We start from the raw sequence: 55,533 nt of genomic DNA, 5'->3' as shown, positions 1-55,533 counted from the left end.
GGCCTCGATGGTCCAGTGTCCGGAATTGTGCGGTCGCGGCGCCATCTCGTTGAAAAGAACACCGTCCTCCGGCGTCACGAAGAACTCGACCGCCAGCAGGCCCACCACCTGAAGGGCGTCGGCGAGCGCGCGCGCGGCCTCTTCCGCCTGCTTGATCGCGGCGGAGGCGACGGCGGCAGGTGCGATGGTCAGATCCAGAATATGGTCCTTGTGGCGGTTCTCGACGGCGGCGTAGGTGCGTGTCTCACCATCCTCGCCGCGCGCCGCGATGACGGAGATTTCCGACGTGAACTCGACGAAGGCTTCCAGGATGGCCGGCGCGCGTCCCAGGTCCGCAAAGGCCGCGTCGGCATCGCTGGCCTTGCGGATGATGCGCTGCCCCTTGCCGTCATAGCCTTCGCGCCGGGTCTTGAGCACCGACGGCGCGCCGATGGACGCGATCGCGTCGGCAAGGTCGGTGTCGCTGGTCACGGCTTCGAAAGGCGCGACGGGAATGCCGAGATCCCTCGCCGTCGTCTTTTCGGCCATGCGGTCCTGCGCCACCGAGAGCACGCGCGCGCCGGGCCGGACGGGCACGGTCCGGGCCAGCCGCTCCACCGCGGCCACGGGCACATTCTCGAACTCCAGCGTCACCGCATCGACCGAGGCGGCGAACGCATCCAGCGCGGCCGCGTCGTCATAGGCGGCGACGGTCGCGGCGGCAGAGACCTGCTCGGCCGGACTGTCCCAATCCGGACAGAAGACATGCACCCGGTAGCCCAGGCGCGCGGCGGCCAGCGCCATCATGCGGCCCAGCTGTCCACCACCCAGTACGCCGATGGTCGAACCTGGCGGGAGGGCTTTCATGCGCGGTCGGGCTCAATGGCGACGGAATCGGTCTGCGCGGTCCGCCAGGCCTCCAGCCGGTCGCCCAGCGCGGCGTCCTCCAGCGCAACGATCGAGGCCGCGAACAGCCCCGCATTCTTCGCCCCCGCCTTGCCGATGGCCAGCGTACCCACCGGCACGCCGCCCGGCATCTGCACGATGGACAACAGGCTGTCCATGCCGGACAGGGCCTTGCTCTCGACCGGAACCCCCAGCACGGGCACCTGGGTCTGCGCGGCAACCATGCCCGGCAGGTGCGCCGCGCCGCCGGCCCCGGCGATGATGGCCTTCAGACCGCGCCCGCGTGCCGACTTCGCATAGTCGGCCATCCGGTCAGGCGTGCGGTGCGCGGAAATGATGCGCACCTCGTGCGGCACCTGCAGCGCTTCGAGGATCTCGACGGCATGGGACATGGTCTCCCAGTCAGACTGGCTGCCCATGATCACACCGACCAGAGGTTCTGAAACATCACCGACCATTTGGAAAACCCGTCTGCGCCCGATTTCGGAAAGCGGCGGAGTATAGGCACGCGCGAGGGGGAGGCAAGGGCTTCACGGCGACCGCAGGACGGGCGATCTACAAGAATTCTTAACCTTTGAGCCTCACGTTTGGGGAAAGTTCACAACCCGGTACCTTTCGGGAGCACCAGATGAAGATCGGCGGATACCAGAACGTCCAGCGCACACGACCCGCCACGTCGACACGCGCCAACCGTCCGGCGGACGGTGCACCCACGTCAGAAGCCGCCGGCGCGGCCCGGGACATCAACGACACGGCGGCCATCCAGGGCATCCCCCAGAACGAGCTGACGCCCAAGGTGCGCGACGCCATCATGGGACTGATGGCCGAGGTGGAATCGCTGCGCGCCGAACTGCAGAGCGTTCAGAACCGGAACGGGGAACTGGAGAAGCTGGCCGATCAGGACCCGCTGGCGCCCGTCTCCAACCGCCGCGCCTTCGTCAGGGACCTGTCACGCATGATCTCCTATTCGGAACGCTACGGCGTGCCGGCCAGCCTGATCTTCTTCGACGTCAACGGCATGAAGCAGATCAATGACGAACTGGGCCATGCCGCGGGCGATGCCGCGCTGATGAACGTCGCCAACGCACTGCTGGCCAATACGCGGGATTCCGACATCGTCGGCCGACTGGGGGGCGACGAGTTTGCGGTCATTCTGGCGCAGGTCGATGAGAAGGGTGCGATGACCAAGGCCGAAGACCTGGCGGCGGCGATCCGGAACAATCCCGTCGAGGCGGAAGGCCGTGCCGTGCCGATTGAGGTCGCCTATGGCATCTTCCCCTTCAGGCCGGGCGAGGACGCTTCATCGACGATTGCCGAAGCCGATCGCCGGATGTATGAGCGCAAACGTCGCATGAAGGCCGACGCGGCCTGAGCGCCGAATCGTCGCAAACCGCCAAGTACCCCTTGCAATCCATGAAATGTGGCCGAATATGGGCAGTGGTCATGAATTGGCCGCTAGGCTGTCATGGCCTGGTCATCAAACGAGATAAAACTTGAAAGTCGAGCGATCAGGTCCAAAGTCAGGGTTGTCGTTACGTGCAGCAAGACCCTGCATCGCGAATGAATGCAAATAAGAAGAGGTGCAACTACAATGAAAACGATGACAAAAATCGCAACCCCGGCAGCGGCGATCGCAGTGGCAGTGATGTTCGCATCAAGCGGCTCCGCCTTTGCAGCCGCGCACAAGTCCGGTGCCGCGATGGCAACCGAGAATCCCGCACTGGCCGAGGCGCTGGCCCGCGAATACAGCGCGATGGCGGCTGAGGAAGCTGTCGAGCGCGACGCCGCCGACGAGGCGCATTTCAGTGCCAAGGCTGCTGAAGCTGCCGGCAATCATTCGGTGAAACCCGATGCGCCGACCAGCCGTACGCTGGCCGCCACCGACACGGCATATGCCGAGCGCACCTACCAGCGCATTCTGAACGCCTATGACAATGGCGCCGCGGATACCCATCCGATCGAGCTGGCAACCGCCCAGGCCGGTTATGACTGCTGGCTGCAGGAGTCGGAAGAAGGCTATCAGCTGCTGCACATCTGGCGCTGCCGTGATGCCGCCAACGCTGCCCTGAACGCCATCGAGGCGCCGCGGGTTGCCGTTGCCGAGCCGAAGCCGATGGTCATGGATGCCCAGGAATTCACGATCTACTTCGCATTCGACAGCTCGGAACTGAGCCCGGCTGCGCAGGACACGATCGCTGCCATCAGCTCGGCCTACAGCCAGCGTGACGGTGACGACGTGAACGTCGTGGGTCACACGGATACCTCGGGTTCGAACGCATACAACCTGGCCCTGTCCCAGCGCCGCGCCGACTCGGTCGCCCGCGCTCTGGTCAACCAGGGTCTGTCGCCGGACCTGATCGATGAAGCTGCGGTGGGTGAGATCGCCCCGGCAGTGCAGACCGGCGACGGCGTGCGTGAGCCGCTGAACCGTCGTGTGGTCGTGACCATCGAAAGCAACAAGTAAAGTCAGCGTTCTTCTGAACGCAGCTTGAAGCTGACCGGGAAGGCCGTCTCTGCAAAGGGGCGGCCTTCTCTTTTTCGGGGAGGATCATCATGCTGAACGAATTCAGGGGGCCGTGGCCCGATGGCAGGCGCGGGGCGGTGGCGCTGACCTTCGACTGCGACGTGACATATGCCTACTCGCCGGCGCGGCCCGACCCCGCCGGTCCCCGTACCGGCGAACAGCTGTTCGGCAAGACCCCGAAGCGACTGCAGGGCTACAGCCGGGGCCTCTACGGCCTGCACACCGCACTGCCCCGCATTCTCGATTTCCTGAAGCGGCGGGATGTCCGCGCAAGCTTCTATGTGCCCGGTGCGAACGTCGAGCGCTGGCCCGATGCGTTCCGCGCGGTTCTTGAGCAGGGACACGAGGTCGGCGCGCACGGCCACGAGCACGAGAACGTCTCCATGTACAAGGATGACCCGGACGGCGAGGCGGCTGTGCTGGACGCCAGCCTGAAGGCCTTTCGCCAGCATCTGGACCACACGCCGACCGGCTACCGCTCTCCGGCGTGGGACATGAACCTGCATTCTGCCGGACTGCTGAAGGAACGGGGCTTCACCTACGATTCCAGCCTCTTCGCCGGAGAAGCGCCGCATCTGCTGTCGGATATCTATCCGGACCAGCCCGACCTTCTGGAATTCCCCATCGACTGGTGTCTGGATGATGCGCCCTATTTCATGTGGTTCATGCCCCCGCACCTGATGGCGCAGTTCCACAGCCCCGACGATGTGTTCGAAATCTGGCGGGCCGAACTGGACGGGATCGTCGGCGAAGGCGGCGTCTTCACGCTGACCTGCCACCCCTCGGTCATCGGGCGGCATCACCGCATGCAGATCCTGGAGCGGCTGGTCGATCATATCGAGGGCCGGGGCGATGTCTGGGTCGCGCCGCTCGGCGAGATTGCCGATCACGTTCTGCGGCGCTTCGCCGCCGCCTGATCCGCGGCAGTGGCTTGCGAGACAGGCCCGCGGTCGCTTATCTTGCGTCCGCGCGCTTCACGTTTCTGATCAGATCGAGGACAAGATCATCATGCACGAACCCGGTTCGATGGATATTTCCCAGCACAAGTCGGTCTACGCCAGCTTCATCGGCCTGACCAAGTTCGGCATCATCGCCTGTGTTCTCCTGCTGGTTCTGATGGCCCTGTTCCTGGTCTGATGCGCGTGACGCCGGGCCGGTCGATATCGGCACACCGCATCCGGTGCGGCACGACCGCACGCCGGTCACGATGAGGATTCCCGGGTTACTCGTCCTGCTCGCACTGCTGATGCCGGGTGTCTCGACCGGTCAGGCACAGACAGCATCGGCACAGCTTGACGACGCCATCGCTGCCTGGCTCGCTGGCGACGATGCATCCGCCCTGCCGGCGCTGAGCGAACTTGCACATGCCGGCAACCGGGATGCGCGCCTGCTGCTCGGCACCATCGCCAGACGCGCGCCTTCGGACTGGGTTGCGAATCTCGAACGCAAGCGGCGCAACGCGCTGCTTCGCGCACCCGGCGGGCTGTCAGGGCGGTCGTGGCTGAAGGTTCTGGCCGATGACGGCGATCTGCACGCCCTGGCGCTGGACGGGGCGGATCGCCCGCCGTTCGATTTCGTCAAGATTCAGGCCCTGATGGAGTTCGGCGAGACCGAGACCGCCATCCGCTTCGTGCTGGAACTGGTCAATCGGGGCGTGGGGGCGGTCTCACCGGAGTTCGCGACCCTGCCCCGCGCGTTCGGGCGGGACGGTGCCTATGCGGCGTACAGGCCGCTGATCGCCTTTCATGTGATCAAGGATTTCGGGCTGAAAGGCGATCCGTCGGACCCCGCGATCTGGACGGCCGATGCGCTGATACTCTACGGCACCTACCTCCGACGCGAGCAGCAGCGGGCACCCGATCCGGTCAAGGGCTGGCTGGCGATCCTGCGCGGCGATCCGGTCGGTGCCAGGATCGAGGACGCCGAACAGATCGGGCAGATCATCGATCGATCACCGCCCGGGACGCGCAATCTGCGCGCGGCGCGGCGGTTCTGCGAGCGGCAGTGCCCCGCGGACGGCAACCGGTGCCTGGCAACCGTCACCGTGATGCAGCAGAGGGGATTCGACGGGCTCTGGGATTTCGCATCCCCGGCCAACGCCGTCATCGACCCCGAAGCCTACTACAACAGTGACCGCGCCATCGTCGATGTACGCCGGTCCATCGCCATCCGCCGCGCTGAGCCCGGCAGCGGATCTTACGCCGTTCAATGGGCCGACCGTATCGCCTGTCTGGCGGACTGACGGCCCTCGCTGCACCCCCGCTGCGGAAGACTGCCTCTGTCAGAGAGCAGCGTCCGTTCCTAGGCCGCCTTCTCGCGCATGGTGACGAATTCTTCGGCCGAGGTCGGGTGAATGCCGATCGTGCGATCGAAGTCCTGCTTGGTCGCGCCCATCTTCACCGCGATGCCGATGCCCTGGATGATCTCGCCTGCGTCGGGACCGACCATGTGGACGCCCACGACCTTCTGGCTCGCCTGATCGACGATGATCTTCATCAGCGTCTTCTCGTCGCGTCCCGAAATGGTGTGCTTCATGGCGGTGAAGGTAGAGCGGTAGATGTCGATCTCGCCGTATTTCTCCCGCGCCTGCGCTTCGGTGATCCCCACCGTGCCGACCGGCGGCTGGCTGAACACCGCAGAGGCCACGTTCTCGTGGTCGGACGGCGTCGGGTCGCCCAGATATTCCGTGCGGTAGAAACACATCGCCTCGTGGATCGCCACCGGCGTCAGCGCGATCCGGTCGGTCACGTCGCCCAGCGCCCAGACGTTGTCGACGTTGGTCTTCGAGAAGGAGTCCACCTTGATCGCGCCGCTCCGGTCCATCTCGACGCCGATGTTCTCCAGGCCCAGGCTTGCCGTGTTCGGATGACGGCCGGTCGCATACATGATGCAGTCGGCTTCCAGTTTCGATCCGTCGGTCAGGGTCGCGATCAGCGTGCCGCCGTCCTTTTCGATGGCCGTGATGTTGGTGTTGACGCGCAGGTCGATGCCCTTCTTGACGATCTCCTTCGACAGGGTCTCGCGCACGTCCCCGTCGAAACCGCGCAGGATCTGTTCCGAGCGGTAGAGCTGGGTCACGTCGGCGCCCATGCCGTTCATGATCCCGGCGAATTCGACGGCGATATAGCCCCCGCCGACGACGACGAAGCGTTTGGGGAAGGTGTCCAGATAGAACACCTCGTTGGAGGTGATGGCGTGTTCGATGCCAGGCACGTCGGGCTTGGTCGGCCAGCCGCCGACGGCGATCAGGATGCGGTCGGTCGTGATCTTCTCGCCGCCGACATCCAGCGTATGCTGGTCGACGATGGTCGCACGCGCGTCATAGACCGACACCCCGGCATTATCCAACAGCTTGCGATAGATCCCGTTCAGCCGCTCGATCTCGGTGTTCTTCTTCTCGATCAGCATGTTCCAGTCGAAATCGCCGACCGTCACGTCCCAGCCATAGGCCTTCGCATCCTCGAAATCCTCGTGAAAATGGCTGCCGTAGACCAGCAGCTTCTTGGGCACACAGCCGACATTCACACAGGTGCCGCCGTAATAGCGTTCCTCGGCCGCCGCGACGCGCGCACCGGTGCTGGCGATCATCCGCGCCGCGCGCGTGCCGCCCGATCCGATGCCGATGACGAAAAGGTCGTAGTCATAGTCGCTCATGGAATTTCCTGTCCGATGCCGTCAAATCTGTCCGGCTGAGATAGTTGCTTTGGCGCAGGGGCCAAGTCCACCCCCATCACGCCTGCGATACCGATTGACCCGGACCGGCATCACAGGACACGGAAATCCGTCGCCGCATCGTGCGGCTTCAGTTCCGAGTGCAGTGCCGCAAAGTCCGCAAAGGTCAGCGCCAGCGCGTCGCCCGCGTCGGGCGAGGCCAGACCCCGCTTCTTCATGTCTTCCTTGCGTTCAAGCTGGATGCGGCCCTTGGGGTCGAAGCCGTATTCCGGGCCGGCCAGATCCGCCGCCAGCGCGGTGTCGTCGGGGATGTCGCCCTGCTTCAGCCAGTGGCGCATGCGCGCCCACATCTCGGCGCGGCGGTTCAGGAATTCACGCTTTCGGCGGGCCGCCTCGCCGCCGTTCACGTCGTGCACACGATGCCCGAGCTGCCGCAGGCGGTCGATCACGCCGCCGCCGATCCCCGCCCCGTCGACGAAGACCGCATCGGGCATGTCCTCGCGGATGCGTTCGTCCACATGGGCCGCGAGTTGCATCAGATCGATACCCCGAAAGCGATGGATCGGACCTTCGATCCGGTCGCCCTGCCGCAGCAGGATCACCGACTGGTCGTCGCCGAAGCGGGCCACGTCGACCCCCATCACACGCGGCGCTTCCGGGTCGGACACCAGCGATCGCATGCGTGCCCCGTCGACCAGTTCCGTGCCGATGAACTGCCGCGACGAACTGCGCGGAAACTCACCTTTCACGCGGACCCGGATGAAATCGGAATCCTCGCCATAGTCGTCGACCCAGCGGGCGATCTGGTCTGCGTTCGTCAGGTCGGTCTCGCGCGAATCCACATGTCGCGTGATCCAGCGGTGCCGCCGCCGCCCGAAGCATTCGCGAAACCGCCCCGCTGCCTGGGTCGGGTTGCCGAAGACCGCCCAGATGATTTCCGTGTCCCGGTCGGTGAGCGTCCCTTCGGCAACTTCCCAGACCGGTTCGGGGATCGCGCTCGCCTCGTCGAAGACCAGCACGATGCGCAGGCCCTGATTGTGCAGCCCGGCGAAGCTCTCCGTCTGGTTCAGGGACCAGGGCACCATGTCGATGCGCCAGGTCTTTGCCGCCTCCGTGTCCCTCGCCTGCAGGGCCGTCGCGGTCAGGCGGAAGCGATGCCGCACGCGGCTGATGCGGAACCATTTGGCGAGCTCCGCCCAGGTCTTGGTCTTCAGCTGGATCTCGGTATTGGCGGTCACCACACCGCGCGTATCCCGCCCCGTCGCCATGGCCCAGATCACCAGCCAGGCGACCAGCGCGGACTTGCCGACGCCATGCCCGCTGGCGACCGCGACCAGTACCGGTTCGGCGTCCTTCGGCGCGCGCTTGCGGGTCTGCTGTTTCAGGCGCCTGCCGATGGTGGTCAGAATTTCCGACTGCCACTTCTCCGGCCCGGACGCCCTGTCCAGCGCCGAAGCCTTCTCGCCCCAGGGGAAGGCCCAGCGCACGAAGCCGATGGGGTCGTTGCGAAATTTCTCCAGCCGCAGGTCGATTGCGGTCTCGTCTGTATCCTCACGCGATGCCACGAAGCTTTTTCCTTTTCACTCAACGGTTTGTTCGTCGAGGATAGGAAGGCCGCGCCTAAGCGTTACCGGAGATTTCCGGTCATTCTTCGGGGGGGCCGGGCGTCGCGTTTCAGGTACATGCCGATCAGTTCGGCATCCAGCACCACCTCATCCTTCTGGTTGACCACCTCGGTCTTCCAGGTCGCGGAGCCGCGGTCGGGTTTCGAGCGCGACGGGCGCTTGTCGATGCAGGTCGACCGCACATGGATCGTGTCGCCGGGCCGAAGCGGGCGCACCCAGCGCAGATTGTCGAATCCGGGCGATCCCAGCGAATATTCCGATTTCCACGCGTCCATCTGCAACCGCATCAGCAGCGACGCCGTGTGCCAGCCCGACGCGCACAGGCCGCCGAAGACGCTGTCCTTCGCGGCCTCGGGATCGAGATGGAACGGCTGCGGATCGAACTCGGCCGCGAAGGCGACAATCTCCTCCGCCGTCACCGTGCGCGATGCCGTCTCGCGCGGCACGCCGACCTCGATATCCTCGAATGCGCCTCTCATGTCCTGTTCCTCGCATCACCTGCAATTTCCCCTCCCCCCTTCGAAGGGGGAGGAGTGGACGGTTGCGCCAATCAGGCGCGGCGGCCGACGACGAACTTCATGCCCTGATCGCCGACGTCCTCGATGTGCATGCAGCCGCGTTCCATTTCGATGATGTCGCCGGGGCTGTATTTCCGCTTCTTGCCATCGACGGTCAGCGTGATGTCGCCTTCGACCACCATTGCCCTGACGTCGAAATCGTGCGCGTGCGCGTCATTGTGACAGTTGGGTTCCATTTCCTTCAGACCGACATTCTCGAAGCCGTCGCCGGTCAGGGCCAGTTCAAAAGCCTTGCGGTTCATGTGTGTCTCCTATCGCCCACAGGTACTGTCGCGTTCGTCTGCGCCCAGCGTATCCAGATTGTTGGTCTTGTGCAAAAAACCCTCGACCGGCGCGCGGGCAACCACCCAGTTGTGAGTGGCCAGCAGCACGGGCTGACGCAATTGACCGTTCCAGGGCCGGAAATTCAGCCGGTTTCCCTTGAAGCCGTCCAGCACCAGATCCGGTCCCCTGATATAGTCGCGCAGGGTCTCGAAATCAGCACTGCCCGTGCGCTGGACTGCCTCGGCCACGGTTTTCACCGCCATCCACGCGGCCCAGTCCGTGCCGCGCATCGGGCGGCCTGCCTGTTGCTGGAAGCGCTTCTCAAGCTGCGGTGCGCCGTGCCGCTCCCAGGCCCAGTGCCAGGCCATCGGTGCCAGCCCCTCTGCACCGACGACGGGACGGGCATCGCTGATCGCATAGCTGAGGCTGCGCGCAAACTCGCCGTCGGTGTCGGCCACGAAGACGACATCGTAATCGGCACCGGTCGTCAGCAGGACCGGGTTGTTTTCGGCACGCAGCCGGGGGTCGTTGGACAGCACGAAGGGCCGCTCGGCATCGATGTCGATGCCATAGCGGCGCGCGGTGCGCCTGAACGCCTCGGCCCACGCCCGATCCGACTCCGACGGCCCGACCAGCAGCAGCACCTCGTCCCATCTGCGGAACTTCAGATACTGCCCCATGGCATCGGCCAGCATCGCGTGGCTGGGGATCACGTGCAGCAGATTCGGCTGGCAGGCCGCACCGCGCAACATATCCTCCCGCGCCGAGACATTGAACAGCAGGACCGGATCATCCTTCAGGGCCGCCGCCGCTTTCGCCATCACGTCGGCAGGCAGGTCCAGCACGAAGAAACGGATGCCCTTCGATGCCATCGCGCGGACGGCATCGGCCACCTTCTGCGGATCGCCGACCCGCTCGCGCTCCAGGGCAAAGGAAACGCCTGCCGCAGCCCCATGCCACTTGACCTCGTCCAGCGCGGCTTTCGATCCTTCCCACGGGCGGCCCAGCGGCTGCAGCAGATATTGCGCGAAGGTCCGCGACTTGCCGTAGGTGCGGTCCTTCTGCAGTTGCACATGGCCGATGGTCAGCAGGGTCTCGGCCCGCGCGATCGCCGGAACGACGACGAGAATCAGGACCAGCAGTGCAAGCAGTGACAGTGCAGGCAGCGATCGATGCAAACCATGGATCGATCCGCCCGCACCGGGACCAGACTTCCCTGCCCCGGCTGTCATGCGCGATCCGGTAGCGGAATCTCGACCGGGTTCGGTTCGATCTCGACCAGGAAATCGCCGGAGGCCAGACAGGGCACGCCGATCCATGTCGCCGCCGGCGGACTGTCGCCGAACACCGCCTTCAGGCCGCGCGTGATGGCCTCATGCTGACCGATATGGCTCTCGACGATGTAGATCCGCATGGCCGAGACATCATCCAGCGCCGCGCCGCCGCGGGCCAGCCCGCGCTCGATATTGCGCAGGCTTTCGACCACCTGGCTCTCCAGATCGCCGGACCCGGCAATCTTTCGATCGGGACCCCAGGCCACCTGACCCGCCAGATGGATCGTACGCCGCCCGCCCGCCTCCCGCAGGACGATCTGCGAAAAGCCGGTCGGACCGCTGTCGAACAGGTCGGGCGGGTTCAGGCGGGTGACCGTCACGGTGCCTCCACAAGCGTGAAGATCATGTCTGCCCCGGCTTCCCGGGTCGGGATCAGCGCCTGATATTCGGCGCTGTTGTACCAGCCGCGCACGGTGTCGGCGTCCGGGAATTCGAGCAGCGCGAAGATGTTGTATTCGGCGTTGCCGGACAACACTTCGGACACCGGCCCGCGGATCAGGAACTTGCCGCCGTGCGCGGCGACCGTATCGGGTGCCCGGCTGGCATATTCACCGAGCTTTTCCCGGTCCTTCACCTTGATGGTCACAGCGACATGTGCGGTCATGGTGGTTCTCCTGGCTAGCGAGTCATCCCGGCCTCGTGCCGGGATCCGGAGCGGCTTCGCCGCGAGTCGATGGTTCGACCGGATGCCGGGACAGGCCCGGCATGACAATCAAGATTGGCGAATGCGTCGCCACTCAATGACTCTCCCTCGGCACGGGCGCGCCGGAACCGCCGACCAGGAAATCGAGGTCCGCGCCCTCGTGCGCCTGCATCACATGGTCATGGTACAGCCGCACGTAACCGCGTTCGGTGGAGCGCGGCGGGGGTGTCCAGGCGGCCTTGCGTTTCGCCATTTCCGCGTCCGAGATGTCCAGATGCAGGCGGCGCGCCTCGACGTCCAGTTCGATCATGTCGCCGGTCTGCACCAGCGCCAGCGGCCCGCCCGCCGCGCTTTCGGGGCTGACATGCAGCACCACCGCGCCATAGGCCGTGCCCGACATGCGGGCATCGGAAATGCGCACCATGTCGGTGATGCCCTTCTTCAGGATCTTGGCAGGCAGCGGGAAATTACCGACCTCGGGCATGCCCGGATAGCCCTTCGGCCCGGCACCCTTCAGCACCATGACGCAGGTTTCGTCGATATCCAGATCGTCGTTCTCGACCTCCCGGCGCAGTTCCTCGATATCCTCGAAGACGACGGCGCGTCCGCGGTGCTTCAGCAGTTCCGGCGTCGCGGCGGACGGCTTGATGACCGCGCCGTCGGGGCAGAGATTCCCCCGCAGGACCGCCAGGCCGACATCCTTGTTCACCGGATTGTTCCACGGGCGGATGACGTCTTCGTTGAAGTTCCGCGCATCCTTGGAGTTTTCGGTCAGGGAATGACCGTTCACGGTCACCACATCCTCGTTCAGCAGACCGGCATCGTTCAGCGCCTTCACCACGACCGGCAGGCCCCCCGCATAATAATAGTCCTCCATCAGGTACTGGCCGTTGGGCTTCAGGTTCACCAGCAGCGGCACGCCGCGGGCCAGCTCGTCGAAGTCCTGCACGGTCAGTTCGACGCCAAGGCGGCCCGCCATGGCGATCAGATGGATGATGGCATTGGTCGAACCGCCGATGGCCGCGTTGATGCGGACCGCATTTTCGAACGCCTTGCGGGTCATGATCTTCGACATCTTCAGGTCCTCGCGGACCATCTCGACGATGCGGCGACCGGCGAGGTGGCTGACGCGATAGCGGTTTGCGTCCACCGCCGGGATCGCCGACGCGCCCGGCAGGGTCATGCCGAGCGATTCCGTCATCGACGCCATGGTGGAGGCCGTGCCCATGGTCATGCAGTGCCCGTTGGAGCGGGACATGCAGTTCTCCGCCTCCATGAAGTCTTCCAGCGTCATCTTGCCCGCGCGCACATCTTCACTGAAGCGCCAGACGTCGGTGCCGGAGCCGATGTCCTGCCCCTGGAACTTGCCGTTCAGCATCGGGCCGGAGGTGATGACCAGGGTCGGCAGATCGCAGGACGCCGCGCCCATCAGCATGGCCGGCTGGGTCTTGTCGCAGCCCGACAGCAGCACGATCCCGTCCAGCGGATAGGCGCGGATCGATTCCTCGACATCCATCGCCATCAGGTTGCGGAACAGCATGGTGGTCGGCCGCATCAGCGTCTCGCCCAGCGACATGACGGGGAATTCCAGCGGGAAGCCGCCCGCTTCGTAGACGCCGCGTTTCACCCGCTCGGCCACGTCGCGCAGATGCGCGTTACAGGGCGTCAGTTCGGACCAGCTGTTGCAGATGCCGATCACCGGACGACCGTCGAACTGATCGTGCGGACGGCCCTGGTTCTTCATCCATGACCGGTGGTTGAAGCCGTCCTTCGACCCGGCCCCGAACCATTCCGCGCTGCGGTATTTCTTCTTGTCGTCGCTCATGGCGATCCCTCCCCCGTTGTTGCGTTCGAGATTACGGGCCCCGGAACCGGTCGGCAATGAAGAAGCTCACGCGCGGATGTGACTGGAAGACGGGTTTGCCGACCCTACATCGGTTCCATGCGTTGTTTTCTGATACCGGCTCTTCTGACCGGCCTGCTGTTTGCACCTGCCGCCATGGCCAACGATCTGCTGAACCTGTTGCCCGGAGCCAGTTCAGGTGCCAATCCCGGCAGCGTCTATCAGGCCAAGCCGACCTATGACCGCGCCGACCAGCGGCGCGTCCCGCAATACCGCCACCAGAGCCAGATGGCACGGCACCATGCGCAACGGTCGCAGCAACGCGCGCAAGCCGAACGCGCCTGGTCGCAGACGGTCGTCGCGCCCGCCGCGCGCAGTCTGCCGACGCCGATCCGCCCGACCGTCTTCGACTACAGTGCGGCACTCGCCTATGTGCTCCGCATCGCGGAAGGAGATCGGGTGATTTTCCGCACCTCGGGTCGGTCGGGCTTCATCGAACTGCTGGATATCACCACCACCGGCGACCGGATCTGCCGCACCTTCCGTCAGTCCGTGCGCACGCCGAAAGGCCCTGAAGTCAGCTTTGGTTCCGCCTGCCGGATGCGCGACGGCGCGTGGCGGTTCGCGAAGAACTAGGGCGGAAACAGTCTGAATGGAACCATTCAGACTGTTTTCAAGAATGGCAACTACCTGTGCGAGTTGCGTTTTTCGATTTCATGGTGATTCCATGAAATCGAAAAACGCTCTAGCTTCGCAACACCCCCTCGACGCCCGCCGCAATGTCGAACAGCGCCCGGTCCCGGCCCCGGTGTCCCATCAGGGTCAGCCCCACAGGCGCGTCGCCTTCGGCGTGACAGGGCAGGCTGATGTTCGGGCGGTTCAGAAAGTTCCCGACCGACGGATTGCGCAGGCACAGCAGGTTGATGCGGGTGTAGTCGTCATCCTGGTCCAGTTCCGACAGTGCGGGCGGGACGATGGGAACCGTCGGCATCAGCACGGCATCGAAGCCCGCGGTTTCACGGTCGGTGCGCCGCTGCATGGCGACGCGCGCTTCCATCAGGTCGATATAGTCGGCGGCGGAGATCGCCGCGCCCCGCTCGATCCGTCCGATCACGCGCGGATCGTAGGCATCGCGCTTTGTCTCGATCAGCCTGCGGTGCCAGGCATAGGAATCTGCCGCGGCAAAGCCACCCGCCGCGCCCAGCGCGGGCAGATCGTCGATGGCGTCCAGCGTGATCTCTTCCAGATGCGCACCCGCCTCCGACAGGGTCTCCAGCGCCGCCGCGTAGGCATCGGCGACCGTCTGGTCCATGTCTTCCAGCACGAAATTGGTCAGCACCGCCAGCCGCATGCCCCTGACCGGCAGAGCCGCCGCGCGACGTCCCGTGCCGCCCGCCATCACGTCGTCCAGGATGGCGCAGCAGTCGACGCTGTTGGCCAGCGGCCCGATGGAATCGAGCGAAAAGGAGAGCGGCGTGCACCCGTCGCGCGGCACGCGGTCGATGGTCGGCTTGAAGCCCGTGATGCCGCAGAAGGCCGCCGGAATCCGGCAAGAGCCGCCGGTGTCGGTGCCGATGGTCGCCGCTGCCATACCGTCTGCGACGCTCACCGCACCGCCTGAGGAAGACCCGCCCGGAATGCGTCCGGTCTCGCGGTCCCAGGGTGAGGCGGGCGTGCCGTAATGCGGGTTCAGACCGACGCCGGAATAGGCGAATTCGGTCATCACGCAGCGGCCCAGGATGACGAACCCCGCGCGGCGCAGCCGTGCGACGATGGGTGCGTCGGCATCGGCAGGCGCCGAACCGGCCAGCGCCTTCGATCCGGCCGTCGTGACGAGACCTTCCTCGTCGAACAGATCCTTGATCGAGATCGGGATCCCGGCCCAGGGCCGCGCCTCGCGGCCCGCCTGACGCACGGAATCGATGGCGCTGGCCTCGGCCCGCGCGCGGTCGGCATGCAGATGCATGTAGGCCGTCGGTCCCTCGCCCTGTGTCGCTGCCTCCAGCGCCTCGTCGGTCAGCGCACGTGCCGTCACTTTTCCAGCGCCGAGCGCCGCTGCCAGTACGGCCAGTCCGGACTTGATCATCAAACACTTCCCCCATCGGTTCGCGCGCGTACAATAGAGCCAACACCGGGGAGGACAACATCATGGATCTGGCGCTGAGCGACGACGATCTGGCATTCCGCGACGAGGTCAGGGACTTCATCGCGACCAATCTGACCGACGATATTCTGGAAGGATCGCGGCTGGCGACAGGCCCGTTTGCCGAATTCCACATCGGACAGCGCTGGCTGGAGAAGCTGGCGGCGAAGGGCTGGTCCGCGCCGATGTGGCCCGTCGAGCACGGCGGACCGGGATGGTCGCCGGTACAGCGCTACATCTTCGATGCGGAATGTACCGCCGCAGGCGCGCCATCGGTGCTGGTCATGGGCACGCGCATGGTCGGCCCGGTGCTGATGCATTTCGGTACGGACGAGCAGAAATCGAAATACCTGCCGCGCATCCTGTCGGGCGAGGATGTCTGGTGCCAGGGCTATTCCGAACCGGGCTCGGGGTCCGATCTGGCCTCGCTGAAGACGCGGGCCGTGCGCGACGGCGACGATTACGTCATCAATGGCTCCAAGATCTGGACCACCTATGCGCAGCACGCGAACCGCATGTTCTGTCTGGTCCGCACCTCGACCGAGGGCAAGGCACAGGAAGGCATCTCCTTCATCCTGATCGACGATTTCAACGCACCCGGCATCACCGTCGATCCGATCATCACCATGGCCGGCGACCATGAGGTCAATCAGGTCTTCTTCGAGGACGTGCGCGTGCCGGTGGCCAATCTCGTCGGTCCGGAGAACAAGGGCTGGACGGTCGCCAAGTACCTGCTGGAGTTCGAACGTGGCGGCGACACCTATTCGCCCGGCCTGCATGCGTCCATCCGGCACCTGAAGGCCGTGGCCGCGTCCGAGGCCGACGGGGGCGGCGAGAAGCTGCTGGACGATCCGACGTTCGCGGCCCGGCTGGCCGAGGTCGAGGCGGAGATCATGGCGCTCGAGATCACCGAGAAGCAGGTGCTCTGCGAAGCCGCCGAGGGCCGCACGCCCGGCGCCAACGGGTCGATCATGAAGGTCTGCGGGTCGGAATCGCTGCAGAAGACGGCGGAACTGACCGCCGAGGCCGTGGCCTACTACGCCGCACCGCATCAGAAGGAAGCCCGCACCGTCGGCAGCAATGTTGCCGCGATCGGGCCGGACCATGCGCTGACGGCGATGCCCCGGCATCTGAACCACCGCGCGGCCTCCATCTATGCCGGATCCAACGAGATCCAGCGCAACATCGTCGCCAAACTGGTTCTGGGTCTTTAGCGGAATGCCCAGAAGCGGCCTGCGACGAAGGTTGCCGCGGGCGTCACGAACAGGATGAAGATCAGCGGCAGGCGCGGGTCGCCGCCCAGGCCGTCCACGATGGCCCACGTCGCCAGCGCGTTCAGCGCATAGCCGCCCACGGCCACGCCGACGAAGCGGACCAGCGCCGCACGGCTGCGCACGCCGAACGTCCAGCGGCTGTGACCGCTCCACGACACGATGAAAGCAATCAGGAAGGCGATCAGGTTGGCGAGATTGGCCTCGGTGCCGCCGAACTGCACCAGCACCCAGTAGACAAAGGCATGCACCGCCGTCGCGGCCAGCCCGATGATCCCGAAGCGGCCGATCTGGGCGATCAGGCCGGTACGATCATTCATCCGGGCCGCCGATATCGCGCCGGACCAGATAGAGCGGGCGCTGCTTGGTTTCGGTGAAGGTCCGCCCGACATATTCCCCCAGCAGCCCGATGCCGAACATGTTGATGCCCCCGATCAGCAGGATCGACACCATCATGGACGCATAACCCGGCACATCGCGCCCGAACAGCAGCGTGGCGAGCACGATCCAGAGTGCAAATCCCAGCGCCAGCACCGCCACGATCAGGCCGCCGATGGTGAACAGCCGCACCGGCAAGGTCGAAAAGGACAGGATGCCGTCGACCGCGAAGGTGATCAGTTTCAGTGGCTTCCAGCGGCTTTCGTCGCGGGTGCCGGGCGGCCGTTCGTGATAGACGAACGTCTGGCGAAACCCGAGCCAGGCGAACAGGCCCTTGTTGAAACGCGTGCGTTCGCCAAGCTGGCGGAAGGCCTCCACCACGGCGCGGTCGAACAGGCGGTAATCCCCGGCGTTGGTGGGCAGCTGCGTGTCGCTGATCCGGTTGAACAGGCGGTAGAAGCCGTTCGCCGTGAAACGCTTCATGAAACTGTCGGTCGAGCGGCTGGTGCGGCGTGCCGTGACCATCTCGGCGCCTTCGCGCCAGGCCGCCACCATTTCGGCGATCAGGTCGGGCGGATCCTGCAGGTCGGCGTCCATCGTCACCACCGCCTGCCCCGTCGCATGATGCAGACCGGCGGTCAGCGCGGCCTCCTTGCCGAAATTCCGGCTGAGGTCGAGGATGCGGATACGCGGATCGTCGGCGCGCCGGGCCGCCAGCATCTCGACGGTCCGGTCATCGCTGCCGTCGTTGATGAACAGCAGTTCCACATCGTCCGTGATCCCGTCCAGCACCGGCATCAGCGCATCGAAAAGTCGGTCCAGCCCGTCAGCCTCGTCCTTCACGGGAATCACCACCGACAGCAGCGGCGGCTGGTGCGATTCGGCGGCGATGCTATCCTTGGCCATGTGCAAGCGATCTCAACAGTCTGTCGGCAGGGTTCAACATGGTGACGACTGACGGGAAGTCGGACCGGCCCGGATCCCCGCATGTGCCCGGGCGTCATCTCGATCCCTCGTCAATAGTCGCCACCTTCATCGTCGCGCAACTGGTTTTCTGGACCGCACTGCCCGCGATCAGCCACAGCGCGCCGCCGCTGGACGTGGTCGAGAGCCTCGTCTGGGGCCGGGAATGGCTGCTGGGGACGCACAAGCACCCGCCCCTGCCGTCCTGGCTGCTGGAGGCCGGACGGCTGCTGACCGGCAGCGTGATCTGGATGCCCTTCCTGCTGAGCCAGATCTGCGTGGGCCTGACGCTGTTGTTCGTGTTCCTGCTGGGCCGGCGGATGTTCGACGCCCGCGCCGCCGCCATGGGCACCTTGCTGCTGGGCGGATTGTTCTACTTCTCCTGGCCCACGCCCGAGTTCAACCACAACGTCGTGCAGATGCCCATCTGGGCTGGCGTGGCTCTGTTCCTCCATCGCGCGGAACGGCAGGGCGACTGGCTTTCGTGGATCATGCTCGCACTGCTCGGCGCGCTGGCGATCTATAGCAAGTTCTCCGCAGCGCTGATGCTGCTGTTCGTCCCGCTCTGGCTGCTGCTGAACGCCGACGGTCGCGCGCACCTGAAGACCGCCGGACCTTGGGTGGCGCTGGTCGTCTTCATTGTGCTGGTCGCGCCGGAAGCCCTCTGGCTGATCCGCAACGATTTCCTGCCGCTGGAATGGGCCTCGCTGAGGGCCGGTGGGGGCGGCACCCCGGCCACCTTCCTGCTGGCGCAGGTCGCCGACCATCTGCCGATGCTGATCGTTGCGGGCGCGGCGGGTCTGATCGGACGCGGCATGCTGCGACCCATGGGAACCGGCAAGGATCGGAAGTTCCTGCTGTTGATGGGTTTCGGCCCGCTGATCCTGACGGTTGTCGTCGCCGTTTTCATGGGCGGCGGCCTGAAGGACATGTGGGGCGCGCCCATGTTCAGCCTGTCGGGCCTGATCGTCGTGGCGTTCTTCGGCGGACGGCTGAAGGACGCGGGACTGAAGCGCGGGCTGGCATCGGTTCTGGTGCTGATCGTTCTGGTATCGTCGGTCTATGCGGTTCTGGTGGCGCAGGGGCCACACTGGTTCGGCCTGAAACCGATGCGGGGTGCCTGGCCCGGGGCAACCATCCAGCAGGCCGCGGAAGCGCATTTCGAGGCCGAAACGGGCCAGCCGATGAAATATGTGATCGGCGATTTCTGGCTCGGCGGGCTCGCGACCATCACCGCGCGCCACGACCCAAGCCTGCTGATGAATGGTGATCCGCGCCTGTCGCCCTGGATTGATCTGGACGATATGAAGAAATCCGGCGCGCTGATCATCTGGCAGATCCGCGAAGGAAAACCGGCACCCGGCCATGACATCTTCGGTCCGGTGACCGCGGACAGGCAGCTGGTTCTGCCCTGGAAGGACCGCGAACGCCCGCCTCTGCTCATCGGCATGCAGGTGCTTCCGCCGCAGGGGGAATAGGCCATATCCGCCCCGGCTGGTTGCAGTCCGGCGGTCCGGGCGCTAAATACCGCGCCAGAATGAACTGAATCACACGCGGCGCGTAAAGGCTACGCGTCACCCCTGCCAGCGGAGCATATGAACATGAGCGGTTTCACCGACTACAAGGTCAAAGACATTTCCCTCGCCGACTGGGGCCGCAAGGAAATTGCCATCGCCGAAACCGAGATGCCGGGCCTGATGGCGCTGCGCGACGAATTCGGCTCGGCCAAGCCGCTGAAGGGCGCGCGCATCGCGGGCTGCCTGCACATGACCATCCAGACGGCGGTTCTGATCGAGACGCTGATCGACCTGGGCGCGGAGATCCGCTGGTCGTCGTGCAACATCTTCTCGACGCAGGATCAGGCCGCCGCGGCCATTGCCGCCGCCGAAATTCCGGTCTTCGCCTGGAAGGGCATGGACGACGACGAGTTCTGGTGGGCGATCGATCAGACCATCGAAGGTCCCGACGGCTGGCGTCCGAACATGATTCTGGACGACGGCGGCGACCTGACCATCCGCATGCACGAGAACTTCCCGGAACTGATGAAGGACGTGAAGGGCCTGTCGGAGGAAACCACGACCGGCGTGCACCGCCTGTATGAGATGGCGCGCGACGGCAAGCTGATGGTGCCCGCGATCAATGTGAACGATTCCGTCACCAAGTCGAAGTTCGACAACCTGTACGGTTGCCGCGAGAGCCTGGTCGACGGCATCAAGCGCGCCACCGACGTCATGCTGGCCGGCAAGGTCGCCGTGGTCGCCGGCTACGGCGATGTCGGCAAGGGCTCGGCGGAGAGCCTGCGCAGTCAGGGTGCCCGCGTGGTCGTGACAGAGATCGATCCGATCTGCGCGCTGCAGGCCGCCATGGAAGGCTATGAGGTCAAGACCCTGGACGAGGTGGCCTCGACAGCAGACATCTTCGTCACCGCGACCGGCAACAAGGACATCATCACCGTCGATCACATGCGCCAGATGAAGGATCGGGCGATCGTGTGCAACATCGGCCATTTCGACAGCGAAATTCAGGTCGCCGGTCTGAAGAACTACACCTGGCACAATGTGAAGCCGCAGGTCGACGAGATCGAGTTTCCCGATGGCAAGCGCCTGATCCTGCTGGCCGAGGGCCGTCTGGTGAACCTGGGCTGCGCCACGGGCCATCCCAGCTTCGTCATGAGCGCATCCTTCACCAACCAGGTGCTGGCGCAGATCGAGATCTGGGAGAACCACAAGAACTACGACAACCAGGTGTACACCCTGCCGAAGCACCTGGACGAGAAGGTCGCCGCCCTGCATCTGCAGCGCCTGGGCGTGAACCTGACCGTCCTGAGCGACGATCAGGCGGAATACCTCGGCATTCCGGCAGCCGGACCGTTCAAGCCCGATCACTACCGCTATTGACCGGTATGACCGTGCTCTGACGGGCCGGTCGGCAGAACACCCGGACCGTCGCTTTCAGGGAGCGCGATTGGATGATTTCATCGGATCGCGTTCCCCTCTATTCTGGGCGACCTGATGATGAGCGATTACAGAGCACGGAGTCTGCGGCGGCTGCCATTGGCGGCCCTGACGACATCTATTCTGCTGACCGCGTCCGGCGCGCTTGCCCAGGAAGCCGCTGATCCATCCCTGAAGGACTGGGCCGTACCTGCCCTGATCGGTGGCGTGATCATCGCCTTGCTGGCGGTCCGGCTGGTCATGGTGTCATCCAGATCGGGCAGGCTCAAGGCCCGGCTCGAAACGGCGGAGTCATCGACCGCCGAGAGCACCCGCGAGATCGAGAAGCTGAAGGCCGAGCAGGCCCTGCTGCGCGACAAGATCGATTCGCTCGGACGTGAACGCGACAGCTACCGCGCCCTGCTGAACGACGCGCCGATCGCGGCCTGGCGGCGGGAATCCGGCGGTGCCGTGATCTGGCGCAACCGCACGCTGGACCGCATCCTGGGACCGGATGCCGCCAGCGACGAGATCGCCGCCCGCGCGGATCAGGACCGTCCGATCCGGCTGGTCGAAAAGGCCCGCGCCAGCGGTGAGACCGTCAGCGAGGAGCGCCGGTTCGTGGTCGACGGCCAGCGCCGCACCTACATGATCCACGAGACACCGCCCCACGCCGACGGCACGTCCGCCGGCTATGCGATCGACATATCGGCGGTCGACGAGGTGCGTCACGAACTCAGACGCCACATCGAGGCCAACAACGGCATCTTCGAGAACATCTCGACCGCCGTTGCCGTCTATGACCGCGACAAGAAATTGATCTTCTGCAACAACGCCTTCAAGCAGCTGTGGGGCCTGGATGACGCCTTCATCGCCTCGATCCCCACCATCGGCGAGGTTCTCGACCGCCTGAAGGAGATGCGCAAGCTGCCCGAGGAGATCGAATTCCGGCAGTTCCGGAAGGGACGCGAGGCCCTGTTCAACGCCCTGCTCGACCCGATGGAGGAACTCTACCAGCGCCCCGACGAGCGCATGGTGCGTGTGACGGTCACACGGCACGGGTTCGGCGGCCTGATGTTCCTGTTCGACGACGCCACCGATCACATCATCATGGAACGGAATCTGAATACCTACATCGCGGTACAGCGCGCAACGCTGGACAACCTCTACGAAGCGGTCGCGGTGTTCGGACCGGACGGCCGACTCAGCCTCAACAATACGCCCTATCGCAACATGTGGGGCCTGCCTGCCGAGTTCACGGAGGGACAACCACACGCCCGTGAACTGATCGATCGCGTGATCGCGACCATGGGCGGCACGCCCGATCTGCTGGAGCTGCGCGACGCACTGATCGCCAGTGTCACCGATCCGCGTGCGTCCAGCAGCCGGATCGAACTGCCGGACGGGCGCATCATCGACACCACGGCCATGACCCTGCCCGACGCGCAGAAGCTGTTCACCTATCTGGACGTCACGGATTCGCTGCAGATCGAGCGCGCCCTGCGTGAGCGGAACGAGGCGCTGGTCGCCGGAGACATGGTCAAGTCCGAGTTTCTGGAGAACATGTCCTACGAACTGCGCACGCCCCTGAACACGATCCTGGGCTTCGCCGAGATTCTGCAGAACGACTATTTCGGACAGCTGAACGATCGCCAGCGCGAATACGCCTCGGGCATTCTGGAAGCCTCCGAACAGTTCCTCTCCATGATCAACGACATGCTGGATCTGGCCTCGATCCAGGCCGGCCACATGCAGGTCAATCGCGAACAGATCGACGTGGCCACCCTGATCGAGGACGTTCAGGAAAAACATCGCGAGCGGGCCACACGCCGCAAGATCGGACTCAGCAGCGAGATCGGGCCGGACATCAAGCCGCTGGAAGGCGACCGCCGCCGGGTGGATCAGGTGCTTGGCAACCTGTTGAGCAACGCGGTCAAGTTCACGCCGCCGGGCGGTCAGATCACCATCGGCGCCAACGCCTCGCCCGACGGGGCGGACCTGTGGGTTCAGGACACCGGCATCGGCATCCCTGAAGAGGAGAAGGAGCGGGTCTTCGAGACGTTCCGGACCAGCGAACGACATACCCGCCGCGGCACCGGGCTGGGGCTGGCGCTGGTGCGCAACCTGATGGAGCTGCACGGCGGTTCCGTCGAGCTTGAATCCGAGGTCGGCAAGGGCACCCGCGTGACCTGCCATTTCCCGCACGAGATGCCGGAAGAGCTCGACGCCCTGACCATCCGCGTCGATGGCGTGACCGTGGAGCCGGTCGGTCCGTGACACGGACGCGCCTCTTCCCGTTGAATGACGAAGCCGCAACCCGCGACCTGGGCCGGCGTATGGCGATGGCGCTGGACCGCGGCGACCTGCTGCTGCTGTCCGGCGATCTGGGTGCCGGCAAGACCTTTCTGGCGCGCGCGATCATCCAGACGCTGGCCGGAAACGCCCTCGACGTTCCCAGCCCGACCTTCAATCTTGCGATCCCCTACGAACTGCGGCCCTTTCCCGTCACCCACTATGACCTCTACCGCCTGTCCGGTCCTGACGAGACAGAGGAACTGGGTGTGGAGGATGCGCTGGAGGAGGGCGCGGCGATCGTCGAATGGCCCGACCGGCTGCATCCTTCGGACCGCCGCAACGCGATTTCGGTCACCCTGACATCGGGCGACACCCGGACCGCGGAAATCGCCGGCCCCGATGCCTTCATGGAGCGGCTGGATGGAGCCTGATCGTATCGCAGCGCGGGACCGGCTGATCGCGGAAGCCGGACTGGCAGGCGCTGCGGTCGGTCCGCTGGCTGCCGATGCCTCGTTCCGCAGCTACGACCGGATCGTCCATCCCGACGGTCGCCGCGCCGTCCTGATGAACGCGCCCCCCGGCCTGGAGGACGTACGCCCGTTTCATCGTGTCGCCGACCTTCTGAGTGGCTGGGGCCTGTCGGCGCCGACGGTCATCGAGGCGGACACAAATGCCGGATTTCTGCTGCTGGAGGATCTGGGCGATGATCTGTTCAGCCGCCTGATCGCGCAGGGTCATGATGAAGTGCAACTGTATGCGGCAGCCGTTGACGTGCTGATCGCGCTGGCACGCCAGGCACCGCCCGCCGATCTGCCAGCCTATGACATGGACCTGCTGCTGACCGAAGCCGACCTGATGCCGGACTGGTACGCGCCCCATTGCGGCGTGACGCTGACCCCGGGAGAACGGGAGGCCTACCGGCACGCCTGGCGCTCCTGCCTCGGGCAGGTCGCCGCCGTCACGGACACGCTGGTCCTGCGGGACTATCATGTCGACAATCTGATCTGGCTGCCCGAACGGCACGATGTCGCACAGGTGGGTCTGCTGGATTTTCAGGACGCGGTGCGCGGGCACGCAGCCTACGATCTGGCCTCGCTGCTGTCGGATGTCCGTCGCGATGTGCCCCCGCAGATCGAGGCCGCGATGCTGGATCGCTATATCGCCGGTACCGCCTGCAGTTCCGAGCGTCTGCGGACGGCCTACACCGTGCTTGCCGCACAGCGGAACACGAAGATCCTGGGCATCTTCACCCGTCTGTCGGCGCGGGACGGCAAGGACGGTTATCTAAGGTGGCTGCCGCGCACATGGCGGTTGCTCGAACGTGATCTGCGCCATCCGGCCCTTGCGCCCGTCGCCGCGTGGTTCGACAATCACCTGCCGAACGTCCCGTCAGTCGAGAGCGGCCAGTCCCGATGAGCAACACCATCTACCCCGAATTGCCGGATACGGCGATGACACTGGCCGCCGGTTACGGCAAACGCCTGCGCCCGCTGACCCTGACGCGGCCCAAGCCGCTGGTCCGCGTCGGCGGGAAGACCCTGATCGACCGGACACTGAATCAGCTCGTGGAAGCGGGCATCACCCGGACCGTCGTCAATCTGCACTACAGGGGCGACATGCTGAGAACGCATCTCGCATCGCGGGACGCGCCCGAGATCGTGTTTTCCGAGGAACAGACACTGCTGGATACGGGCGGCGGCGTTCTGCACGCGCTGGGTGACCTGGGCGACCGTCCGTTTCTGGTGACCAATTCGGACATGATCTGGACCAATGGCGCAACCAACACGCTGGCACGGATGGGCCGGGCGTTCGATCCGGACACCATGGACGTGCTGCTGCTGATGCAGGCGACCGTATCGGCCATCGGCTATCGCGGGACCGGCGACTTCACCATGCGCCCGGACGGCAGGCTGCAACGCCGGGTCAAGGGCCGCGTGGTACCGTTCCTGTTCACCGGCATCCAGATCCTGCATCCCCGCGTGTTCCAGGGCATGCTGATCGAACCGTTCTCCCTGAACCGCGTCTACGACCGGGCCGAGGAAGCCGGGCGTCTGTTCGGGATCCGGCACGACGGTGACTGGATGGATGTCGGCAACCGCGCCGGGCTGGAACGGGCGGAAAACCTGCTGAAGGGATACCGCTGAACGATGGGCCAGGTCGCCAGCATCGCAGCGGGCCAGCCTTTCGTGGATGTGCTCGCCGGCGCGATGCTGGCCGCACACGGACCCGGCGGCGACGGCCTGCTGGCCGACGCGCTGGTGCTGGTCCCGACCCGCAGGGCAGTGCGCAGCCTGCGACAGGCGTTCCTGCGGGCCAGCAATGGCACGGCGATGCTGCTGCCGGCGATCCACCCGCTCGGCGATGTCGAGGACGACGAGCCGGCCATGCTCTCCCCGCTTGTCCACGACGAGGCCGATCTGCCGCCGGCCATCGGACAGACCGAGCGCCGGCTGCTGCTGGCGCAACTGGTCCTGAAGAGCGGTGCCACGCCGGACATGGCGACGGCGCTGGGGCTGGCACAGTCGCTGGCCGACTTCCTCGACGAGGTGGCAACCGAGCGGCGCGACTTCGCGAAACTGGCGGATCTGGCCCCCGAACGCTTTCAGGCGCACTGGCAGGAAACCATCGACTTCCTGCAGATCGTCACCCGTTTCTGGCCCGAGATGCTGTCCGAACGCGACCGCATGGACCCCGCGCACCGGCGCGATCTGCTGACGGGACGGCTGGCGGCGGAATGGCGGGCGCATCCGCCCGAGACCCCGGTCTATATCGCCGGATCGACCGGCAGCGTGCCCGGCACCGCGGATCTGATGGCCGCGACCCTCGCCGCCCCTGCCGGCCACATCATCCTGCCCGGCCTGGATCTGTCGCTGGACGAGGCGGACCGGGCCGCGGCCCATCAGGAGCCGGCGCACCCGCAGCACGGCATGCTGGTCCTGCTGGAACGGCTGGGCATCGCCCCGCCGGACGTTGTGCCGATGTCAGACGACCGGCATGTCGAACGGATCGCCCTGATCAACGAGGCCCTGCGCCCGGCGGCAACGACGGAGCGCTGGCGCGATCTGGCCCAGTTCAGCGCCGAGGCACTGGACGGCCTCAGCCTTCTGGAAGCACCAGGACCGCGCGAGGAAGCGCTGGCCATCGCCCTGCGCCTGCGCGAGGTCCTGGAAACGCCGGGCAGGACCGCAGCGCTGGTGACGCCCGACCGCGCGCTGGCGCGCCGCGTCGCCGCCGAGATGGCCCGCTTCGGTGTCCGGCTGGACGATTCGGCGGGTGTCCCGCTGCGGCTGACCCGGGCGGGCAGCTTTCTCCAGCTCGCCGCCGTCGGCCTGAGCACCGGGTTCGCGCCTGCGGACCTGCTGGCCCTGCTGAAACACCCGCTGGCCGCCGCCGGACAGCGCCCGGATACCCTGCGCCGCGAGACCCGAAGGCTGGAACGCCGCCATCTGCGCGGTCTTCGGACCTATGACGATCTCGCAGGACTGGCGGACCGGGTGGACGCCGATGGTGCATTCGACTTCGACACCGGCTGGCTGCGCGAGATCGCCAGGCACGCGGCCGCCTTTCAGAAAGTCGACGGCGATCTCGCCGCGCTGCTTGCAGCCCATGTCGAATGCTGCGAGTGGCTGGCTTCGACCGGCGATCAAACCGGTGCACAGCGCCTGTGGCGCGGCGAGGACGGCGAGGCTGCGGCCCAGGCCGTTGCCGACCTGCTCGAAAGTGCGGAGGCGGCACCGTCCGCCACCATCGGCGACTGGCCCGCCAGCTTCGACAGGCTGATCGGCGGCGGAACCGTACGCCCCCGGCATGGTCTGCATCCCCGTCTCAGCATTCTGGGCCCGCTGGAGGCGCGGCTGCAGAATTTCGATCTCGTCATTCTGGGCGGCCTGAACGAGGGGGTCTGGCCCGCCGCGACCGGACACGACCCGTGGATGAGCCGACCCATGCGTGCCGATTTCGGCCTGTCCGCACCCGAACGCCGAACCGGCCTTCAGGCACACGACTTCGTTCAGCTTGCGGCAGCCGGACGTGTGATCCTGACCCGCAGCGCCAAGGCGGACGGTGCGCCGACCGTGCCCTCGCGCTGGCTGCTGCGGTTGCAGTCAGTCGCCAGCGGTGCCGGTATCACACTCGCACGAGATACCGAATCGACGGACTGGGCCGCCATGCTGGACCGTGCGGACGACCCGAAACCCGTCGGCGCGCCGGCCCCGCGGCCCCCCGTGCAGGCGCGCCCGTCCGAATTGCCCGTGACGTCGGTCGAGACGCTGATTCGGGATCCCTATGCCATCTATGCCCGGCGGATCCTGAAGCTGCGCGCGCTGGACCCGATCGATCAGGAGCCCGGCCCGATGCAGAAGGGCAACATCCTGCACGAGGCGTTTGAGGCATTCGCCAAGGTGCACACCGGCGACTGGTCACCTGCCCTGCTGCCGACCTTGCGCGACATCGGGATGAAGGTCTTTGCGGAAAAAGGGTTGCCGCCATCCTGGCATGCCCTGTGGATGCGCCGCTTCGAGATCGCGGCACGCTGGCTGCTGAAGGTGGAGGGGGAACGCGAGGACCGGATCGAGAAGCGTTTGGCCGAGATCAGGGGCGAGATCTCCGGCCTGCCGGGCGTGCCGGATTTCAGGCTGACGGCAACCACCGACCGGCTGGACGTGCTGGCGCGCGGCGGGGTGACCATCGTCGATTACAAGACCGGGACGCCGCCGTCGAAGAAACAGATCGAAGCCGGGTTCGCCGTGCAGCTGCCGCTGACCGGCCTGATCCTGAGACAGGGCGGGTTCGACGGGGTCCCCCCCCTGCCGGACGCACTGGTCCACATTCGCGTGCACGGCGCACGGGAGGGGGGCGAATGGAAACCCGTGCAGACCGATGATCTGGAGGCGCTGATCACCGAGACCGCCGACGGCGTCGGGCAACTGCTCGGGGAGTATGCCGACGAAAGCACGCCCTATCGCTCGCGCCCCTACGTGCAGTTCGCCCGCGACTACGGCGGCGACTATGACCATCTGGCACGGGTGGCCGAATGGTCGGTCTCGGCGGATGAGGAGGACGGGTCATGACCGAGCGTCCCGACGCCTTCGCGCATACGGTCAATGAACAGCGCCGGGCGGCGACGCCGGATACCTCGGCCTGGGTCAGCGCCAATGCAGGATCGGGCAAGACCCGTGTGCTGACCGACCGCGTCATCCGGCTGATGCTGGGCACGCCGGACCACAGGGGCGCGGAGCCGGGCCAGATCCTGTCGATCACCTTCACCAAGGCCGCTGCCGCCGAAATGTCGAACCGGCTGTTCCAGCGGCTGGGCGAATGGGCGACCGCGCCGGACGGGAAACTGCGCGCGAACCTGATCGACCTGGCCGGCCCCGACGTCGGCGGCGCCTATCCGCTGGACGCGGCCCGGCGGCTGTTCGCACGGGCGCTGGAAACACCCGGCGGGCTGAAGATCCAGACCATCCACGCCTTCGCCGAGTCGGTGCTTGGCCGGTTCCCGCTGGAAGCCGGCCTGTCCCCGGAGTTTCAGGTGATGGACGAGGCCGCGTCCGGCGAGATGCTGGAGCGGCTGAAGCGCAGGCTGCTGGCCGGGGCGCAGATCGCGCCCGAGGTCGGTCTGGCGCTGGACCGCCTGCTGGACAGCATGGCCGACGGCGCCTTCGACGACCTGCTGATGACCGCCATCCACCAGCGCGGCACGATCCAGAACGCCCTGCGGCGACTGGGCGGCGTCGCGGCGACCGTGGCCGCCATCCGCGCCCGGATCGGCTTGCCCGCCGACGCCACGCTGGATCATGTCGAGGCCGGCGGGTGCGCCTTCGGTTCCTACGATGAACTGGGGCTGCGCCGCGTGGTGCAGTCGCTGCGCGAGGACGGCGGCAAGCAGGCCATCGCCAGGGCGGACATGCTGGACGCATGGATTGCCTCCGACGACGACGGGCGCAGGCAGATGCTGGACGACTACATCTCCGTCTTTGTCACGGGCGGCGGTACGGCCCGCAAGAACCTCTTTCCCGCCAAGGCGAAGAAAGCGGATCCGGCAGGTGAGCAGGTGTTGCTGGACGAACAGGTGCGCATGCTGGAGCTGGCGGACCGTCTGAAGGCGGCCGCCATCGCCGACCGCACCCGCGATCTGCTGACCGTCGCCGAGGTCCTGCTGCACGACTATGCCGCCGAGAAGCAGAGACTTTCGCTGCTGGACTATGACGACCAGATCGAAAAGACGCTCGACCTGCTGAAGTCGCAGGCCGCCTGGGTGCATTTCAAGCTGGATCAGGGCATCGACCATATCCTGATCGACGAGGCGCAGGACACCAGCCCGCAACAGTGGGACATCGCGCGGCGGCTGAGCGCCGAGTTCTTCGCGGGCACGACAGCGCGTCAGGGCCCGCGCACCATGTTCGCGGTGGGTGACGAGAAACAGTCGATCTACAGCTTTCAGGGTGCCGATCCCGCGGGCTTCGACCGGATGCGGCGGCACTTCCATGACAGCGCCGCCCAGGTCGATGCCGGGTTCGAGAATGTGAAGCTGGAGCTTTCCTTCCGCTCTGCGCCGGAGATCCTGACAGCCGTCGATACGGTCTTCGCCGGTCCCCTCAAGGAAGGCCTGACCGCCTCGGGGGCCGACATCAGCCACACCGCGAAACGCGCCGCCGCGCAGGGGCTGGTCGAGGTCTGGCCGCTGGAGCAACCCGTCGAGGTCGAGGAGCCCGACCGCTGGAAGGCACCGCTGGATACCGAAGGTGCCGTCAGCCCGCGGCGGCGTCTGGCCCAGCGGATCGCTGCCGAGATCCGCCGTCTGATCGACGCGCGCATCCCCGTGCGGCAGAAGGACGGCGGTGACGCGGACACACGACCGGTCTCGCCGGGCGATATCCTGATTCTGGTCCGCCGCCGCGAGGCGCTGGTCGAGGAGATCGCGCGCGCGCTGAAGGATCCGAAGATCAACATCCCGGTCGCGGGGGCCGACCGGATGGTGCTGACCGGCCAGATCGCGGTACTGGACCTGATGGTGCTGGGCGACTTCCTGCTGCTGCCCCAGGACGACCTGGCGCTGGCGACCGTGCTGAAGTCGCCGCTGTACAACCTGACCGACGACGATCTGTTCGCCGTCGCGCACCCCCGGGACGACCACCAGCGGCTCTGGCCCGCCTTCCGCGCCCGCGCGAACGAGGACGCCAGGTGGCAGGCCGCGCTGGACGAACTGGAAGAACTGCTGGCCGAAGTGGACCAGATCACGCCGTTCGCCTTCTACAGCAAGCTGCTGAGCGCGCGCGGCGGGCGGCGGCGGCTGCATGCCCGGCTGGGGGCCGATCAGCTCGACCCGCTGGACGAGTTCCTGAATGCCGCGCTGGCCGACGAACGCGATCACCCCCCGTCGATGCAGGGCTTCCTGCACCGGCTTCGCCAGAGCGACGCCGAGATCAAGCGCGACATGGACCAGGGCATGGACGCGGTGCGCATCATGACGGTCCACGGTGCCAAGGGACTGGAGGCCCCCGTCGTCTTCCTGCCCGACACGGCACGTCCGCCAAGAGGTGCCGGCGGCGGTCTGATGGTGATCGACGGCCCCGACGGGATCGACCTGCCCGTCCTGTCGGCGGCAAAGGCACGGACACCCGACCGTATTGCGCAGCAGACCGTGCTGGGCGATGCGGCGCGCCTGGCCGAATACAACCGGCTGCTCTATGTCGCCATGACCCGCGCCGAGGATCGGCTGTACGTCTGCGGCTATTACAACAGCAGCCGCGCGAAACCTTCGGACGACGGCTGGTACAGAACGGTGGAGACCGCGCTGGAACCGATCGGCGTGCGCGACCCGGAGAGCGGCATCCTGCGCATCGGCACCGAGGCAGCTGCAGACAGCGACATCGAGGATGGCGGAAAGGCACCGCCGAAGCTTGCGGACTGGATCTCGCGACCGCCGCCCGAGGAACCCGCACCGCCGCGTCCGCTTGCGCCCTCCCGCACGGAAGACGAGGACGACACACCGCCCGCTGCCGCCAGCCCGCTGGCCGCCCATGCCAGCGGCGAAGGCCGCCGCCGGGGCACGCTGATCCATCATCTGCTGGAAATCCTGCCCGGCATACCTCCAGCACAGCGCGCCGAGGTGGGGAACCGCTCCCTTGCCCGGCGCGGCGCGGATCTGACACCGGAACAGCGCGGTGAACTGCTGGCGGAAGCCCTTGCCCTGATCGAGGCGCCGGAGATGGCACCGGCTTTCGGGCCCGGCAGCCGCAGCGAGGCGGCGATCACCGGTCTGGTCGGCACGACGGTGATTTCCGGGCAGGTCGACCGGCTGGCCGTCACCGCCGATTCGGTCTGGATCGTGGACTACAAGACCAACCGTCCCCCGCCCGACCGGGTCGAGAATGTCGCCGTCGCCTACACCCGGCAGATGGCCCTGTACCGGGAGGTGATCCGCCAGATTCACCCCGACAAGCGGGTTATCGCAGCGCTTGCATGGACTTACGAGACGCGGCTGATGGTCCTGCCGGACACGCTGCTGGACGGGGCGCTGGCATCGCTTGACCTTGGTCTGGACGCTACCTAGATTCAGCGTCCGACAGCGAATTCAAACCGCGCGGAACACGCGCGAGAGACGGAGTGAGGCAGATGGCAACGATCAAGGTTACGGACGACAGCTTTCAGACAGACGTGCTGGGCGCGGACGGTCCGGTGGTCGTGGACTACTGGGCGGAATGGTGCGGCCCTTGCCGCCAGATCGCTCCGGCACTGGACGAGATCGCCTCCGACATGGACGGCGCACTGAAGGTCGCCAAGATCAACATCGACGAGAACCCCTCGACGCCGACCAAATACGGCGTGCGCGGCATTCCGACCCTGATGCTGTTCAAGAACGGCGAAGTGGTCGCGACCAAGGTCGGCGCGGTGCCGAAGTCGCAGATTCAGGCCTGGATCGACTCCAACACCTGATCGCGACGGTAGCGAGACACGGCAAGGCGGGTCCGTCGCGGCGGGCCCGCTTTTTCGTGCCTGCGGGCGCGGATGCGGATGCGGATGCGGGGCGAAATGCCCTATTCCACCGCATCGGTCGGCAGACTAAGCCCGCCAGCAGTCAACCCCAGCCCGGAGCATTGCCATGAGCAAGCAGGATCTTTTTCTGGTATTCGGCGGCGCGCTGGTCGACCCGCGCGAGAACGTGCTGGCCGACCCGGGCCGCGTCGATCTGGTCGGTGTCTACAATACTCACCAGGAAGCGATGAAGGCCTGGCGCAGCCGCAGCCAGTCGAACGTCGACGACGCCTACATCCGCTATTTCATCGCACCTCTGCACCAGCTGATGAACCCGGAAGAGGACGATTGAGACCCGAGATCGTCACGGGCGACATCACCCGCCTGGATGTCGACGCCATCGTGAACGCGGCCAACGAAAGCCTGTTGGGCGGCGGCGGTGTGGATGGCGCGATCCACAGGGCGGCCGGTCCCCGGCTGCTGGAGGCCTGCCGCACGCTGGGCGGGTGCCCGACCGGCGAGGCCCGCATCACCGCCGGATACGACCTGCCCGCCCGGCATGTGATCCACACGGTCGGCCCGGTCTGGCTGGGCGGCGATTCCGGTGAACCGGACCTGCTGGCCGCCTGCTACCGCAACAGCCTCGCCCTGGCCATGCAGCACGGCATCGCCTCCATCGCCTTTCCGGCAATCTCGACGGGCATCTACGGATATCCGCTCGAAGAGGCGACCGAGATCGCGGTGAACACGGTTCTCGCGACAAGGGATCGGCCGGAACGGGTGATCTTCTGCTGCTTCAGCGAGCAGGCGGCAGAAGCCTATCGCACACTGATCTGAGAAGCTGGAGCGGGTAGGGGGAATCGAACCCCCGCGTTCAGCTTGGGAAGCTGACAGGCTACCATTACATCATACCCGCGCTGCCCGACGTTCTATGCCCGGCGGGCGGCGCTTGCAATAGGGTCGGTGGATCAGACGCGGACCGGACGCACCAGCAGCAGGACGCCCCCCAGAATCATCGCCGCGCCGGTCAGGGCGATGCCGTCGGGAATCACACCGAAGATCGCGAAATCGTAGAGCGTGGCGAACACCAGCGTCGAATAGAAGGCCGGGATGACCTGACTGGCGTGACCGCGCTTCATCGCCTGGATGAACAGGGTCTGCGCGCAGACCATGGCAAAGCCCAGCAGGGCCAGCAGCGCCCATTCGTCGGCGGTCGGCCAGCGCCAGACGAACAGGGCCGCCGTGCAGGCGATCAGCATGCCGAAACCATTGTTGATCAGCAGGATGCGGAGCGGCGGTTCGTTGCCGGTCAGCTGCTTGATCAGGATCGATTCCGTCCCCATGAACAGCGCGGCGGCCAGCGCGACGAGGGCCGCGGGCTGGAACGCCTCGGTGCCGGGCCGGATCAGCACCAGCGCGCCCAGCAGCGCCAGCCCCACCGCCAGCCAGCGGGAGGGACCGACGATCTCCCGCAGGATCAGCACGGCCAGCAGCATGGTCACGACGGGGCTGAGAAAACTGATCGCCGTGGCATCGGACAGCGGCATCCGCGCGGCGGCGGCGAACATGCAGGTCACACCCAGCCAGCCGCAGGCCGAACGACCGAAATGACGCGGCCAGTCCGCGCCCTTCAGCGACGGACGCCGCCAGGCCGACACCGACGCCACTACCAGAAAGGCGAAGAAGAAGCGCCCGGCGCTGATCTGCATCGGATGCAGCCCCTCACCCACCCCCAGTTTCTTGGCCAGCAGGCTGGTCACCGCGATCAGGGCGCTGGCACCGACCATGGCAAGCACCGCGCCGCGGTTGCCCGGGATGATCCGGTTGCTGTGGGCCTGTTGCATCATGACCGAGGCTTATCAGCGACCGTATGCGACCGATAGCGGATTTTCACCGCTGCGTGATACCGGCGTGCATCGCGTTGACAGCGGGGTCTGGCCCGACCACGTTCCGACCGTGTTATTGTAACCGCACGTAACGTCTGATTCTGGCGGTTTCGGAAGGAGGCTCATGTCCGACGCAGCAACCCAGTCCGGCCCAGCAGGACTCGATCCCGCCAAGTTTCGCGACCCCGACACCACACTCGACGGCTCGGCACGCGCGTCGGTGGATCTGAAGAACCTCGGCACGCTGTGGTTCAACACGGGCACCCTGTGCAATCTGGCCTGTGCCAACTGCTATATCGATTCCAGCCCGACGAACGATGCGCTGATCTATCTGACCGCCGCCGAGGTCGACGGCTTTCTGGATGAGCTCGACCGGGATTTCCAGGCGGAGGAGATCGGCTTCACCGGGGGCGAGCCCTTCATGAACCCGGCGTTCATGACGATGCTGGAGTCGTCGCTGAAACGCGGGTACCGGGTGCTGGTCCTGACCAACGCCATGCGTCCGATGATGAAATGCGCGGATGCCCTGCTGGCCCTGCACCGGACCTATGGCGGTAAACTGCGCATCCGGGTCTCCATCGATCACTATTCGCAACAGCTGCACGATCTGGAACGCGGGGCGAAGGCCTTCGAACGTATGCTGCCGGGTCTGGACTGGCTGGCCGGACACGGGTTTCACCTGTCGATCGCGGGCCGCACCTTCTGGAAGGAAACCGAGCCGCAGTTGCGTGACGGCTTCGAACGCTTTCTGAAGGGACGCGGCATCGCGCTGGATGTGACCGATCCGGAACGGCTGGTGCTGTTCCCCGAGATGGACGCCGATGTGGACGTCCCCGAGATCACGACGGCCTGCTGGGACATCCTGAACGTCAGCCCCGACGCCATGATGTGCGCCAGTTCGCGCATGGTGGTACACCGCAAGGGCGAGGCGAGGGCCAAGGTCGCCCCCTGCACCCTGCTGCCCTACGACAAGGGCCTGGAGATGGGCGAGACGCTGGCCGATGCCAGTGCGCCCGTGAAGCTGAACCACCCCCACTGCGCCAAATTCTGTGTTCTGGGTGGCGGGTCGTGCAGCGTCGCATGACCGACGTCCTGGACCTGGGTGCGATCACGGCCCCGCTGCTGGTCTATGGCGGCACCTACAGCAATCTGCAGGCGACCGAAGCCCTGCTGGAACGGGCGGACACGCTGGGCATTCCCGTCAGCCATCGCATCCACACCGGCGATATCGTGGCCTATTGCGCGGACGCTGCGGCCACGACCGACCTGGTGATGGCACGCGGCGGGCACGTGCTGCGCGGCAACTGCGAGGAAAGCTTCGGTGCCGGCGATGGCGGCTGCGGATGCGGCTTCGAGGAAGGCAGCGCCTGCGATCTGGCCTCTCGCGATTGGGTGGCCCACGCTAACGCGGAACTGACGACGGCACACCGCGCCTTCATGGCCGCCTGTCCCGGCACGATCCGCTTCACGATGGCCGGTCACCGTCTTGCCGTCACCCATGGCGGATTCTCAGCCATCAACCGCTTCATCTTTGCCACCGACGCGGCTGCCATCGCCGAGGAACTGGCGCTGAGCGATGCCGATTGCGTGCTGGCCGGGCACAGCGGCATTCCGTTCGCACGACAGAACGGTGATCGTCACTGGATCAACGCCGGCGTGATCGGCATGCCGTTCAACGACGGACGGACCGAGACCGGCTTCACGGTGCTGATGCCGACGGGTGAAGGCATTCAGGTGAGGTTCGAACGTCTGGACTATGACCACGCGGGAGCCGCGAAAGCCATGACCGACCGCCGGATGCCGCCCGGCTATCGCGACGCCCTGTTGCGCGGGTTCTGGCCGAACATGGACGTCATGCCCGCACCGATGCGTGCCCGGCGCGGCGACGCCCTGCCCCTTGAGCCATTCACGATCCCAGCCGGTCTTCGCACCGCAGCCTGATCCGATCCATCCGGCACCGGCACCGCGCTTCAGCCTTGAGCAGATATGGGTCTTATCCACAAGATATTGTGGGCAGCCCCATAGTTTGATATTGGCCGGGCGTGTTCGATCCCGTATCTTGTGTATCAGTAACTGACGATCACGAAATGTGGATGGAGGCTGTCATGTCTGCAGGATGGACGGAAGAACGGGTCACTCGCCTGAAGGAACTCTGGGGTTCCGGCAAGACGGCGGCACAGATCGCCGACGAACTGGGCGACGTGACCCGCAATGCGGTCATCGGCAAGGCCAATCGCCTGGGCCTGTCGAAGCCCGGACGCCCGCGCGCGACCAAGCCGAAACCCGCGATGAACCGCACGCTGAACCGCCCGATCCAGCCCCGCCAGGAAGCCGCGCCGAAGGAAGTGTCCGAGCCGCTGACCCCGCCGCCGCCGCCGGGCGCGCTGCCGCAGCATCGCCGGTGCCAGTTCCCGATCGGCCATCCGGGCGAGGATGATTTCCACTTCTGCGATCACGAAACCTCGACCGGCAAGCCGTACTGCGAATATCACTGCAGCATCGCCTACCGTCAGCGGGTCGCCGCCGCCTGACCGGGCGGCACGGCTACAGGTACGGGCGGTCGCCCTTGATGGTGACGCGGTGGCCCTTGCGCTCGTGCGGCCAGTAGTCCCACAGCGCATGATGCTGCAGACACCGGTTGTCCCACAGCGCGATATCGTTCGCCGACCATCGGAAGCGCACCTGAAAGAAGGGGCTTTCGATGTGACGGAACAGGAAACCCAGCAGGTTCTTGCTCTCGGCTGATGTCAGTTCGTTGATCCGCGTCGTGAAGCCGGCGTTCACGTACAGGGCCTTGCGTCCGGTTTCGGGGTGCGTCCGCACGACCGGATGCGTGGCCGACGGATAGACCCGGCCGGCATCGTCGACGCCGCGGTCGCTGTAGCGGCCCCGGTAGACATGTTCGGATTCATGCTGCGCCGTCAGGCCCTGCAGCATCTGCTTCATCGGATCGGACAGCGCGTCATAGGCGGCATACATGCTGGCGAACAGCGTATCGCCGCCCGTCTCCGGCAGCGTGTGGATCTGCAGCATCGTCGCGGCAGGCGGTTCGGTATCGCAGCTGACATCGGTGTGCCAGCCGCCCCCGTTCGCCACCTTGGACTCCCGATGGGTGTGAATGACGAAGACCTCCGGCCTGCCGTCCAGATGCGGCGCCGCCGGATGCACGTGCAGATCGCCAAACCGCCGCGCGAAGGCGATCTGCGTCTCGGGTGCCAGTTCCGACTGCTCCCGGAAGAAGATCACCTGATGCTCCAGAAAGGCCCGGTGCACCTCGGCGAAGGCGTCATCCGCAATGCCGTTGCCCAGATCGATCCCCCTGATCTCGGCCCCCAGCGCCGGTTCCAGCGGTCGGACGTCGATCAGACGATAGTCGTTTGCGCGTTCTGTCTGTGCCATGGCGACAGCGTACGCCCGTGCGCGGGTCGCGGCAACAAACCACATGGGCGGATCGCGCCGATCGAACCATCTTCGCCGCATGAGCGTGAACTACATGGATGACATGGCTCCCCGGTCCGTCTGGCAGGCCATTCGACGGGGTATCATGGGCAAATGCCCGAACTGCGGCGAAGGCCGCCTGCTGCATTCCTATGTGAAGGTGAACGACGCATGCCCGTCGTGCGCCGAGCCGATGCATCACCACCGCGCCGACGACATGCCGCCCTATGCGACCATTCTGATCGTCGGCCACATCATCATTCCGATGGTCCTGATGGCCGAGCAGGCCTGGGCGCCCGCGACCTGGGTGCACTGGGTGGTGTGGATTCCGCTGACCGTCCTGATGTCACTGTTTCTGCTGCCGCGGATCAAGGGTGCCGTGATCGCGCTGCAATGGGCCAACCGCATGCACGGCTTCGGCGGCGAGGAAGATCTGCCCGTCCAACCGTAGCAGCGCGGCTATCGTTCGAAGCTGGCCTTCCAGATCGGACCCGTGACCGGATCATCGCGGACCTGACTCACCAGCGCGCCGCAACGTGGCAGCGCCAGCGATCTGTCGAACCAGAAATACAGCATCGCCAGATAGACATCCGCGACCGACAGCCGGTCGCCGCAGAGATAACCGCTCGCTGCCAGCTCCCCTTCCAGCAGGTCGAAGGCCGCCTTCATGCGTGCGTTCGCGGACGCGCGCACCGCATCGTGCTGATCCGGGTCCGCGATGATCCGCTCGGGATAGGTTCGGCGCAGCATGGCCTCGTAGATCGTGGTGGCGATGAACAGCGTCCAGCGCAGGAAAGCCGGATGCGCCACGTCGCCGGGCGCGGGCGCGATGCCCGCCTCCGGATGCGCACCGGCAAGATGGATCAGCATCGCCGCGCTTTCGGTCATCCGGGTCCCGTCCGGCAGGTCGAGCACCGGCACCTGCCGCCAGGGATTGATCGCGGCGAAGCTCTCGGGCAGCGGCGTACTGACCGGGCTGTCGAGCAGTTCGACCCGGTAGTCCACCCTTGCCATCGCCAGCGCCGCCTCGACCACGAACCCGCCGGACCCCTGGCGGTTGATCAGCACATAGGTCACTTGAACTCGGGCTCTTCCCACCAGGGATAGAAGTCCGGCATGTCCTGCGACGGTTTCATCGAGAATTCCGGCGCGCGTTTTTCGAGGAACGAACTGACGCCTTCCTGCGCATCGGCGGCGGCGCCCATGGCGACCATGCCCCGGCTGTCGATCTGGTGCGCCTCCATCGGATGATCGGCAGCCAGCAGACGCCAGAACATGGCGCGGATCATCGCGACCGAGACGGCGGACGATTTCTCCATATAGGATTTCGCGATCTCCCGGGCGCGGGGCAGCAGGTCATCGTGGGGCACGACCTCCCGGACCAGCCCGCCCTTCAGGGCCTCGTCAGCCTCGAACACCCGTCCCGAATAGGCCCAGTCCAGCGCCTGCGAAATGCCCACCAGCCGCGGCAGGAAATACGACGAGCAGGCCTCGGGCACCACGCCCCGCTGTGCGAACACGAAACCGAACCGCGCCTTTTCGGAAGCGATACGCACATCCATGGGCAACTGCATCGTCGATCCGACACCGACGGCGGGACCGTTGATCGCACCGATCACCGGCTTCTTGCACTGATACAGGCGCAGGGTCATCACCCCGCCGCCGTCGCGCACAACCTCGCCGGGCTCGTAGCCGCGCTTGGCATAGTTGAACGTCTCGCCGCCCCGGCTGAGGTCGGCACCGGCGCAATAACCCCGGCCCGCACCGGTGAAGATGATCGCGCGCACATCGTCGTCGGCATCGGCCCTGTCCAGCGCGTCCATCACCTCGACCCGCATCTGCTCGGTGAAGGCGTTCAGCTTGTCGGGCCGGTTCAGGGTGATGGTCAGGATGCCGTCTTCGACATCATAGAGGATCTGTTCGTAGGTCATTTCAATCTCCATCCTTGGATGAGTTCACGGCCCGCGCATCGGCGAGCCAGGGCGGGTCCTGCTTGTTCAGAAAGGCACGCATGCCGGCGGGCGCTTCCGGGCGGCGCAGCAATCCGACGAGATGGTGCGCTGCTGCATCGAGCGTCCCGGTCAGCGGTTCCGTGTCCGTGCGCAGCACGACATCCTTGACCGCCGCCATGGCCGCCGGATCGTTGCGGTCGATCTCTTCCAGCACCTCGGCCAGCACCGCCTCGGTTTCCGCATCCGACCGTGTCAGATAATGCGAGACACCCAGCCGGTAGGCTTCTTCGCCGGAGATACGGATGCCCAGTACCGCGATGCGGCGCAACTGTCCGGCCCCCATGCGCCGCGCGATGAAGGGGATGATCTGGGAGGGGATGAAGCCGACCTTCGGTTCGGGCAGCGCCAGCTTGGCGGTGTCGCGGATGATCGCCACGTCCGCGCAACACGCCATGCCGAAGCCGCCGCCCGCCGCACCGCCCTCGACGATGGCGACGACCGGCTTCGCGAGATCGTTCAGCGCCATCAGCACGTCGCCAAAGAACCGGTAGGGTTCAAAAAGGGGATCAGCTTCGCCGGGTGCCGCTGCCGGCGGCATGTCCTGCATCGCGTTCAGGTCACCGCCCGCAGAGAAATTGCCGCCCGCGCCGCGCAGGATCAGCACACGCGCTGCGGGATCATCGGCAACGCGGGCCACCGCGTCGCCGATCTCCTCCATCATCGCGTGGGTCAGGGCGTTGCGGGCCTCGGGCCGGTTGAGGGTCAGCCAGGCGCGCGTGCCCCGCCGCTCAAGAATGATCGACCGATAGGCCGGATAGATACTCACCGGATGTCCTCCCCAGGGCGCTCGGTGCCGCGATCATATGGTGAAATCGAAGGATTGCCAGCGATGGCGGCTATTCCGCCGCGGCAGACGTGGCGCACGGCCCGGTCAGCCACCATGTCGGCATCCGGCCCTTGCCCTTCACCTCGACCTCGCCGCGCGGTTCGAAGTCGTAGAGCCCCTCCAGCGCGTCGACGACCTCACGCGTGACCTGGATGCGGTCCGCCGCGCCCGTGGTCTCCATGCGGGAGGCGGTATTCACGGCATCGCCCCAGAGATCGTAGAGGAACCGGCTGTCGCCCACCACGCCGGCGATGATCGGCCCGCGCGCCACCCCGATGCGGATGTGCAGCGCCGATCCGTCGGGCCGCTTCAGATCCCGAACGACACGGATCATGTCCAGCGACAGCGCCGCCGCCTGGCGGGCATCGGCCTTCGAGCCTGCGGGCGCGCCCGCAGCCACCATGTAGGCATCGCCGATGGTCTTGATCTTCTCCACGCCATGCTGGACCACCAGCTTGTCGAAACGGTCGAACGCGTCCGACAGGGTATCCAGCGTTTCCTCCGGCTGGCATTCCGACGCCATCGATGTGAAACCCTCGATGTCGGCGAACAGGACGGTGACGTCGGCCAGCCGCTCCACCACGCGCGTCTCCCCCTCGCGCAACCGGGTGGCGACGCTGGCGGGCAGGATGCGGTCCAGCAGTTCGCGCACGCGGGCGCGCTCTTCGGCCACCAGTTCGTTCGAGGCGAACCCCCGGCGGCGCAGCAGTTCCATGCGGCGCAGGGCGACGAAACCGATCAGGTTCGATGCGAGGATCAGCACGATCGAATAGCTGACCTGCTGCAGATCGGCGTGCGGCCAGCCGCCCCAGATGGTGATGCCGAGATAGAGCGCGGTGCAGAGGAGGGCGGCGTTGACCGCCTGGATATAGAAGAAAGGCAGCATCGCATAGATGATGAAGACCATCAGGATGAAGCCGTGATCGACGGGCTGGAAATGCCCACCGTAGACATTGGCCACAGCCTGAAAGACCGTGTAGCCGATCACCATCACCATCAGCAGCGCCGGCCAGCGCGTGCGCCAGAACGGGCGGTAGCTGGCCGCCAGCAGAACCACGAACAAGAGGGTCATCCCGATCCCGCGCCACAGGGCGATGGTCACGGCATTCTCAGGATAGAAGAAGAAGTCCTGAGGCACGAAGATCAGGTTCAGCCCGATGGCGATCATCATCGCAGCCCGCAGCGTCGACAGGTTGCTCTCCCTCAGCGCGCCGCGGTAACGGTCGTCCCAATCCTCATCGATGAACCGGAGGCTCCATCGTTTCAGCGCCGGGAGGCCGTCGGCCGAGACGTCATGACGTTTGTGCTGCATGAATTTCATGCGCCGGAGGATAGTCGCGCGGACATGGCCCGTCAGGCGAAATCTGTAACCGGTTGAAACAGGCGTGCGTCACAAGATGATTGACATAGTCATTTATTTATATGTTATTTGTCATCTATAACTGCAGGAAGGCTGGCATGGAACGAGAGATCGAGGCCGTACGCGACTTCACCCGCTTCTACACGCGGCACATGGGCGTCCTGAAGGAAGGCCTGCTGGATACCCGGATTCCGCTGCCCCAGGCCCGGCTGGTCTTCGAACTTGCCCAGCGGGACGGCGCAACCGCGGCGGAACTGGCGCAGGATCTGTCGCTGGATCCCGCCTATGTCAGCCGCATCATGAAACAGCTCGACCACGCCGGACTGACGCAGCGCACGACATCCACTGCCGATGCCCGTCAGAAACGGATATCCCTGACACCGGCCGGAAGGGCCTGCTTTGCGGACCTGGACACCCGCTCACGCACCGAGGTGGCATCAATGCTGGCCGGTCTGCCGGATGCGGATCGCGCGGCGCTGGTCGCCGCCATGTCCCGCATCCGGAGACTGCTGGACAGACAGGGCGATGCCGGCGCCGCGCCGGTGGTTCTGCGTCCGCACCGTCCGGGCGACATCGGCTGGGTCATCAGCCGGCACGGGGCGATCTATGCGGAAGAATTCGGCTGGGACCAGACCTTCGAGGCGCTGGTCGCGGACATCGCCGCCGCCTTCATTCGCGACTTCCAGCCCGAATGGGAGCAGTGCTGGATCGCGGAACTGGATGGCCGAAACGCCGGATCGGTCTTCGTCGTCCGCAAGAGCCGCGACATCGCCCAGTTGCGCATGCTGATCGTCGACCCCGCCGCGCGCGGCCACCGGATCGGAGAGATTCTGGTCGACACCGTGATCGCCTTCGCGCGGGCCAGGGGCTATCGCACACTGACATTGTGGACCAACGACTGCCTGCACGCCGCCCGGCGCATCTATCAGAAGGCCGGCTTCGAACTTGTCGATGAGGAAAAGCACCACAGTTTCGGCGTCGATCTGGTGGGCCAGAACTGGGATCTGGCACTCTGACGATCAGGCTTCGCGCATTCTGAGCACGATCGACAGCCCGCCGGTGTCGTTGTTTTCGGCATGGGCCGTGCCGTTCATCGCTTCCAGATTGCGGCGGACGATCCAGAGGCCCAGCCCGTCATGGCCTTCGTCGCCGGGCTTCCGGGCCGAAAAGCGCCGTTCGAAGATCTGTTCCAGATCATGTTCGGCCACGCCCGGACCGCTGTCGGTGATGCGGATCTCGATCGTCCCGCCGGGCTCATTGGTGGATATGACGAACAGCAGCCTGCCACCGGGCGGCGTGAGTTCCAGCGCATTTTCCAACGGATTTTCCAGGGCGGTCCGCAGCAGGTCCCGGTTGCCCCGGACCGTCAGATGCTCTTTCCCCTCGACGCCGATGGAAATGTCGCGGTCCTGCGCAATCGGCCGATAGGCATCGACGACATCACGGACCAGGGCTGCGACGTCCAGCGTGCCCATCCGTGGCGAGACCAGCGCCGCCGCCGCCTCCTCCGACTGCCGGATCACGGTGATCAGATGATCGAGACGGTCCACGGAGCGGTCGATCAGTTCGACCGACCGGCTGCGCCGCTGATCGCCCTCGGCGGCCTTCCGCAGCGGCTCCAGCGCCTGCGCGATGACGCCGACCGGCGTTTTCAGCGCGTGGGCGTTCTCTTCCGACAGGCGCAGCAGGCTCTGGGCGGAACGCCGCAGGCTGGCCACCATGCGGTCGAATTCCACGGCGACTCCGTCCAGTTCCGGCAGCTGGTTCAGATCCTGGAACCGCGCATCCTCCGCACCCTGTCCCGCGCGGCGGGCCGTGCTCGCAAAGCGCTTCAGGTCCCTGCGCACGCTCAGCAGCACCAGCACGATCAGTCCGACCATGCTGACATAGACGACGATGCTGATGATCATCTCGGGTGTCTGCCAGTAGGGTCGCACACCGTCCGGACCGAAGCGGGCCACCTCCTGGCGGGTCAGGATCACGACCCAGCATCCGCTGGGCAGGATGAACGGCACCACCGAGGCGATGACGCGGCGGTCCCCGGTGACCGCATCATAGATCGACCCCGCGCCCCCGGCCGACCGACAGTCGGGGCCGATACGCTCGACGGCGCCGGTTTTCAGCAGCGCCGCGCCCTCGGGATCGAGTTCGGAGGCCGTGAGCGCCGGTGCCGCCGCGACGAAGTAGAAGACACCCGCATCCTCACCCGCCGGTCGGAACAGGATGCGGATCTGGTTGCCCAGGGTGACGAAGCGCGCGAGTTCGGCATTCAGGTCCGGCAGGGCCGCCGGATCGAGCACCGGCTTCACCCCCTCCGCGATCAGCTGCCCCTGGGCCGACACGGATTCGCGCAGCAGGCGGCTGCGTTCCTGGTCGGCGGACTGAAGCTGCAGATAGATCACCACGGGCGCGATCAGGAGCAGGGCGGCGATGACGCCGAGGCGGGTCCAGAGTGAGCGCAGCAGGCGCACCGTCAGTCCTCGTCCGGTTTACGCCAGCGATATCCGAAGCCGGGATAGTTATCGATCTCCCCGAAGTCCGGGTCCAGATCCTCGAACTTGCGGCGGATCCGCTTGATCATGCTGCGCACGTTGGTCCGGTAGCCGTCTTCGCCGGAGCCGGCATGAAACCCCTCACCCCGCACCAGATCGTACAGTTCCCGATACCGGCAGTCGCGACCGGGCCGCGAGGCCAGATGGTGGACGATGGCGAATTCGGCGACGGTGAGGTCGACCTCGCGATCCCGCCACTTGGCGCGCGCGGATTCGGCATCGAGCGACAGCGGCCCCAGTGACAGGGGGCCATCGCCATCGGCTTCGACGTGGCCGCGCTGCCCGCCGACGATCAGATCGATGCGTCGGCGCAGAATCGAGAAACTGCGCGACTTCTCGATGAAATCGACCGCACCGCCGATCAGGGCCGCCTCCTCGTAAATCTGATCGCTCAACACCGTCAGGAAGATCACCGGCACCTGCCCGCCCTCGCCCCGGTACTGTTTCAGAACCTCGATGCCGTTCATCCGCGGCATCTTCCAGTCGAGCAGGATCAGGTCGGGAGCGGTGCCGCCGGAGAGCCGTTCCAGCGCTTCCGGACCGTCGGGGAATTCCTCGACGGTGAAGCCTTCGTCGGTCAGGTTCTGCCCGACCGACTCGCGGAACAGGTCGTCGTCATCGACGATGAAGATCAGGCCCTTGGATGCCATCAGCTGCTGGCCGCCTGTTCGGCACATCGCCGGTCGGCCTTCGCACCGCCGGTCGTTTCCCGTGGCGCGACCTCGAAGGTCAGTGCCTTGGCCTCTCCGCTGGCCACATCGCGGAACAGGAAAAGACTGAGTTCGCATCCGGTCAGATCGTAGCGCCAGACGGTGGCGGGCGGCTGGTCGCCGGTACTGCGGGGCGCGCCCAGTTCGGCGCGAATCTCGGTCTCGGTCAGCCCGATCAGACTGGACAGCGGACGCACCGGCTCCCTCTTCGGCTGCGCCGGCTTCGGATCCGTGCGCGCGCTTCCCGTCCTAGGGCGCTTGCTGACGACCCGTCCGTCGGGGCGCGGTGCCGGCGGCGGCGGAATGCGCGGTCCGGTGGCGACGATTTCGCGATCACCGCCAGGCGGCGGTCCCGCACCGGGCCTGGACGCGCTGACCGGTCCGGCATCCTCGGCAACGGGCGCATCCGTGGTGCACGCGGCCAGCACCAGCGCTGCCGCCAGAACGGCGTTTCGCATGTATGACCTGACTGTCCTGGTCACCCTGTCCCCCAAAGCCTTCGGTCAATGTAGCGGACCGCAATACCGACTACCATACACATGCTTGCAACAATCACCATTGCATCAACATATTGCCCTTCAACGCTGCTTTGTTACTTTACGTTCGTTGATTCGGGGATTCACGCGCGAATCATGGTGAATTTTTGCTGTCCGGGAAACGTCAAAATCTTGACAGTTCGAATTCGGTCCATATGGTGCGCGCGTTCATTCAAACGCTGGGGTTCCTTCTTGAATATGATTGCTGATGAGCCGGATTACCGCGGTCGTGCAAAGCGCAAGCGTCTGACACTGATGGCCGCGGGCGTCGCCCTGCTCGGCGCAATCGGGGGTCTTTCCGTGTCTTTCATGAACGGCGACATCCGGAACCCCGCGATGGCCGCCGTCGAACCCGGCGATTCCAGCCAGGTGCCGCTGCTGGTCAGCCAGCGCGAGAAGGACATCGACCTTTTCCTGAACAAGGTCCTGCCGTCCCGCGCGGACGCGACCGAAGAAGCCGAGAACGCGCCGCTTCAGGGCGACGGTGAACGCCTGGTCGAAACCGTCATCAAGCCCGGCGACACGCTGGCCAAGGCGCTGGCCGCCGCCGGCGCGAACAAGCTGATCGCCCACAAGGCTGCGACGACCCTGGGCGAACTGACGGATCTCAGGCGCCTGCGTCCCGGACAGGAACTGACCCTCTGGTTCGACAATGCCACCGATGCGCTGACCGGCGTGCGGCTGAAGGAAAGCGTGGAGCGCACCGTTCTGGCCCGGGCCACGGAGGAAGGCAGCTTTCAGGGCAAGGAAGAGCGCGCGGTCTTCACCCGCGAACTGGTGAAGGCCCGGGCGACGATCGACGATTCACTTTTCCTGGCCGCGGACCGCGCCAATCTGGAACATGAAGTCATCGCGGAACTGATCCGCATGTTCAGCTTCGATGTCGACTTCCAGCGCGGCATTCATCCCGGCGACAGTTTCGAAGTGACCTACGAGCGGTTCCTGGACGACAACAACCAGGTCGCCAAGACCGGTCGCATCATGAAGGCGACGCTGGTCCGCAAGGACAAGCCGCTGACCTACTACCGCTATCACGCGAAGGGCACGACCCATCCCGGCTATTTCAACGCCGAGGGTCAGAGCGCCAAGAAGACGCTGATGCAGACGCCGATCGACGGCGCCCGGATCTCCTCGGGCTTCGGACGCCGCAAGCATCCGATCCTGGGCTACACCAAGATGCACAAGGGTACGGATTTCGCCGCGCGCAGCGGCACGCCGATCATGGCGGCCGGCGACGGCACCATCGTCAGCCTCGGCTGGAACGGCGGTTATGGCCGCTATATCCGGATCCGTCACAACGGCACCTACCAGACGGCATATGCCCACATGAAGGCTTTCCGCCGCGGGCTCAAGAAGGGCAGCGTCGTCAAGCAGGGACAGATCATTGGCTATGTCGGAACGTCCGGTCGCTCGACCGGTCCGCACCTGCACTATGAGGTGCTGAAGTCCGGCAAGCAGGTCAATCCGCGGTCCATCAAGCTGCCGACCGGCATCAAGCTGGCGGGCGCGAGCCTGAAGGCCTTCCAGGCCCACCGTGCCGAACTGGACAAGACCATCGCGGCCATGCCCTACCTCGGCTCGCAGGATGTGGCGCGCGCGTCAGCCATCCCCTCGGACGACTGACGCATCCCGCCGGACTCGTTCCGGTCAGTCTCTCCAGCTCGTGTCCTGACGGTCCAGGCGGCGGATCAGCGCCTCGAATTCCCGCTGCCCCATGCCGGCACCAAAACCGCCGCGCGCAGCGTCCCTGACATAGGTCTGGACATCCCGTGACGGCACCACCAGCTTGCCGCCGGCCTGCGCCGCGATCTGCATCTTGCAGGCGGTTTCCATGTAATGCATCAGCAGGAAGGCTTCCTGTACGGTCTCGCCAACCGTCAGCAGACCGTGATTGCGCAGGATCATGACGTTCTTGTCGCCCAGGTCGGCGACCAGCCGCGCCTGTTCTTCCTCGCGCAGGGCGATGCCTTCATAGTCATGGAAGGCGATATTGTCGGTGAACAGCATCGCGGTCTGGCTCAGCGGCAGCAGCCCCTCCTCCTGAGCCGACACGCCGGTCCCCGCCACGGTATGGGTGTGCAGCACACAGCCCGCCGACGGCCTTTCGCGGTGAATGCAGCTGTGAATGACATAGCCCGCCGGGTTGATGCCATATTCGCTGTCCGAGAGAATGTTCCCCTCGATATCGACCTTGATCAGGTTCGACGCCGTGATCTCTTCGTACAGCAGCCCGAACGGATTGATCAGGAAATGCTCGTCCGGTCCGGGCACACGGGCCGAGATATGGGTGTAGATCAGATCGTCCATGCCGAACATGTGGACCAGGCGATAGCAGGCGGCCAGATCGAGGCGCACCTGCCACTCCTCGGCACTGATTCCGTCGGGACGGGCACTGGGATGCCGGGCGATGGTGGCTGTCATTCTGTTTCCTCCAGAAGCTGAGATGATGGATCAAGCGTAGGCTGTTCGCGTCCGCATGTCAGCCGAACGCAACGTCAAGTGCGACATTGTGTCGAAACCCTTTGCGACGGGCGCGGGTAGCCGTTTAGATTACCCCTATCCAAAGCGACGCCAAAAAAACCGGCGCGTGTGACAACAGGGAGAGAAACATGATCCGCAAGCTGATCCTTGCCGCCGCCGCATTGTGCGTCGCCGGTGCCGCCAATGCGCAGGAAATGGAACTGAAATACGCCACTGCCGCGCCGGAACCGACGCCGTGGGGCAAGTTCCTGAACGACACGATTGCCGATGTCGCCGCAGCCGATGCGACGGTCAAGATCGTCCCCTATTTCTCATCCGCGCTGGGCGACGAACAGACGGCCCTGCGCCAGACGGTGCGCGGCCGCATCGACATGTCCGGCCAGTCGGGTGTCGCGACCTCGCTGGTCGCGCCCAGCTTCGAGTTGCTGAATTCAGCCTACCTGTTCGACAGCCCGGAACAGTCCGACTGCATGTTCGACAACCACATCGGCCCGATCTTCGCCGACCAGATGGAGAACTCGGGTCTGGTGCTGCTGTCATGGGTCGAGGTCGGCCATTCCTACACCTCGTCCAAGGAGAAGATTCACACGCTGGAAGACATCAAGGGCGTGAAACTGCGTGTGCCGCCGACAGCCGCATCGCGCCTGTTCTATGAAGAGATCGGCGCGAATCCGGTGCCGATGGGCGTCGTCGACATGGTGCCTGCCCTGAAGACCGGTCAGGTCAACGGCATCACCACCTCGACCGTCTATGGCATCGCCATCGGCCTGCCGAAGCTGGCACCGCATACGCTGGTCCACAAGGCCACCCATGACGTCGGCACGGTCACGGTGTCCAAGAAGGTCTGGGACAAGATGAACGACAGCCAGAAGAATGCGATGGGCGTGATCGATGCCCGCGTGAACGATCTGCGCACGGCCATCCGCGGTGCCGAAGCCGGACTGCTGGCCAAGGTCGCCTCCGCCGGTGCGCCGGTCTACGAACTGCCCGAAGCCGAGAAGGCACGCTGGCGCGAAGCCGGTGACCGGGCCGCACAGAAGCTGATCGCGGAGATCGGCGGCGACGCCCCGCAGATCTGGGAGCAGATCCAGAAGGCCAAGGCGGCCTGTTCCTGATCCCTGGTCAGCGGGCCGAGGGGGCCTCGCCGGATGGCTGCATTTCTGAAATGGCTTCTGCGGGCTGAAAGTCTGGTAGCAGCGCTTGCCTATCTGATCGTGGCAAGCCTGCTGCTGGGCGAGATCATCGCCCGGGAGATATTCTCGACAACCATCTGGGGATCGCAACGGATGGCGGTGTTCGCCGCCATCTACGCGGGCTTCCTCGGGCTCTGCCTGGCGACAGCGGCCAACAGCCATCTGAGACCGCAGTTCGCGGACGGCTGGTGGCCCGCACGCTGGGCGCGCGAGCTTGACCGGATCGGCGATGTGATCTCGGCGATCCTGTTCATCATCCTCGGCATCGTCGGGCTGGATTTCGTCTCTCAGACCTATGCCACCGGCGACACCGCCTCGGTGATCCGCTGGAAACTCTGGCCGTTCCAGGCGGTCATCGTCTACTCGTTCTTCTCATCGGCGGTCCGGCACATCATCTTCGCGGCCAGACCGGATCTGAAACCGATGCCCGATATCACGGAAACCGCATAGGCCATGGAAGTCCTCCTCCTCATCGGCCTCGTGCTGCTGCTGCTCTCGCTCCGCCAGAGCGTCATCCTCATCCTGTTCGCGTCCGGCTTCTACGTGCACTACGTGTTCGGCGACGGCGAACTGACCTATCTGATCGAGGACCTGTGGACCAGCGTGGACCGCGGCGTCCTGCTCGCGATCCCGATGTTCGTCCTGGCAGGCAACATCATGACGCGCGGCTCCATCGCCGAACGCCTGATCAACATCATGCGCGCGCTGACGCAGTGGCTGCCGGGCGGGCTGGCGGTCTGCACGATCATGTCCTGCGCAGTGTTCGCGGCGCTGTCCGGGTCGTCCCCGGTCACGCTGCTGGCCGTCGGTTCGATCATGTATCCCGCCCTGATCCAGCAGGGCTATCCCAAGAAGTTCGCCCTCGGCGCGCTGGCATCCGCCGGTACGCTGGGCATCGTCATCCCGCCGTCGATCCCGCTGATCCTCTATGGCATCGTCACCGAGAAATCGATCGTCGATCTCTTCCTCGCCGGCATCATCCCCGGCATCCTGCTGACCGTCGTGCTGACGGCCTATTCGCTCTGGTCGAACCGCGGCATTCCCGCCGTCGCCTTCAGCGTGCCGCAACTGGGCGGCGCGCTGAAGAAAGGCATCTTCGCGCTGATGACGCCGGTCATTCTGCTGGGCGGCATCTACACCGGCTTCTTCTCCGCGACCGAGGCCGCCGCCGTTGCCGTCGGCTATGCGCTGCTGGTGGAGATCCTGATCCACCGTGAACTGAAGCCGAAGGATTTCTACAGCATCGCCGTCGAGACCTCGCGCCTGCTGGGCACGCTGCTGCCCATCGTCGCCATCGCACTGTCGATCAACCTGCTGCTGACCGCCGAGCGGATTCCGCAGGAGATGGCGGCCTGGATGACGACGCTGGTCGACGACCAGTTCACCTTCCTGGTGATCCTGAACATCTTCCTGCTGATCGTGGGCTGCCTGGTCGACATCGGTGCCGCGATCCTGATCCTGGCGCCGATCCTGATGCCCATCGCACAGGCCTACGGCATCCACCCGATCCACTTCGGCATCATCATGGTCGTGAACCTGGAGATCGGCTACATCACGCCGCCGATCGGGCTGAACCTGATCGTCGCGATGACCGCCTTCAAGGAGGACTTCCTGCTGATCTGCCGGTCGGTGCTGCCGTTCATCGTGCTGATGCTGTTCGTCCTGATCTGCGTGACCTGGATCCCGGAACTGTCGCTGTTCCTGATCGAATAGGGCCGATCAGCCGCCGCAGATGTTGATAAAGCGGTCCACTTCGGCGTCGGTGGTGGCGAAGGAGGTCACCAGTCGCACGGCATTCCGTCCGACGGCGTCCATGTCATAGAAGCTCGCACCGTCCGCGCGCAGGCGCCCCGCCGCCCCATCGGGCAGGCAGACGAACAGTTCGTTCGCCTCGACCGGATGCGCGAAGGACACGCTGTTGATCCGTGACAGGCCATCGTGCAGCCGCTGCGCCGTGCGGTTGGCATGGCGCGCGTTCTCCAGCCACAGATCGTCGGTGACATAGGCCAGCAGTTGCGCCGAAAGGTACCGCATCTTGGAAAACAGATGGCCCGCCCGCTTCCGCCGGAAGATGAAATCGCGCGCCTTCTCGGGGTCGAAGAAGATCACGGCCTCGGCGGCCATGGCCCCGTTCTTGGTCGCGCCGAAGGACAGGACGTCCACACCGGCCTTCCAGGTCATCTCGGCGGGTGAACAGTCCAGTCTCGCCACCGCATTGGCAAAACGTGCACCGTCCATGTGGACCTGACAGTTGCGGGCGTGCGCCAGTTCCGACAGGGCCGCGATCCGGTCGAGATCGTAGACAGCGCCATATTCGGTGCACTGGGTCAGCGAGACCGCAGCGGGCTGCGGATTGTGATCGAAGCCCACGACGAACCTGTCCAGCCCCTGGCGCAGGCCATCGGCCGTCAGCCGTCCGGACTCCGCCTCGACCGTGTAGAGCTTCGCGCCGCCGGTATAGAACTCCGGCCCGCAGCATTCGTCGTCGAAGATGTGGGCATGTTCGTGGCAATAGATCGCCCCCCAGGGTGGCGCGACGGCCGACAGCGCGAGACAGTTCGCCGCCGATCCCGTGGCGATCGGGAACACCGCCAGATCGGTCTCGAACAGGTCCGCCAGCTTCGCCTCCAGCGCGCCCGTGATGTCATCCTCGCCATAGGATTTCGCCACACCGTCATTGGCCGCAATGATCGCGTCCATGATCTTCGGATGCACGCCGGCGATGTTGTCGGATGCGAAATGCATGTCTTTCCCCTTCCAGAGCAGTCCCGCACCCGATGCGGGACCCATTCCTGAGCTTCGATCACACCGACCGACTAACAAATACAGCGATGGCGGCAACCCGCATCAATCATATGGCAGGTTTCCCGATACATCATTCCAATCCGGGTGCTGGCCTTCGAACAGTTCGAAATAGACAAGGCGTTTGATGCGGTGCTTTTGGTAAAGCTCCCGCCAACGCCGGCCTGATGCTGGGCGAACCTCTGACGGATCCGCGTCGAGACGCCGGTGTAGAGAGCACCGCCCTTGAAGTTGGTCAGGATGTAGACAACGGCCTGCCCCATGTCTCTCGTTTCGATGCACCGGCAGGGTGTCCCGGGTCAGGCCCGGGACACCCTGCCGGGCTAATCCACTATTTCCAGATCCAGCCGCTCCGGCGCGCTTTCAGGCGCCAGCCGCCAGGCGGCCAGCCCTTCCGGACCGCCCCAGCGCAGGCCCATGATCAGCCAGACCAGGTCCGGTTCATGCGCCTCGGCGCGGTCGCAGTCGGACGGCACGGGCTGTCCGAACGGATGGCTGTGGAAGTGGCCGACGATCTCCAGACCCTCGGCCCGCGCCGCCCTCTGGGTTCGAAGCCGCAGACCGGGATCGATCTCGAAGGCCTTCGGCGCATTCACCGACAGGTTCGGGCTTTCGATGACATCCGCGATGGTCACGCGCGCGCCGTCACGGGTGCCGATCAGCAGGCCGCAGCCCTCGTTCGGCAGGGCCGCGCCGAGCACCTGAAATATCCGGCCGGCAAGATCGATCGGCAGATGGACGGTTGCGGTCATTTGCCTTCGAACACCTGGCCGATGAGGCTGCCGTTGCGCACGTCGATCAGATAGATGACCACCCCTTCGCCCGACGACAGGGCCCGCACCATCAGGACATTGCCGTCGAGCTGGGAGTCCTGAATGCGGCCCTGGAGCGGATAATCGATGGAATAGGTCCAAGGATCCGAGCCCGAGATATCCGGTCCCGCGGCACCGGCTGGCGCATCGGTTTCGCCCGCGCCGCCGCTGAACATCTCGACGCCCTTGTAGATAATGATGCCGGTCATCGCCAGAATGGCTATACCAAGCACCACGACCACGATCTTGAGTACGCGGAAATTGGGCTGTTCTTCGTCATCTGCCATGAATGATTCCGAAACGCTGGAGGCCATTGTGCCCGACGAGGCGGAGGGGGAACGGCTCGACCGTTTCCTCAGCCAGGCCCTCGACGGGTCCGATCTGTCGCGCTCTCGGCTCAAGGCCCTGATCGACAAGGGCAATGTGCAGACAGCGGAGCGGACGATAACCGAGCCCTCCTACCGGGTCAAACCGGGCGAGGTCTGGCGCATCATGCTCGACCCCGCCGAGAACGCCGAGCCCGCCGGGCAGGACATCCCGCTGGACGTCCTGTTCGAGGACGCGCACCTGATCGTGGTCAACAAGCCGGCGGGCATGGTCGTCCACCCCGCGGCCGGCAACCCGGACGGCACGCTGGTCAACGCCCTGATCGGCCATTGCGGGGACAGCCTGTCCGGGATCGGCGGCGTGAAGCGTCCCGGTATCGTACACCGGCTGGACAAGGACACCTCCGGCGTGATGGTCGCCGCCAAGACCGACGCCGCCCATCACGGTCTGTCGGACCTGTTCAGCACCCATGATATCGAGCGGATGTATCTGGCGCTGGTGCGCGGCGTGCCCTATCGCCCCCGCGCCACCATCGAGGCCGCCGTGGGCCGGGACCCGAAGAACCGGAAGCGCATGGCCGTGCGCGACCACGGCGGCAAGCACGCGATCACCCACTATCGCATCAAGGAGCGGCTGGGAGAGGCCGCGGCCCTGCTGCGTTGCACGCTGGAGACCGGCCGCACCCATCAGATCCGCGTGCATCTGGCGCATCTGGGGCACCCGGTAATCGGCGATCCGCTCTACGGGCGGCTTCGCGCAGGATCGCTGCCCGGCATGACGCCGGAAGGGCGCGCCGCGGCCCGGGCGTTTCCCCGGCAGGCCCTGCATGCGGCCGTTCTGGGCTTCGTGCATCCGGTGACCGGCGAGACCCTGAAGTTCGAGGCGGAGATGCCGGAAGACCTGTCAGAACTGATCCGGACGCTGTTACACGCCGTAACCTGAGAACGCCTTGTTTGGGCCATATTGGGAACCCAGATTGGGCTGTGTCGTTATGTGGGTAACGAACCTTGAGGAGGGAAATAACAATGGCTGGACGCAATACAATCCCTGCGCTGTCCTCGGACGGCAGCCTGAGCCAGTATATGGACGAAATCCGCAAGTTCCCCATGCTGGAACCGGAAGAGGAATACATGCTGGGCAAGCGCTTCGCCGATCATGGCGATCTGGACGCGGCCCACAGGATGGTCACCTCGCACCTGCGGCTGGTCGCCAAGATCGCCATGGGCTATCGCGGCTACGGCCTGCCCGTGCAGGAACTGATCTCCGAAGGCAATGTCGGCATGATGCAGGCCGTGAAGCGCTTCGACCCCGAAAAGGGCTTCCGCCTGGCGACCTACGCCATGTGGTGGATTCGCGCCTCGATCCAGGAGTACATCCTGCGGTCGTGGTCGCTGGTGAAGATGGGAACCACGGCAGCGCAGAAGAAGCTGTTCTTCAACCTGCGCAAGCTGAAGGGCCAGTTGCAGGCCATCGAGGAAGGCGACCTGCATCCGGACACGGTCACCACCATCGCCGACAAGCTGCAGGTGTCCGAGCAGGAAGTCATCGACATGAACCGCCGTCTGGCCGCTCCGGACCATTCGCTGAACGCGCCCCTGCGCATGGATGGCGACGAGGAGTGGATGGACTGGCTGACCGATGAATCGGAAACCCAGGAAGACACCCTGGGCGAGTCCGAGGAACTGCAGCAGCGCCGGGCGATGCTGGAAAGCGCCATGAGCGTGCTGAACGAACGCGAGCAGCACATCCTGACCGAGCGCCGCCTGAAGGACAATCCTTCCACGCTGGAGGAACTGAGCCAGGAATACGGCGTCAGCCGCGAGCGTGTCCGCCAGATCGAGGTCCGCGCCTTCGAGAAGCTGCAGAAAGCGATGAAGAACGCCGCCGCCGAACAGCGCAACAAGGCCGAGAAGAAGCGCCTCGCCCTGACAAAGTGATCGGACCGCGATCCTTTCGCTGAACGACAGCCGCCTGCAACATCGCCCCCGGCTTGTCCGGGGGCCGTGCCGAACCACGGTGTTCGCCGAGCCGCCGGTTTCCCTTCACAGTGGCGAAGGTGACACCCTGTACGCCCGAACGTTCCAGGCATTTTTCAGTTTCACGGAATCACCAGGAAACTGAAATAACGCAACTTGCACAGGTCGTTGCCATTCTTGAAAGCGGTCTGAGTGGTTCCGTTCAGACCGTTTCCGCCCTAGAGCGTTCCAATATTAGATTGAAGCGTATCCTGCATTGGTGATGTAGTTGGCGCACTCCTTTGGCGTGATGCTG

General features: G+C 65.5%; 56 protein-coding genes and 1 tRNA gene (1 of these 57 only partly in view). 29 read left to right on the top strand and 28 right to left on the bottom strand.

Features of this window, described 5'->3' with window-relative positions; translation table 11 throughout:
- Nucleotides 1–846: the 5' portion of a 5-(carboxyamino)imidazole ribonucleotide synthase gene (locus ACN0X7_RS14615; RefSeq protein WP_417518529.1), read on the bottom strand. Its footprint begins 261 nt before the window's first position; only the first 846 of its 1,107 coding nucleotides appear in the window; it begins with the start codon at nt 844–846; its stop codon lies beyond the left edge, outside the window.
- Nucleotides 843–1,304 carry a 5-(carboxyamino)imidazole ribonucleotide mutase gene (gene purE / locus ACN0X7_RS14610; protein WP_417518527.1) on the bottom strand — a complete coding sequence of 154 codons (462 nt, stop codon included), beginning with the start codon at nt 1,302–1,304 and terminating at the stop codon, nt 843–845. The genes ACN0X7_RS14615 and purE overlap by 4 nt, the downstream gene beginning before the upstream one ends.
- Nucleotides 1,305–1,513: 209 nt before the next feature.
- Here purE and ACN0X7_RS14605 point away from each other — a divergent pair, with 209 nt between their 5' ends.
- The 5 genes from ACN0X7_RS14605 to ACN0X7_RS14585 all read left to right on the top strand — a co-directional run bounded on the left by ACN0X7_RS14605 (nt 1,514) and on the right by ACN0X7_RS14585 (nt 5,651).
- Nucleotides 1,514–2,257 carry a GGDEF domain-containing protein gene (locus ACN0X7_RS14605; RefSeq protein ID WP_417518525.1) on the top strand — a complete coding sequence of 248 codons (744 nt, stop codon included), beginning with the start codon at nt 1,514–1,516 and terminating at the stop codon, nt 2,255–2,257.
- 219 nt (nt 2,258–2,476) lie between these two features.
- Nucleotides 2,477–3,349 (top strand): OmpA family protein, encoded by an 873-nt coding sequence (locus ACN0X7_RS14600; protein WP_417518523.1) that lies wholly within the window; start codon nt 2,477–2,479, stop codon nt 3,347–3,349.
- Between the two features lie 89 nt (nt 3,350–3,438).
- Nucleotides 3,439–4,326, top strand: a complete 888-nt coding sequence (locus ACN0X7_RS14595) for a polysaccharide deacetylase family protein (RefSeq protein ID WP_417518522.1) — start codon at nt 3,439–3,441, stop codon at nt 4,324–4,326.
- Nucleotides 4,327–4,417: 91 nt separating this feature from the next.
- Nucleotides 4,418–4,546, top strand: coding sequence for an aa3-type cytochrome c oxidase subunit IV (locus tag ACN0X7_RS14590; RefSeq protein WP_417518520.1), 129 nt, complete (start codon nt 4,418–4,420; stop codon nt 4,544–4,546).
- 43 nt (nt 4,547–4,589) lie between these two features.
- Entirely contained in the window at nt 4,590–5,651 is a 1,062-nt protein-coding gene (locus ACN0X7_RS14585) for a hypothetical protein (protein ID WP_417518518.1), read from the top strand.
- Nucleotides 5,652–5,710: 59 nt separating this feature from the next.
- Here the strand turns inward: ACN0X7_RS14585 and gor are convergent, their stop codons facing one another.
- The 8 genes from gor to araD form a co-directional block, all read right to left on the bottom strand.
- Nucleotides 5,711–7,063, bottom strand: a complete 1,353-nt coding sequence (gor, locus tag ACN0X7_RS14580; RefSeq protein ID WP_417518516.1) for a glutathione-disulfide reductase — start codon at nt 7,061–7,063, stop codon at nt 5,711–5,713.
- Nucleotides 7,064–7,173: 110 nt separating this feature from the next.
- Nucleotides 7,174–8,646, bottom strand: a complete 1,473-nt coding sequence (locus tag ACN0X7_RS14575) for a terminase (RefSeq protein ID WP_417518514.1) — start codon at nt 8,644–8,646, stop codon at nt 7,174–7,176.
- A 62-nt stretch (nt 8,647–8,708) separates the two neighbouring features.
- Nucleotides 8,709–9,185 carry a MaoC family dehydratase gene (locus ACN0X7_RS14570; RefSeq protein ID WP_417518512.1) on the bottom strand — a complete coding sequence of 159 codons (477 nt, stop codon included), beginning with the start codon at nt 9,183–9,185 and terminating at the stop codon, nt 8,709–8,711.
- Nucleotides 9,186–9,256: 71 nt separating this feature from the next.
- Nucleotides 9,257–9,526 carry a cupin domain-containing protein gene (locus ACN0X7_RS14565; protein ID WP_417518510.1) on the bottom strand — a complete coding sequence of 90 codons (270 nt, stop codon included), beginning with the start codon at nt 9,524–9,526 and terminating at the stop codon, nt 9,257–9,259.
- Nucleotides 9,527–9,535: 9 nt separating this feature from the next.
- Nucleotides 9,536–10,726, bottom strand: coding sequence for an ABC transporter substrate-binding protein (locus tag ACN0X7_RS14560; RefSeq protein ID WP_417518508.1), 1,191 nt, complete (start codon nt 10,724–10,726; stop codon nt 9,536–9,538).
- Nucleotides 10,727–10,776: 50 nt separating this feature from the next.
- The gene (locus ACN0X7_RS14555) at nt 10,777–11,202 is read right to left on the bottom strand and encodes a RidA family protein (RefSeq protein WP_417518506.1); all 426 of its coding nucleotides are present in this window, start codon (nt 11,200–11,202) and stop codon (nt 10,777–10,779) included.
- Nucleotides 11,199–11,486, bottom strand: a complete 288-nt coding sequence (locus ACN0X7_RS14550) for a DUF1330 domain-containing protein (protein WP_417518504.1) — start codon at nt 11,484–11,486, stop codon at nt 11,199–11,201. Before ACN0X7_RS14550 ends, ACN0X7_RS14555 begins: the two co-directional genes overlap by 4 nt.
- Before the next feature lie 133 nt (nt 11,487–11,619).
- Nucleotides 11,620–13,350, bottom strand: coding sequence for an L-arabinonate dehydratase (gene araD, locus ACN0X7_RS14545; RefSeq protein WP_417518502.1), 1,731 nt, complete (start codon nt 13,348–13,350; stop codon nt 11,620–11,622).
- A gap of 117 nt (nt 13,351–13,467) precedes the next feature.
- On the opposite strand from araD, the gene ACN0X7_RS14540 reads away from it, so the two are divergent.
- Nucleotides 13,468–14,004 carry a hypothetical protein gene (locus tag ACN0X7_RS14540; RefSeq protein WP_417518500.1) on the top strand — a complete coding sequence of 179 codons (537 nt, stop codon included), beginning with the start codon at nt 13,468–13,470 and terminating at the stop codon, nt 14,002–14,004.
- Between the two features lie 109 nt (nt 14,005–14,113).
- Here the strand turns inward: ACN0X7_RS14540 and ACN0X7_RS14535 are convergent, their stop codons facing one another.
- Complete coding sequence (locus ACN0X7_RS14535) at nt 14,114–15,454, bottom strand: amidase (RefSeq protein ID WP_417518498.1); 1,341 nt, start codon at nt 15,452–15,454, stop codon at nt 14,114–14,116.
- A 62-nt stretch (nt 15,455–15,516) separates the two neighbouring features.
- Here ACN0X7_RS14535 and ACN0X7_RS14530 point away from each other — a divergent pair, with 62 nt between their 5' ends.
- Complete coding sequence (locus tag ACN0X7_RS14530; RefSeq protein ID WP_417518496.1) at nt 15,517–16,725, top strand: acyl-CoA dehydrogenase family protein; 1,209 nt, start codon at nt 15,517–15,519, stop codon at nt 16,723–16,725.
- Here ACN0X7_RS14530 and ACN0X7_RS14525 read toward each other — a convergent pair.
- Both ACN0X7_RS14525 and ACN0X7_RS14520 read right to left on the bottom strand, forming a co-directional pair.
- Complete coding sequence (locus tag ACN0X7_RS14525) at nt 16,722–17,102, bottom strand: GtrA family protein (RefSeq protein WP_417518494.1); 381 nt, start codon at nt 17,100–17,102, stop codon at nt 16,722–16,724. The two genes, ACN0X7_RS14530 and ACN0X7_RS14525, sit on opposite strands and share 4 nt — an antisense overlap.
- Nucleotides 17,095–18,066 carry a glycosyltransferase family 2 protein gene (locus ACN0X7_RS14520; protein WP_417518492.1) on the bottom strand — a complete coding sequence of 324 codons (972 nt, stop codon included), beginning with the start codon at nt 18,064–18,066 and terminating at the stop codon, nt 17,095–17,097. Before ACN0X7_RS14520 ends, ACN0X7_RS14525 begins: the two co-directional genes overlap by 8 nt.
- 38 nt (nt 18,067–18,104) lie before the next feature.
- On the opposite strand from ACN0X7_RS14520, the gene ACN0X7_RS14515 reads away from it, so the two are divergent.
- The 11 genes from ACN0X7_RS14515 to ACN0X7_RS14465 all read left to right on the top strand — a co-directional run bounded on the left by ACN0X7_RS14515 (nt 18,105) and on the right by ACN0X7_RS14465 (nt 33,164).
- Nucleotides 18,105–19,601 (top strand): glycosyltransferase family 39 protein, encoded by a 1,497-nt coding sequence (locus ACN0X7_RS14515; RefSeq protein WP_417518490.1) that lies wholly within the window; start codon nt 18,105–18,107, stop codon nt 19,599–19,601.
- Between the two features lie 123 nt (nt 19,602–19,724).
- Complete coding sequence (ahcY, locus tag ACN0X7_RS14510) at nt 19,725–21,020, top strand: adenosylhomocysteinase (protein ID WP_417518488.1); 1,296 nt, start codon at nt 19,725–19,727, stop codon at nt 21,018–21,020.
- A 117-nt stretch (nt 21,021–21,137) separates the two neighbouring features.
- The gene (locus ACN0X7_RS14505; protein WP_417518486.1) at nt 21,138–23,333 is read left to right on the top strand and encodes an ATP-binding protein; all 2,196 of its coding nucleotides are present in this window, start codon (nt 21,138–21,140) and stop codon (nt 23,331–23,333) included.
- Nucleotides 23,330–23,782 (top strand): tRNA (adenosine(37)-N6)-threonylcarbamoyltransferase complex ATPase subunit type 1 TsaE, encoded by a 453-nt coding sequence (tsaE, locus tag ACN0X7_RS14500; RefSeq protein ID WP_417518484.1) that lies wholly within the window; start codon nt 23,330–23,332, stop codon nt 23,780–23,782. The genes ACN0X7_RS14505 and tsaE overlap by 4 nt, the downstream gene beginning before the upstream one ends.
- The gene (locus tag ACN0X7_RS14495; RefSeq protein ID WP_417518482.1) at nt 23,772–24,767 is read left to right on the top strand and encodes an aminoglycoside phosphotransferase family protein; all 996 of its coding nucleotides are present in this window, start codon (nt 23,772–23,774) and stop codon (nt 24,765–24,767) included. The genes tsaE and ACN0X7_RS14495 overlap by 11 nt, the downstream gene beginning before the upstream one ends.
- Nucleotides 24,764–25,495: a nucleotidyltransferase family protein gene (locus ACN0X7_RS14490; protein ID WP_417518480.1), complete on the top strand. Its 732-nt coding sequence runs from the start codon at nt 24,764–24,766 to the stop codon at nt 25,493–25,495. Before ACN0X7_RS14495 ends, ACN0X7_RS14490 begins: the two co-directional genes overlap by 4 nt.
- 3 nt (nt 25,496–25,498) lie before the next feature.
- Nucleotides 25,499–28,420: a double-strand break repair protein AddB gene (gene addB, locus ACN0X7_RS14485; protein ID WP_417518478.1), complete on the top strand. Its 2,922-nt coding sequence runs from the start codon at nt 25,499–25,501 to the stop codon at nt 28,418–28,420.
- Nucleotides 28,417–31,905 carry a double-strand break repair helicase AddA gene (gene addA / locus ACN0X7_RS14480; RefSeq protein ID WP_417518476.1) on the top strand — a complete coding sequence of 1,163 codons (3,489 nt, stop codon included), beginning with the start codon at nt 28,417–28,419 and terminating at the stop codon, nt 31,903–31,905. The genes addB and addA overlap by 4 nt, the downstream gene beginning before the upstream one ends.
- 62 nt (nt 31,906–31,967) lie before the next feature.
- Nucleotides 31,968–32,288, top strand: coding sequence for a thioredoxin TrxA (gene trxA / locus ACN0X7_RS14475; protein ID WP_417518474.1), 321 nt, complete (start codon nt 31,968–31,970; stop codon nt 32,286–32,288).
- Nucleotides 32,289–32,454: 166 nt separating this feature from the next.
- Nucleotides 32,455–32,679: a DUF4170 domain-containing protein gene (locus ACN0X7_RS14470; protein ID WP_417518472.1), complete on the top strand. Its 225-nt coding sequence runs from the start codon at nt 32,455–32,457 to the stop codon at nt 32,677–32,679.
- On the top strand, nt 32,676–33,164 hold the full coding sequence (locus ACN0X7_RS14465) for an O-acetyl-ADP-ribose deacetylase (protein WP_417518470.1): 489 nt from the start codon (nt 32,676–32,678) through the stop codon (nt 33,162–33,164). Before ACN0X7_RS14470 ends, ACN0X7_RS14465 begins: the two co-directional genes overlap by 4 nt.
- Before the next feature lie 5 nt (nt 33,165–33,169).
- On the opposite strand, the gene ACN0X7_RS14460 is transcribed toward ACN0X7_RS14465, so the two are convergent.
- Together ACN0X7_RS14460 and ACN0X7_RS14455 are read right to left on the bottom strand one after the other, a co-directional pair.
- A tRNA-Gly gene (locus ACN0X7_RS14460) sits at nt 33,170–33,243 on the bottom strand.
- Nucleotides 33,244–33,295: 52 nt separating this feature from the next.
- Nucleotides 33,296–34,174, bottom strand: coding sequence for a DMT family transporter (locus tag ACN0X7_RS14455; RefSeq protein ID WP_417518468.1), 879 nt, complete (start codon nt 34,172–34,174; stop codon nt 33,296–33,298).
- A 163-nt stretch (nt 34,175–34,337) separates the two neighbouring features.
- Between ACN0X7_RS14455 and ACN0X7_RS14450 the strand changes: the two genes are divergently transcribed.
- From ACN0X7_RS14450 to ACN0X7_RS14440, 3 genes are all read left to right on the top strand, one after another.
- On the top strand, nt 34,338–35,297 hold the full coding sequence (locus tag ACN0X7_RS14450; protein ID WP_417518466.1) for a radical SAM protein: 960 nt from the start codon (nt 34,338–34,340) through the stop codon (nt 35,295–35,297).
- Nucleotides 35,294–36,154 carry a metallophosphoesterase family protein gene (locus tag ACN0X7_RS14445; RefSeq protein ID WP_417518464.1) on the top strand — a complete coding sequence of 287 codons (861 nt, stop codon included), beginning with the start codon at nt 35,294–35,296 and terminating at the stop codon, nt 36,152–36,154. Before ACN0X7_RS14450 ends, ACN0X7_RS14445 begins: the two co-directional genes overlap by 4 nt.
- 164 nt (nt 36,155–36,318) lie before the next feature.
- Nucleotides 36,319–36,744: a GcrA family cell cycle regulator gene (locus ACN0X7_RS14440; protein ID WP_417518462.1), complete on the top strand. Its 426-nt coding sequence runs from the start codon at nt 36,319–36,321 to the stop codon at nt 36,742–36,744.
- A 13-nt stretch (nt 36,745–36,757) separates the two neighbouring features.
- Here ACN0X7_RS14440 and tauD read toward each other — a convergent pair whose 3' ends face one another.
- Nucleotides 36,758–37,612, bottom strand: coding sequence for a taurine dioxygenase (gene tauD / locus ACN0X7_RS14435; RefSeq protein ID WP_417518460.1), 855 nt, complete (start codon nt 37,610–37,612; stop codon nt 36,758–36,760).
- A 43-nt stretch (nt 37,613–37,655) separates the two neighbouring features.
- Here tauD and ACN0X7_RS14430 point away from each other — a divergent pair, with 43 nt between their 5' ends.
- Nucleotides 37,656–38,102 (top strand): DUF983 domain-containing protein, encoded by a 447-nt coding sequence (locus ACN0X7_RS14430; RefSeq protein ID WP_417518458.1) that lies wholly within the window; start codon nt 37,656–37,658, stop codon nt 38,100–38,102.
- An 8-nt stretch (nt 38,103–38,110) separates the two neighbouring features.
- Here ACN0X7_RS14430 and ACN0X7_RS14425 read toward each other — a convergent pair whose 3' ends face one another.
- From ACN0X7_RS14425 to ACN0X7_RS14410, 4 genes are all read right to left on the bottom strand, one after another.
- Nucleotides 38,111–38,728, bottom strand: a complete 618-nt coding sequence (locus ACN0X7_RS14425; RefSeq protein ID WP_417518456.1) for a glutathione S-transferase family protein — start codon at nt 38,726–38,728, stop codon at nt 38,111–38,113.
- Nucleotides 38,725–39,582: a crotonase/enoyl-CoA hydratase family protein gene (locus ACN0X7_RS14420; protein WP_417518454.1), complete on the bottom strand. Its 858-nt coding sequence runs from the start codon at nt 39,580–39,582 to the stop codon at nt 38,725–38,727. Before ACN0X7_RS14420 ends, ACN0X7_RS14425 begins: the two co-directional genes overlap by 4 nt.
- A 1-nt stretch (nt 39,583) precedes the next feature.
- The gene (locus ACN0X7_RS14415; RefSeq protein ID WP_417518452.1) at nt 39,584–40,429 is read right to left on the bottom strand and encodes an enoyl-CoA hydratase/isomerase family protein; all 846 of its coding nucleotides are present in this window, start codon (nt 40,427–40,429) and stop codon (nt 39,584–39,586) included.
- Nucleotides 40,430–40,499: 70 nt separating this feature from the next.
- The gene (locus ACN0X7_RS14410; RefSeq protein WP_417518450.1) at nt 40,500–41,801 is read right to left on the bottom strand and encodes an adenylate/guanylate cyclase domain-containing protein; all 1,302 of its coding nucleotides are present in this window, start codon (nt 41,799–41,801) and stop codon (nt 40,500–40,502) included.
- Nucleotides 41,802–41,947: 146 nt separating this feature from the next.
- On the opposite strand from ACN0X7_RS14410, the gene ACN0X7_RS14405 reads away from it, so the two are divergent.
- On the top strand, nt 41,948–42,865 hold the full coding sequence (locus ACN0X7_RS14405; RefSeq protein ID WP_417518448.1) for a bifunctional helix-turn-helix transcriptional regulator/GNAT family N-acetyltransferase: 918 nt from the start codon (nt 41,948–41,950) through the stop codon (nt 42,863–42,865).
- Nucleotides 42,866–42,868: 3 nt separating this feature from the next.
- On the opposite strand, the gene ACN0X7_RS14400 is transcribed toward ACN0X7_RS14405, so the two are convergent.
- The 3 genes from ACN0X7_RS14400 to ACN0X7_RS14390 are packed head-to-tail and all read right to left on the bottom strand — an operon-like array spanning nt 42,869 to nt 45,569.
- Nucleotides 42,869–44,320, bottom strand: coding sequence for a sensor histidine kinase (locus ACN0X7_RS14400; protein ID WP_417518446.1), 1,452 nt, complete (start codon nt 44,318–44,320; stop codon nt 42,869–42,871).
- Between the two features lie 2 nt (nt 44,321–44,322).
- Nucleotides 44,323–45,051 (bottom strand): response regulator transcription factor, encoded by a 729-nt coding sequence (locus ACN0X7_RS14395; protein WP_417518444.1) that lies wholly within the window; start codon nt 45,049–45,051, stop codon nt 44,323–44,325.
- Nucleotides 45,051–45,569 (bottom strand): hypothetical protein, encoded by a 519-nt coding sequence (locus ACN0X7_RS14390; protein ID WP_417518442.1) that lies wholly within the window; start codon nt 45,567–45,569, stop codon nt 45,051–45,053. The genes ACN0X7_RS14395 and ACN0X7_RS14390 overlap by 1 nt, the downstream gene beginning before the upstream one ends.
- A 276-nt stretch (nt 45,570–45,845) precedes the next feature.
- Here ACN0X7_RS14390 and ACN0X7_RS14385 point away from each other — a divergent pair, with 276 nt between their 5' ends.
- On the top strand, nt 45,846–47,270 hold the full coding sequence (locus tag ACN0X7_RS14385) for a M23 family metallopeptidase (protein WP_417518754.1): 1,425 nt from the start codon (nt 45,846–45,848) through the stop codon (nt 47,268–47,270).
- A 24-nt stretch (nt 47,271–47,294) separates the two neighbouring features.
- Here ACN0X7_RS14385 and ACN0X7_RS14380 read toward each other — a convergent pair whose 3' ends face one another.
- Nucleotides 47,295–48,068, bottom strand: coding sequence for a class II aldolase/adducin family protein (locus tag ACN0X7_RS14380; RefSeq protein WP_417518440.1), 774 nt, complete (start codon nt 48,066–48,068; stop codon nt 47,295–47,297).
- Between the two features lie 188 nt (nt 48,069–48,256).
- Here ACN0X7_RS14380 and ACN0X7_RS14375 point away from each other — a divergent pair, with 188 nt between their 5' ends.
- The 3 genes from ACN0X7_RS14375 to ACN0X7_RS14365 are packed head-to-tail and all read left to right on the top strand — an operon-like array spanning nt 48,257 to nt 51,034.
- Complete coding sequence (locus ACN0X7_RS14375; RefSeq protein WP_417518438.1) at nt 48,257–49,243, top strand: TRAP transporter substrate-binding protein; 987 nt, start codon at nt 48,257–48,259, stop codon at nt 49,241–49,243.
- 33 nt (nt 49,244–49,276) lie between these two features.
- Nucleotides 49,277–49,771: a TRAP transporter small permease gene (locus tag ACN0X7_RS14370; RefSeq protein WP_417518436.1), complete on the top strand. Its 495-nt coding sequence runs from the start codon at nt 49,277–49,279 to the stop codon at nt 49,769–49,771.
- Nucleotides 49,772–49,774: 3 nt separating this feature from the next.
- Nucleotides 49,775–51,034, top strand: coding sequence for a TRAP transporter large permease (locus ACN0X7_RS14365; protein ID WP_417518434.1), 1,260 nt, complete (start codon nt 49,775–49,777; stop codon nt 51,032–51,034).
- A gap of 6 nt (nt 51,035–51,040) precedes the next feature.
- Here the strand turns inward: ACN0X7_RS14365 and ACN0X7_RS14360 are convergent, their stop codons facing one another.
- From ACN0X7_RS14360 to ACN0X7_RS14345, 4 genes are all read right to left on the bottom strand, one after another.
- Nucleotides 51,041–52,066, bottom strand: a complete 1,026-nt coding sequence (locus tag ACN0X7_RS14360; protein ID WP_417518432.1) for a threonine aldolase family protein — start codon at nt 52,064–52,066, stop codon at nt 51,041–51,043.
- A gap of 71 nt (nt 52,067–52,137) precedes the next feature.
- Nucleotides 52,138–52,386, bottom strand: a complete 249-nt coding sequence (locus ACN0X7_RS14355; protein WP_417518430.1) for a GIY-YIG nuclease family protein — start codon at nt 52,384–52,386, stop codon at nt 52,138–52,140.
- A gap of 60 nt (nt 52,387–52,446) precedes the next feature.
- Nucleotides 52,447–52,875: a M67 family metallopeptidase gene (locus ACN0X7_RS14350; protein ID WP_417518428.1), complete on the bottom strand. Its 429-nt coding sequence runs from the start codon at nt 52,873–52,875 to the stop codon at nt 52,447–52,449.
- Nucleotides 52,872–53,222: a hypothetical protein gene (locus tag ACN0X7_RS14345; RefSeq protein ID WP_417518426.1), complete on the bottom strand. Its 351-nt coding sequence runs from the start codon at nt 53,220–53,222 to the stop codon at nt 52,872–52,874. The genes ACN0X7_RS14350 and ACN0X7_RS14345 overlap by 4 nt, the downstream gene beginning before the upstream one ends.
- On the opposite strand from ACN0X7_RS14345, the gene ACN0X7_RS14340 reads away from it, so the two are divergent.
- Both ACN0X7_RS14340 and rpoH read left to right on the top strand, forming a co-directional pair.
- Nucleotides 53,221–54,204 carry an RluA family pseudouridine synthase gene (locus tag ACN0X7_RS14340; RefSeq protein ID WP_417518424.1) on the top strand — a complete coding sequence of 328 codons (984 nt, stop codon included), beginning with the start codon at nt 53,221–53,223 and terminating at the stop codon, nt 54,202–54,204. The genes ACN0X7_RS14345 and ACN0X7_RS14340 overlap by 2 nt on opposite strands.
- 83 nt (nt 54,205–54,287) lie before the next feature.
- Nucleotides 54,288–55,199, top strand: coding sequence for an RNA polymerase sigma factor RpoH (rpoH, locus tag ACN0X7_RS14335; RefSeq protein WP_417518422.1), 912 nt, complete (start codon nt 54,288–54,290; stop codon nt 55,197–55,199).
- The last annotated feature ends 334 nt before the right edge of the window (nt 55,200–55,533 follow it).

Origin of the sequence: Minwuia sp. (assembly GCF_048263705.1) — a bacterium.
Lineage (GTDB): Bacteria > Pseudomonadota > Alphaproteobacteria > Minwuiales > Minwuiaceae > Minwuia.
The sequence above is the reverse complement of the archived record's forward strand: the minus strand, read 5'-3'. Positions and strand labels throughout refer to the sequence as shown.

Excerpts from the sequence above, each read along its gene's own strand:
- ACN0X7_RS14410 (WP_417518450.1), bottom strand. The coding sequence starts at position 41,801 with ATGCAGCACAAACGTCATGACGTCTCGGCCGACGGCCTCCCGGCGCTG.
- ACN0X7_RS14380 (WP_417518440.1), bottom strand. The coding sequence starts at position 48,068 with ATGACAGCCACCATCGCCCGGCATCCCAGTGCCCGTCCCGACGGAATC.
- ACN0X7_RS14570 (WP_417518512.1), bottom strand. The coding sequence starts at position 9,185 with ATGAGAGGCGCATTCGAGGATATCGAGGTCGGCGTGCCGCGCGAGACG.
- ACN0X7_RS14365 (WP_417518434.1), top strand. The coding sequence starts at position 49,775 with ATGGAAGTCCTCCTCCTCATCGGCCTCGTGCTGCTGCTGCTCTCGCTC.
- ACN0X7_RS14370 (WP_417518436.1), top strand. The coding sequence starts at position 49,277 with ATGGCTGCATTTCTGAAATGGCTTCTGCGGGCTGAAAGTCTGGTAGCA.
- ACN0X7_RS14590 (WP_417518520.1), top strand. The coding sequence starts at position 4,418 with ATGCACGAACCCGGTTCGATGGATATTTCCCAGCACAAGTCGGTCTAC.
- ACN0X7_RS14360 (WP_417518432.1), bottom strand. The coding sequence starts at position 52,066 with ATGCATTTCGCATCCGACAACATCGCCGGCGTGCATCCGAAGATCATG.
- ACN0X7_RS14395 (WP_417518444.1), bottom strand. The coding sequence starts at position 45,051 with ATGGCATCCAAGGGCCTGATCTTCATCGTCGATGACGACGACCTGTTC.
- ahcY (WP_417518488.1), top strand. The coding sequence starts at position 19,725 with ATGAGCGGTTTCACCGACTACAAGGTCAAAGACATTTCCCTCGCCGAC.
- ACN0X7_RS14385 (WP_417518754.1), top strand. The coding sequence starts at position 45,846 with ATGATTGCTGATGAGCCGGATTACCGCGGTCGTGCAAAGCGCAAGCGT.
- ACN0X7_RS14605 (WP_417518525.1), top strand. The coding sequence starts at position 1,514 with ATGAAGATCGGCGGATACCAGAACGTCCAGCGCACACGACCCGCCACG.
- ACN0X7_RS14340 (WP_417518424.1), top strand. The coding sequence starts at position 53,221 with ATGAATGATTCCGAAACGCTGGAGGCCATTGTGCCCGACGAGGCGGAG.
- ACN0X7_RS14495 (WP_417518482.1), top strand. The coding sequence starts at position 23,772 with ATGGAGCCTGATCGTATCGCAGCGCGGGACCGGCTGATCGCGGAAGCC.
- ACN0X7_RS14540 (WP_417518500.1), top strand. The coding sequence starts at position 13,468 with ATGCGTTGTTTTCTGATACCGGCTCTTCTGACCGGCCTGCTGTTTGCA.
- ACN0X7_RS14345 (WP_417518426.1), bottom strand. The coding sequence starts at position 53,222 with ATGGCAGATGACGAAGAACAGCCCAATTTCCGCGTACTCAAGATCGTG.
- ACN0X7_RS14595 (WP_417518522.1), top strand. The coding sequence starts at position 3,439 with ATGCTGAACGAATTCAGGGGGCCGTGGCCCGATGGCAGGCGCGGGGCG.
- rpoH (WP_417518422.1), top strand. The coding sequence starts at position 54,288 with ATGGCTGGACGCAATACAATCCCTGCGCTGTCCTCGGACGGCAGCCTG.
- ACN0X7_RS14350 (WP_417518428.1), bottom strand. The coding sequence starts at position 52,875 with ATGACCGCAACCGTCCATCTGCCGATCGATCTTGCCGGCCGGATATTT.
- ACN0X7_RS14505 (WP_417518486.1), top strand. The coding sequence starts at position 21,138 with ATGAGCGATTACAGAGCACGGAGTCTGCGGCGGCTGCCATTGGCGGCC.
- purE (WP_417518527.1), bottom strand. The coding sequence starts at position 1,304 with ATGGGCAGCCAGTCTGACTGGGAGACCATGTCCCATGCCGTCGAGATC.
- ACN0X7_RS14445 (WP_417518464.1), top strand. The coding sequence starts at position 35,294 with ATGACCGACGTCCTGGACCTGGGTGCGATCACGGCCCCGCTGCTGGTC.
- ACN0X7_RS14430 (WP_417518458.1), top strand. The coding sequence starts at position 37,656 with ATGGGCGGATCGCGCCGATCGAACCATCTTCGCCGCATGAGCGTGAAC.
- ACN0X7_RS14390 (WP_417518442.1), bottom strand. The coding sequence starts at position 45,569 with ATGCGAAACGCCGTTCTGGCGGCAGCGCTGGTGCTGGCCGCGTGCACC.
- addB (WP_417518478.1), top strand. The coding sequence starts at position 25,499 with ATGGGCCAGGTCGCCAGCATCGCAGCGGGCCAGCCTTTCGTGGATGTG.
- ACN0X7_RS14530 (WP_417518496.1), top strand. The coding sequence starts at position 15,517 with ATGGATCTGGCGCTGAGCGACGACGATCTGGCATTCCGCGACGAGGTC.
- ACN0X7_RS14420 (WP_417518454.1), bottom strand. The coding sequence starts at position 39,582 with ATGACCTACGAACAGATCCTCTATGATGTCGAAGACGGCATCCTGACC.
- tauD (WP_417518460.1), bottom strand. The coding sequence starts at position 37,612 with ATGGCACAGACAGAACGCGCAAACGACTATCGTCTGATCGACGTCCGA.
- ACN0X7_RS14405 (WP_417518448.1), top strand. The coding sequence starts at position 41,948 with ATGGAACGAGAGATCGAGGCCGTACGCGACTTCACCCGCTTCTACACG.
- gor (WP_417518516.1), bottom strand. The coding sequence starts at position 7,063 with ATGAGCGACTATGACTACGACCTTTTCGTCATCGGCATCGGATCGGGC.
- trxA (WP_417518474.1), top strand. The coding sequence starts at position 31,968 with ATGGCAACGATCAAGGTTACGGACGACAGCTTTCAGACAGACGTGCTG.
- ACN0X7_RS14515 (WP_417518490.1), top strand. The coding sequence starts at position 18,105 with ATGGTGACGACTGACGGGAAGTCGGACCGGCCCGGATCCCCGCATGTG.
- araD (WP_417518502.1), bottom strand. The coding sequence starts at position 13,350 with ATGAGCGACGACAAGAAGAAATACCGCAGCGCGGAATGGTTCGGGGCC.
- ACN0X7_RS14565 (WP_417518510.1), bottom strand. The coding sequence starts at position 9,526 with ATGAACCGCAAGGCTTTTGAACTGGCCCTGACCGGCGACGGCTTCGAG.
- ACN0X7_RS14490 (WP_417518480.1), top strand. The coding sequence starts at position 24,764 with ATGAGCAACACCATCTACCCCGAATTGCCGGATACGGCGATGACACTG.
- ACN0X7_RS14440 (WP_417518462.1), top strand. The coding sequence starts at position 36,319 with ATGTCTGCAGGATGGACGGAAGAACGGGTCACTCGCCTGAAGGAACTC.
- ACN0X7_RS14375 (WP_417518438.1), top strand. The coding sequence starts at position 48,257 with ATGATCCGCAAGCTGATCCTTGCCGCCGCCGCATTGTGCGTCGCCGGT.
- ACN0X7_RS14450 (WP_417518466.1), top strand. The coding sequence starts at position 34,338 with ATGTCCGACGCAGCAACCCAGTCCGGCCCAGCAGGACTCGATCCCGCC.
- ACN0X7_RS14600 (WP_417518523.1), top strand. The coding sequence starts at position 2,477 with ATGAAAACGATGACAAAAATCGCAACCCCGGCAGCGGCGATCGCAGTG.
- ACN0X7_RS14355 (WP_417518430.1), bottom strand. The coding sequence starts at position 52,386 with ATGGGGCAGGCCGTTGTCTACATCCTGACCAACTTCAAGGGCGGTGCT.
- ACN0X7_RS14550 (WP_417518504.1), bottom strand. The coding sequence starts at position 11,486 with ATGACCGCACATGTCGCTGTGACCATCAAGGTGAAGGACCGGGAAAAG.
- ACN0X7_RS14455 (WP_417518468.1), bottom strand. The coding sequence starts at position 34,174 with ATGATGCAACAGGCCCACAGCAACCGGATCATCCCGGGCAACCGCGGC.
- ACN0X7_RS14470 (WP_417518472.1), top strand. The coding sequence starts at position 32,455 with ATGAGCAAGCAGGATCTTTTTCTGGTATTCGGCGGCGCGCTGGTCGAC.
- ACN0X7_RS14525 (WP_417518494.1), bottom strand. The coding sequence starts at position 17,102 with ATGAATGATCGTACCGGCCTGATCGCCCAGATCGGCCGCTTCGGGATC.
- ACN0X7_RS14520 (WP_417518492.1), bottom strand. The coding sequence starts at position 18,066 with ATGGCCAAGGATAGCATCGCCGCCGAATCGCACCAGCCGCCGCTGCTG.
- addA (WP_417518476.1), top strand. The coding sequence starts at position 28,417 with ATGACCGAGCGTCCCGACGCCTTCGCGCATACGGTCAATGAACAGCGC.
- ACN0X7_RS14535 (WP_417518498.1), bottom strand. The coding sequence starts at position 15,454 with ATGATCAAGTCCGGACTGGCCGTACTGGCAGCGGCGCTCGGCGCTGGA.